Source organism: Streptomyces sp. NPDC056452 (genome assembly GCF_042796085.1).
GTDB lineage: Bacteria > Actinomycetota > Actinomycetes > Streptomycetales > Streptomycetaceae > Streptomyces.
The window spans coordinates 57,321-108,928 of sequence record NZ_JBHTRI010000031.1 but is presented as its reverse complement, the minus strand read 5'-3'; the positions used below and the strand labels follow the sequence as shown (position 1 = coordinate 108,928).

At 69.4% G+C, this 51,608-nt stretch carries 45 protein-coding genes and 3 pseudogenes (1 of these 48 only partly in view); 26 read left to right on the top strand and 22 right to left on the bottom strand.

All coding sequences use genetic code 11. The features are described 5' to 3' along the window. Positions 1-922: 922 nt before the first annotated feature. Complete coding sequence (locus ACFQ6X_RS27280) at positions 923-1,756, bottom strand: class I SAM-dependent methyltransferase (RefSeq protein WP_383185142.1); 834 nt, start codon at positions 1,754-1,756, stop codon at positions 923-925. Between the two features lie 73 nt (positions 1,757-1,829). On the opposite strand from ACFQ6X_RS27280, the gene ACFQ6X_RS27275 reads away from it, so the two are divergent. The 4 genes and pseudogenes from ACFQ6X_RS27275 (at position 1,830) to ACFQ6X_RS27260 (ending at position 4,239) form a co-directional block, all read left to right on the top strand. Then, entirely contained in the window at positions 1,830-1,967 is a 138-nt protein-coding gene (locus ACFQ6X_RS27275; protein ID WP_383185141.1) for a hypothetical protein, read from the top strand. Between the two features lie 30 nt (positions 1,968-1,997). Then, a complete protein-coding gene (locus ACFQ6X_RS27270) occupies positions 1,998-2,192 on the top strand; it encodes a YciI family protein (RefSeq protein ID WP_383185140.1) in 195 nt (64 codons plus the stop codon). Then, positions 2,189-2,668, top strand: a pseudogene (locus tag ACFQ6X_RS27265) (sigma factor-like helix-turn-helix DNA-binding protein); the annotation flags it as partial. The gene ACFQ6X_RS27270 and the pseudogene ACFQ6X_RS27265, both read left to right, overlap by 4 nt. A 311-nt stretch (positions 2,669-2,979) precedes the next feature. Then, the gene (locus ACFQ6X_RS27260) at positions 2,980-4,239 is read left to right on the top strand and encodes an esterase/lipase family protein (protein WP_383185139.1); all 1,260 of its coding nucleotides are present in this window, start codon (positions 2,980-2,982) and stop codon (positions 4,237-4,239) included. A gap of 514 nt (positions 4,240-4,753) precedes the next feature. On the opposite strand, the gene ACFQ6X_RS27255 is transcribed toward ACFQ6X_RS27260, so the two are convergent. From ACFQ6X_RS27255 to ACFQ6X_RS27235, 5 genes are all read right to left on the bottom strand, one after another. Next, positions 4,754-6,148, bottom strand: coding sequence for a multicopper oxidase family protein (locus ACFQ6X_RS27255; RefSeq protein ID WP_383185138.1), 1,395 nt, complete (start codon positions 6,146-6,148; stop codon positions 4,754-4,756). Continuing rightward, positions 6,141-7,097, bottom strand: coding sequence for a cupredoxin domain-containing protein (locus ACFQ6X_RS27250; RefSeq protein WP_383185137.1), 957 nt, complete (start codon positions 7,095-7,097; stop codon positions 6,141-6,143). The genes ACFQ6X_RS27255 and ACFQ6X_RS27250 overlap by 8 nt, the downstream gene beginning before the upstream one ends. Before the next feature lie 41 nt (positions 7,098-7,138). Further along, positions 7,139-7,579 (bottom strand): SRPBCC family protein, encoded by a 441-nt coding sequence (locus ACFQ6X_RS27245; RefSeq protein WP_383185136.1) that lies wholly within the window; start codon positions 7,577-7,579, stop codon positions 7,139-7,141. 84 nt (positions 7,580-7,663) lie between these two features. After that, complete coding sequence (locus tag ACFQ6X_RS27240) at positions 7,664-9,067, bottom strand: MFS transporter (protein WP_383185135.1); 1,404 nt, start codon at positions 9,065-9,067, stop codon at positions 7,664-7,666. Positions 9,068-9,241: 174 nt separating this feature from the next. Then, complete coding sequence (locus ACFQ6X_RS27235; RefSeq protein ID WP_383185134.1) at positions 9,242-9,766, bottom strand: SRPBCC family protein; 525 nt, start codon at positions 9,764-9,766, stop codon at positions 9,242-9,244. A 1,117-nt stretch (positions 9,767-10,883) separates the two neighbouring features. Between ACFQ6X_RS27235 and ACFQ6X_RS27230 the strand changes: the two genes are divergently transcribed. From ACFQ6X_RS27230 to ACFQ6X_RS27210, 5 genes are all read left to right on the top strand, one after another. Then, positions 10,884-11,447 (top strand): TetR/AcrR family transcriptional regulator, encoded by a 564-nt coding sequence (locus ACFQ6X_RS27230; RefSeq protein ID WP_383185133.1) that lies wholly within the window; start codon positions 10,884-10,886, stop codon positions 11,445-11,447. Between the two features lie 121 nt (positions 11,448-11,568). Further along, on the top strand, positions 11,569-12,921 hold the full coding sequence (locus ACFQ6X_RS27225; protein WP_383185132.1) for a carotenoid oxygenase family protein: 1,353 nt from the start codon (positions 11,569-11,571) through the stop codon (positions 12,919-12,921). A 141-nt stretch (positions 12,922-13,062) separates the two neighbouring features. Beyond that, a complete protein-coding gene (locus tag ACFQ6X_RS27220; protein WP_383185131.1) occupies positions 13,063-14,130 on the top strand; it encodes a medium chain dehydrogenase/reductase family protein in 1,068 nt (355 codons plus the stop codon). A 487-nt stretch (positions 14,131-14,617) separates the two neighbouring features. Beyond that, positions 14,618-14,947 (top strand): hypothetical protein, encoded by a 330-nt coding sequence (locus ACFQ6X_RS27215; protein WP_383185130.1) that lies wholly within the window; start codon positions 14,618-14,620, stop codon positions 14,945-14,947. 56 nt (positions 14,948-15,003) lie between these two features. Continuing rightward, positions 15,004-17,541 carry a Helicase associated domain protein gene (locus ACFQ6X_RS27210; RefSeq protein WP_383185129.1) on the top strand — a complete coding sequence of 846 codons (2,538 nt, stop codon included), beginning with the start codon at positions 15,004-15,006 and terminating at the stop codon, positions 17,539-17,541. Positions 17,542-18,365: 824 nt separating this feature from the next. Here ACFQ6X_RS27210 and ACFQ6X_RS27205 read toward each other — a convergent pair. Continuing rightward, a complete protein-coding gene (locus tag ACFQ6X_RS27205; protein ID WP_383185128.1) occupies positions 18,366-18,683 on the bottom strand; it encodes a hypothetical protein in 318 nt (105 codons plus the stop codon). A gap of 852 nt (positions 18,684-19,535) precedes the next feature. Here ACFQ6X_RS27205 and ACFQ6X_RS27200 point away from each other — a divergent pair. After that, the gene (locus ACFQ6X_RS27200; protein ID WP_383185127.1) at positions 19,536-19,871 is read left to right on the top strand and encodes a hypothetical protein; all 336 of its coding nucleotides are present in this window, start codon (positions 19,536-19,538) and stop codon (positions 19,869-19,871) included. Between the two features lie 247 nt (positions 19,872-20,118). Here the strand turns inward: ACFQ6X_RS27200 and ACFQ6X_RS27195 are convergent, their stop codons facing one another. The 3 genes and pseudogenes from ACFQ6X_RS27195 to ACFQ6X_RS27185 all read right to left on the bottom strand — a co-directional run. Next, the gene (locus tag ACFQ6X_RS27195; protein ID WP_383185126.1) at positions 20,119-20,694 is read right to left on the bottom strand and encodes a transcriptional regulator; all 576 of its coding nucleotides are present in this window, start codon (positions 20,692-20,694) and stop codon (positions 20,119-20,121) included. Continuing rightward, the gene (locus ACFQ6X_RS27190) at positions 20,694-21,713 is read right to left on the bottom strand and encodes a hypothetical protein (RefSeq protein ID WP_383185148.1); all 1,020 of its coding nucleotides are present in this window, start codon (positions 21,711-21,713) and stop codon (positions 20,694-20,696) included. The genes ACFQ6X_RS27195 and ACFQ6X_RS27190 overlap by 1 nt, the downstream gene beginning before the upstream one ends. Before the next feature lie 504 nt (positions 21,714-22,217). Then, a pseudogene (locus ACFQ6X_RS27185) lies at positions 22,218-22,451 on the bottom strand (helix-turn-helix domain-containing protein); the annotation flags it as partial. Between the two features lie 23 nt (positions 22,452-22,474). On the opposite strand from ACFQ6X_RS27185, the gene ACFQ6X_RS27180 reads away from it, so the two are divergent. Both ACFQ6X_RS27180 and ACFQ6X_RS27175 read left to right on the top strand, forming a co-directional pair. Then, positions 22,475-23,167, top strand: coding sequence for a response regulator transcription factor (locus tag ACFQ6X_RS27180; RefSeq protein ID WP_383185125.1), 693 nt, complete (start codon positions 22,475-22,477; stop codon positions 23,165-23,167). Next, positions 23,164-24,615, top strand: a complete 1,452-nt coding sequence (locus tag ACFQ6X_RS27175; protein WP_383185124.1) for an ATP-binding protein — start codon at positions 23,164-23,166, stop codon at positions 24,613-24,615. The genes ACFQ6X_RS27180 and ACFQ6X_RS27175 overlap by 4 nt, the downstream gene beginning before the upstream one ends. 201 nt (positions 24,616-24,816) lie before the next feature. Here ACFQ6X_RS27175 and ACFQ6X_RS27170 read toward each other — a convergent pair whose 3' ends face one another. Further along, complete coding sequence (locus ACFQ6X_RS27170) at positions 24,817-26,967, bottom strand: MMPL family transporter (protein ID WP_383185123.1); 2,151 nt, start codon at positions 26,965-26,967, stop codon at positions 24,817-24,819. Between the two features lie 119 nt (positions 26,968-27,086). Continuing rightward, positions 27,087-27,474: pseudogene (locus ACFQ6X_RS27165) on the bottom strand (aldo/keto reductase); the annotation flags it as partial. A gap of 522 nt (positions 27,475-27,996) precedes the next feature. Between ACFQ6X_RS27165 and ACFQ6X_RS27160 the strand changes: the two are divergent. After that, positions 27,997-28,206: a hypothetical protein gene (locus ACFQ6X_RS27160; protein WP_383185122.1), complete on the top strand. Its 210-nt coding sequence runs from the start codon at positions 27,997-27,999 to the stop codon at positions 28,204-28,206. A gap of 430 nt (positions 28,207-28,636) precedes the next feature. Here ACFQ6X_RS27160 and ACFQ6X_RS27155 read toward each other — a convergent pair whose 3' ends face one another. Next, positions 28,637-29,389: an SDR family NAD(P)-dependent oxidoreductase gene (locus ACFQ6X_RS27155; protein WP_383185121.1), complete on the bottom strand. Its 753-nt coding sequence runs from the start codon at positions 29,387-29,389 to the stop codon at positions 28,637-28,639. A 1,393-nt stretch (positions 29,390-30,782) separates the two neighbouring features. Here ACFQ6X_RS27155 and ACFQ6X_RS27150 point away from each other — a divergent pair. The 6 genes from ACFQ6X_RS27150 (at position 30,783) to ACFQ6X_RS27125 (ending at position 36,407) form a co-directional block, all read left to right on the top strand. Beyond that, positions 30,783-31,286 (top strand): metallophosphoesterase family protein, encoded by a 504-nt coding sequence (locus tag ACFQ6X_RS27150; RefSeq protein WP_383185120.1) that lies wholly within the window; start codon positions 30,783-30,785, stop codon positions 31,284-31,286. Between the two features lie 241 nt (positions 31,287-31,527). Next, the gene (locus ACFQ6X_RS27145) at positions 31,528-32,028 is read left to right on the top strand and encodes a DUF6301 family protein (protein ID WP_383185119.1); all 501 of its coding nucleotides are present in this window, start codon (positions 31,528-31,530) and stop codon (positions 32,026-32,028) included. After that, positions 32,025-32,468: a hypothetical protein gene (locus tag ACFQ6X_RS27140; protein ID WP_383185118.1), complete on the top strand. Its 444-nt coding sequence runs from the start codon at positions 32,025-32,027 to the stop codon at positions 32,466-32,468. Before ACFQ6X_RS27145 ends, ACFQ6X_RS27140 begins: the two co-directional genes overlap by 4 nt. A gap of 21 nt (positions 32,469-32,489) precedes the next feature. After that, positions 32,490-34,187, top strand: a complete 1,698-nt coding sequence (locus ACFQ6X_RS27135; protein WP_383185117.1) for a hypothetical protein — start codon at positions 32,490-32,492, stop codon at positions 34,185-34,187. Between the two features lie 416 nt (positions 34,188-34,603). After that, positions 34,604-35,572, top strand: coding sequence for a tetratricopeptide repeat protein (locus ACFQ6X_RS27130; RefSeq protein ID WP_383185116.1), 969 nt, complete (start codon positions 34,604-34,606; stop codon positions 35,570-35,572). A gap of 313 nt (positions 35,573-35,885) precedes the next feature. Then, positions 35,886-36,407: a hypothetical protein gene (locus ACFQ6X_RS27125; protein WP_383185115.1), complete on the top strand. Its 522-nt coding sequence runs from the start codon at positions 35,886-35,888 to the stop codon at positions 36,405-36,407. 428 nt (positions 36,408-36,835) lie between these two features. Here ACFQ6X_RS27125 and ACFQ6X_RS27120 read toward each other — a convergent pair whose 3' ends face one another. Beyond that, positions 36,836-37,351 (bottom strand): putative immunity protein, encoded by a 516-nt coding sequence (locus tag ACFQ6X_RS27120; protein ID WP_383185114.1) that lies wholly within the window; start codon positions 37,349-37,351, stop codon positions 36,836-36,838. After that, on the bottom strand, positions 37,348-37,962 hold the full coding sequence (locus tag ACFQ6X_RS27115; RefSeq protein WP_383185113.1) for a putative immunity protein: 615 nt from the start codon (positions 37,960-37,962) through the stop codon (positions 37,348-37,350). The genes ACFQ6X_RS27120 and ACFQ6X_RS27115 overlap by 4 nt, the downstream gene beginning before the upstream one ends. An 88-nt stretch (positions 37,963-38,050) precedes the next feature. Between ACFQ6X_RS27115 and ACFQ6X_RS27110 the strand changes: the two genes are divergently transcribed. Both ACFQ6X_RS27110 and ACFQ6X_RS27105 read left to right on the top strand, forming a co-directional pair. Then, positions 38,051-38,764 carry a MerR family transcriptional regulator gene (locus ACFQ6X_RS27110; RefSeq protein ID WP_383185112.1) on the top strand — a complete coding sequence of 238 codons (714 nt, stop codon included), beginning with the start codon at positions 38,051-38,053 and terminating at the stop codon, positions 38,762-38,764. After that, positions 38,662-38,973 (top strand): VOC family protein, encoded by a 312-nt coding sequence (locus ACFQ6X_RS27105; RefSeq protein ID WP_383185111.1) that lies wholly within the window; start codon positions 38,662-38,664, stop codon positions 38,971-38,973. The genes ACFQ6X_RS27110 and ACFQ6X_RS27105 overlap by 103 nt, the downstream gene beginning before the upstream one ends. A 490-nt stretch (positions 38,974-39,463) precedes the next feature. Here the strand turns inward: ACFQ6X_RS27105 and ACFQ6X_RS27100 are convergent, their stop codons facing one another. Further along, the gene (locus tag ACFQ6X_RS27100; RefSeq protein ID WP_383185110.1) at positions 39,464-40,582 is read right to left on the bottom strand and encodes a fatty acid desaturase family protein; all 1,119 of its coding nucleotides are present in this window, start codon (positions 40,580-40,582) and stop codon (positions 39,464-39,466) included. 7 nt (positions 40,583-40,589) lie between these two features. Next, a complete protein-coding gene (locus tag ACFQ6X_RS27095; RefSeq protein ID WP_383185109.1) occupies positions 40,590-41,645 on the bottom strand; it encodes a ferredoxin reductase in 1,056 nt (351 codons plus the stop codon). 86 nt (positions 41,646-41,731) lie between these two features. Between ACFQ6X_RS27095 and ACFQ6X_RS27090 the strand changes: the two genes are divergently transcribed. Then, a complete protein-coding gene (locus tag ACFQ6X_RS27090; protein WP_383185108.1) occupies positions 41,732-42,871 on the top strand; it encodes a PucR family transcriptional regulator in 1,140 nt (379 codons plus the stop codon). A 304-nt stretch (positions 42,872-43,175) separates the two neighbouring features. Next, on the top strand, positions 43,176-43,514 hold the full coding sequence (locus tag ACFQ6X_RS27085; protein WP_383185107.1) for a thioredoxin family protein: 339 nt from the start codon (positions 43,176-43,178) through the stop codon (positions 43,512-43,514). A gap of 175 nt (positions 43,515-43,689) precedes the next feature. Here ACFQ6X_RS27085 and ACFQ6X_RS27080 read toward each other — a convergent pair whose 3' ends face one another. From ACFQ6X_RS27080 to ACFQ6X_RS27060, 5 genes are all read right to left on the bottom strand, one after another. Beyond that, positions 43,690-44,592 carry a Gfo/Idh/MocA family protein gene (locus ACFQ6X_RS27080; protein ID WP_383185106.1) on the bottom strand — a complete coding sequence of 301 codons (903 nt, stop codon included), beginning with the start codon at positions 44,590-44,592 and terminating at the stop codon, positions 43,690-43,692. 38 nt (positions 44,593-44,630) lie between these two features. Next, entirely contained in the window at positions 44,631-45,845 is a 1,215-nt protein-coding gene (locus tag ACFQ6X_RS27075) for an ROK family protein (protein WP_383185105.1), read from the bottom strand. Between the two features lie 57 nt (positions 45,846-45,902). After that, entirely contained in the window at positions 45,903-46,769 is an 867-nt protein-coding gene (locus ACFQ6X_RS27070) for a carbohydrate ABC transporter permease (RefSeq protein ID WP_383185147.1), read from the bottom strand. Between the two features lie 86 nt (positions 46,770-46,855). Continuing rightward, entirely contained in the window at positions 46,856-47,836 is a 981-nt protein-coding gene (locus tag ACFQ6X_RS27065) for a carbohydrate ABC transporter permease (RefSeq protein ID WP_383185104.1), read from the bottom strand. A 35-nt stretch (positions 47,837-47,871) separates the two neighbouring features. Beyond that, positions 47,872-49,275: an ABC transporter substrate-binding protein gene (locus tag ACFQ6X_RS27060; RefSeq protein WP_383185103.1), complete on the bottom strand. Its 1,404-nt coding sequence runs from the start codon at positions 49,273-49,275 to the stop codon at positions 47,872-47,874. Positions 49,276-49,412: 137 nt separating this feature from the next. On the opposite strand from ACFQ6X_RS27060, the gene ACFQ6X_RS27055 reads away from it, so the two are divergent. The 3 genes from ACFQ6X_RS27055 to ACFQ6X_RS27045 all read left to right on the top strand — a co-directional run. After that, complete coding sequence (locus ACFQ6X_RS27055) at positions 49,413-50,459, top strand: zinc-binding alcohol dehydrogenase (protein WP_383185102.1); 1,047 nt, start codon at positions 49,413-49,415, stop codon at positions 50,457-50,459. Positions 50,460-50,534: 75 nt separating this feature from the next. Continuing rightward, on the top strand, positions 50,535-51,335 hold the full coding sequence (locus ACFQ6X_RS27050; RefSeq protein ID WP_383185101.1) for a sugar phosphate isomerase/epimerase family protein: 801 nt from the start codon (positions 50,535-50,537) through the stop codon (positions 51,333-51,335). Beyond that, positions 51,332-51,608: the beginning of a trehalase family glycosidase gene (locus ACFQ6X_RS27045; RefSeq protein WP_383185100.1), read on the top strand. 1,112 nt of this gene lie beyond the right edge of the window; only the first 277 of its 1,389 coding nucleotides appear in the window; it begins with the start codon at positions 51,332-51,334; its stop codon lies beyond the right edge, outside the window. The genes ACFQ6X_RS27050 and ACFQ6X_RS27045 overlap by 4 nt, the downstream gene beginning before the upstream one ends.

Genomic DNA, 51,608 nt, shown 5'->3' with positions numbered 1-51,608 from the left:
GTCCTCCGGAGGAACGACGCACGACCCTACGGGTCGTAAAGAAGACGAAACCCTACGGGTTTCCCACACCATTCCTCCGGAATGGTGTGGTGAATTCCTCCGGAATTCACGCAGGAGGTGGATGGGTGATGCAGGCCGGTTTGGCGGGTACCCGCAGAAGGATTGGGGCACGGCCCTACGGGCCGTCACACCCCAGGCTACGCCTGGCATGTGACTCACCAGCAAGCCCCAGGATGACACCCGGTCACGCCCGGCAGCAAGTTCACCGGACCGTGGTGTCCGAACCCTCAGGGCCCGGACGCCCGCACCATGCCACCAACCGAACCGGCACTCGACAGACGGCACCGGCCAGACAGGCGCGGCCGAGCAGCGCGGCCCGCGTGCATCAAATGGAGCCGTAGATAAGAACTGGACTCAGCACACCCCACCGGCACAACCCACGAGCACCCCGAAAAGCCCCCACCAATTCCACCGGCACAGTCCACCCGGGAAACACCAACCACTTCCACAGAAGAAAACCCACCGACACCCCACACCACGAAAACCGGACACCGTTCCTATCCACCACACCCCGTGACAGACCCTCACCAGACACCAGCAAGACGCCCTACCGGCGGGCGGGCCGAGCTCAACTGATCACCGTCGTACTCAGTCCCGGCTGCGCCCGTGGTCGGCATGACCGCCGAAAATGCCCGCACCGGACGGAAGCTGTTAGCGAATCAGGTGTGGGCGTGACGAGTGACCATCCATGAGCACTGACGGACAGCCACTCGCACACGGCGTCCATGTCGAGGCGGTCATTTGCGTGGTGCGGCGCCCCACCGTTGCCAGCACGATGAGCGACGCGGGGTTTCGAGGCGGGGTGCTCCCGGTTTGTGTATCAGCAGGGCCGTTGCCCACTTGACCCAGCCGCCCGCCGGCCTTACTGCTGACCTGGCCCGGCGGTGGAGGGGCAGTGACCGGCACCATCAAGCTTGACCGCTTTCGTGGCGTAGTAGCCGGAGAGCCAGCCAGCGGTGGCCTGCGAGTGGTGCGGCGCCTCGGCGAAGCCGGTGATGACGAAGCCCGCCGCGATCTGCCCGCCCAGCTGATCGGTGAGCGTGTGGCTGTACTCCACCGGCGCGTCGAGGCCCCACAACCGTTGCCGCTCGGCGGGCTCCAGGTGGGTGAGGTCGCTATACGGCAGGCGGTGGCGCACCATCAGCTCGCCGCGCGCCTCCAAGGACTCGGCGTCGAAGAGGTAGACGTCCGGGTTCAGGAAGCCGGACAGCAGCGTCCCGCCGGGACGCAGCACGCGGTGGCACTCGCGCCAGACCGGCGCCAGCTCCGGGATGAACAGATTGGAGACCGGGTGGACGACAAGGTCGAACGAGGCGTCCGGGAATGGGCTCAGGTCGCGCGCGTCGCCGAGCACGGTGCGTAGGTCGAGCCCTTCCCGCGCCGCGACCATCTCGTCCTGCGCCAGCTGACGGGGCGAGTTATCGAAGACGGTCACCCGCGCGCCCGCCGCGGCCAGCACCGGAGCCTGCTGCCCGCCGCCGGAGGCGAGGCACAGTACGTCGCAATCGGCGATCTCCGGCGGGAACCAGGTCGGGTCGACCGGCTCGTACCCGATCAGGACGATGGACCACTGGCCGGCCCGCGCCTTCGCGATCACCTCGGGGCCGACCGGGCGTGACCACTCGTTGTCCTTCTCCACCTCACGGTCCCAGGCGAGGCGGTTGTGCGCGACGGGGTCAACGGGGCTCTGGCTCATACTCCGTACCCTATTTGCTGCACCGCACCAGTTCCGCCGATGGCTCTCGGGCGTGATCGCGGTGAGGAACCTGATGAAACACGTCGCGATGATCTACGGCAACCAGGCCAAGTGGGAGTCCTTCCCCACCGACGCTTGGCCCGAGGCGATCGCCAGGCAGAACGCGTTCAGCAAGAAGTACCGTCACAGCGGTGAACTGCTCGGCGCCTAAGGCCTGGCGGACGCGGCCAACGCGCAGCTGGTGCGCCTCAAGGGCAGTGCACCGGTGGTCACCAACGGCCCGTATTTGGAGACCAAGGAGTACCTGGCCAGCTTCTGCATGCTGGACTGCGAGTCCCTGGAGCGCGCACAGGACATCGCCGCCGACGCGCCCTTCGCGGACACCGAGCCGGTCCAGCTCCGGCCCGTCCTGCACGACGCCGCGACGGACCTGTGAGCCAGAGCCCCGGCGTCCAGGACCTGCCGCGCGAGCCGGCGCCGCAGGTCCTCGGTGCGCTCGTCCGCCGTTACGGCGCCTTCGACACCTGCGAGGACGCCGTCCAGGAGGCACTGCCGGCGGCCGCCCTCCAACGGCCCGCCGAAGGACTGCCGGACAATCCTCGGGGCCGGCTGGTCACCGTCGCCTCCCGCCGGCCTGTGGACCAGGTATTCAGCGAGCAGGCGCGGCTCCGGCGCGAGGACCGCATCGCCCTCGCCGCTCCCCAAGCCGAGTTGCTGTCCCGGTCCGCGGACGCCGAGGCGGACGCGGACCGGGACGACTTGCCGGCGCTGCTGTTCCTGTGCTGCCACCCGGCGTTGCCGGAGCCCAGCCGGATCGCCCTGACACTGTGCGCGGTCGGGGGCCTGACCACCGCACAGATCGCCGCCGCCTTCCCCGTACCCGAGACGACCCTGGCCCCGCGCATCAGCCGACCACTCTGACTTCCCCGCTCGGACCTGAGCAACGCAGCACACGAGCAGAGGCCCGACGAGGCCGCGCGCCTGAACCGAGCGCCGCATACTGAAGATCATTTGCGGGACAGCCCTTAGGTGACGTACTCGGGCCACGGAGGTGTTCGTGTGAGCCTGACCGGGGGATTTGAGCATCAGTCACCCGGCGGTGGCGTGTTCTGTTCACGGAAGAGTGATGCCTGGGCGTTCTGGAGAGGTCGGGATGGCTTGTGCCGTGATCATGGTCGCGTTCGGCGGCACGACCAGCCGTCATAGCAAGGAGACGTCGAAGCATGTCCAAGCCCGTCACGAGTATCTGGGGCGCCCTTCCGGGAGCTCAGCCCGCCTCCGCGCAAGAACCCACGTGGGACACCACCTGGCCTCTCAGGGGCGGGACGGCCTGGGTGTATTACAGCGAGTCCGGCCAGAGGCACGTCAAGCGGCCGGTGATCCTGGCCGACGGCTTCTCCATGGGGGCCAGCAAGCCCGAAGAGCTGTACGAGGGCCTGGAGAACGGCCAGTTCCCGTTCATCACCGAGCTCCGCAACAACGGCTTCGACGTGGTGCTCCTCGGCTTCGACGAGCGCTCCGCGTCCATCCTCGACAACGCCGACGTCGCGATCGAATGCATCAGGAGGACGATCGCCGACCGCGAGGGCGACGCCAAGCTGACCGTGGGCGGCTTCAGCATGGGCGGACTCGTCACCCGCTACGCCCTGGCCAAGATGGAACGCCACCGCGAACAGCACGAGACCGGCACCTACCTCTCCTACGACACCCCGCACCGCGGCGCGTGGCTGCCCATCGGAGTCCAGTCCTTCGCCCACTTCGTAAAGAAGCACTGGGGCAGCGCCCCCATCATCGGCGATCTCGTCAGCCTGTACTCCGACCTGGTCAACAGCCCGGCCGCACGCCAGCTGCTGCGCTGGCACGTCGAAACCGGCACCGACATCACCCTCGACGTGGCAGCCGGCCAGGACCAGGCACGGACCGACTTCCTGGACGCACTCGACCGCATGGGCAACTGGCCCCAGATCCCCCGCCTGCTCGGCGTCGCCAACGGAACGGGCACCGGCATCGGGAACAGCATCCCCGCCGGCGAACCCGCCATGACCAGCTCCGGGCCCCAGCTGAACGGCACCCAGCTCAACACCCAGACCTCCGGGAATCAGACCGTCGCTCAGATCCACAAGAAGAACGGCGACCCGGTCACGGTCACCACGACCAACTTCCCCGCCATCGACGGCGCTCCGGGCGGTCTGTTCCCCGAGGCTGCCCTGGAGGGCCACCCCGCCAACTTCGGCATGGCCGCCATGCTGGCGAAGCTCGTTGACGGGCGGAAGGCGGACCTGGTCTACAACGCCTCCACCTTCGTCCCCACGATCAGCGCCGTCGCGGCCGGCGACATCGACGACCACGAGATGCTCTACGGCAAGATCGACGCCGACTACAGCGATCTCCACTCCTTCAAGTGCGCCAGCACCAACGAAGGCCACACCGTCATGACCGAAGAGCTCGGCCAGTGGATCCTGGACAAGCTCAAAGAGGAGTGACGCGGCGATGACCGTCGACGCAGGCCCGGCCCACACCACAACGGCCGGCCCGCCTCCTGCTCGCTTCACCGACGTGTAGGGCCGTGAAGGGGCGGTGGTGCGCACCCCATGCTCGCCACCGCCCCGTGCACGCCGGAACGACCGCCCCCGCGCGGCGGCTTACCGAACTGCGCGCTCCTCGCCATCTGCCGGGACCTCGGACAGTTGCAGGTCGAAGGTTGCGGCTTCGATGACCAGTTTCCGAACTTCGTCAGCGGTGAGGTTAGACGTCGGTGCTCTGGAGGTCGATGTCCTGGCTGAGGCAGGCTGCGCCGCGACAGCCCACATCACGGGCATCTTCCTCTGGTCTGCGCAGTGCTCCCAAACGAAACTGCCCAGGCGGCAGTCGGTTGGAGTAGGAACGCTTCATTCCTGCCGTCAAGAGGCCCGGGCTCCGGGCGATGCTGAGAAGTCCCGGCCCGCACCGGTCTGGTTGCCCCGGTCCCGGCACGGGTGGGGGCAGGCGAGGTTCGGATCACGTGCCGGGGGTGGGCTCTTCGTCCTGCGGAGCGTTCGTCCCGGTGACTTCGAGGATGCCCATCATGCCAAGGTCCTCGTGGGCGGCGATGTGGCAGTGGTAGACGGTGCGGCCTCCCTTGCCCCGGAGGGGCACGGCGAGGCGGACGGTGGTACCGGCGGGGATGTTGACGGTGTCGCGCCAGGCGCGGAAGGGTTCCGGTTTCCCGTCCCGGTGGATGAGCTGGACGGCGTAGCTGTGGAGGTGGAAGGGGTGGTCCATGGTGTGGGTGTTCTCCACCTCCCAGATCTCCAGGGTGTCAAGGGAGGCGTGCAGGTCGACGCGGTGATGGTCGAAGGTGCGGCCGTCGATGGTGTAGGAGCCGTTGCCGGCTCCGTCCAGAAGGATCCGGCGGGTACGGGCGGCGGTTGCGGGGTCGATCTTCTCCACCGGCAGCAGTGAGGCGGGAAGTTCCACGGGGTCGAGTCCTGTGGGGATGTCGATGGCGGCCATCGGCCGGTCGGGGGTGCGCTGCCCGCCGGGGCCGTAGACGGAGTAGGGCAGGGCGCGCAGGGTCAGGCGGCCTCGTGTGGTGGTCGCCACGAGGATTTCCGCGCGTTCGCCGGGTGCGAGGAGGATCTCGGTGAGCGGGACGGGCCGTTCGACGAGCCCGCTGTCGGTGGCGATGAGGTGGGCGGTGGTGGGCTCGTCTTCGCGGGTGAGGGCGAGCAGCAGGTGGTCGCCGGCGGTGGCGTTCAGCAGGCGCAGGCGTGTGCGTCCGGTGCGGGCGGTGATGACGGGGCGGGTGGCTCCGTTGACGAGGATGTCGCGGCCGGTGCGGGTGAACATCAGCAGGCGGTCGTCGGCGTTGCGCAGTGCGGGCTGGTCGTCGGCGGGGCCGGTGATGACGATGGGTCCGGCGAGGCCGGCCAGGAGTTGTCGTTCGACGTCGCCGTGGGCGTGGGGGTGGTACCAGTAGGTGCCGGCCGACCCGGGCGGGAGGGTGAACTCGCGGACGTCGGACTGGCCGGGTGCGAGGTGGGCCAGGGGGGCGTCGGTGGCGGGCGGCATGGGGACGCCGTGCAGGTGGAGGCTGGAGGGGGTGTCGAGGTCGTTGCGGAAGGTCAGTCTGACCCGGTCGCCTTCGCGCAGGCGCAGCAGCGGTCCGGGTCCGGGTCCGGTGCCGTTGTAGGCCAGCCGCCCGGCTTCTGCTCTGCCGGCGGTGAGGGTTCCGGTCCTGGTGGCGGGCTCGTCCTGAGGGGTGTGGAGGTCGAGTTCGGGCAGTGTGGGCAGGGGTGGTCCGTCGGCGGGTGCGTCGGTGGGGGTGAGGGTGCGGATGAGGGGGACGAGTGCTCCGGCGGTGGCGAGGGTGCCCGTGACGATCAGGGAGCGTCGCGTCAGGAGGTCAGCCATTGTGGTGGTGGGCTTCGGTGTCGGTGGCGGCTTCGGTGTCGGAGGCGTCCGGCGTGGGGGTGGCGCCGTCGCCGGTGATGACGAGCTGTCCCTTCATGCCGTCGGCGCTGTGGCTGCCCACCGAGCAGTGCATGGCGTACCGGCCGGGGGGCGCCTGGACGACGACGGTGCGGGTGCGGCCGCTGGGGACCTCGATGTCGATGCCGAGCTTGTCGACGGCGAAGGCGTGGGCGTCGTCGGTGTCGTTGGTGAAGGTGAAGGCGACCGGCTGGCCGGGGGCGGCTCGCAGGATGGAGGGCTCGAAGCGGTAGTTGACCATGTCGACGGTGGGTAGTGCGGCGATCTGCTCGGTGGTGAGGGAGCCGTTGTCGTCGCTCTGGGGTGAGGTGAGGACGACGCCGGCGCTCAGGGCGAGGGCTGCGGCCAGGGCGAGGGTGCCGGTAACGGCGGGGGTGCGGCGCTTGAGGAGGGTGGCGGCCATCGGCCCGGTGACCGCGCCGGCTGCGGCGAGTTCGATGAGGGCGGCGGCGAAGTACAGGACGTCCCCGGGGCGAGTCAGGTCGAAGGAGAGGCCTGCGGTGCGGGTGGCGATGACCGCGACGACGGCGAGGAGGGAGGCGAGGGGGGCCCAGCGCACGCGCCGCCGGATCAGGACGGCCGCGGTCAGGGGCAGGACGGCCAGTGCTGCCATGCCGGGGTTCGGCCGGCCGCCCAGGGCCAGGTGGGCGAGGAGCTCGCAGAGCGCCAGGGTCAGCAGTCCGGCGGCCGCCAGGCGGTCGGGGAGTGTCAGCGGCCGGGCGGAGACAGGTGCGGGCGCGGTGGTGGTCATCGTCAGCGGCCTTCCGGGATGGGGTGTGGCGGGGGTGTGCGGAGGATCGGCGTCGCAGCGGGTCGTGCGGGAGATGTGTGCGACGGGCGAGGAGATGCCGGTGGGGAGGCACGTGGGCATGGGGATCACGTGCCTCCCCCTCCGGCCAGGTCGTGCGGGGGTCAGTTCCGGCTTTCCGCGGTGGTCTTCAGGACCTTCAGCCATGCCAGGAGCGATTCTTCGAGCGCGTGGTGCATGGCCTGCGGGGCCGCGTCGACGGGGGCGCCTGCCCAGGACTCGCGGGTGCTGACCTGCACGCCGTTGCCGGCCTGTTCGAATTCCCAGACGTGGATGCCGGTGATGCCATGGGCGGGGCCGCCCCAGACGATGCGGCGCATCGGCGTCAGTTCGGCGACGGTGGAGCGGATGTCGAGGCCGGCTGTCGTCCAGTCGAAACAAGCGCCGGGGGCGAGGGGCTGGCGCAGGACCGCGGTGTCGATGCCGGTGTTCCACGACGGCCAGGAGGTGACGTCGGTGTGCAGCTGCCAGATCGTCTCCAGCGGGGCGTGCACGGTCTCGCGCAGTTCGACGACGACGGGGGCGGTGCGGTCGATGTCCATCATGTTCGTTCTCCAGAGAAGGGGTGACCTGTGGGGTCGGGGTGGTGTGGGCGGTGAGGACGGGGGGACGCGGCCCGGGCCGGCGGTTCAGGAGTGGCCGGAGGGTGTCGCCGCTGTTGTGGTGGTGCGGTTGCGGTCCCGGAGCAGGTGGATGGCGGCTCCGGCGGCGGCGAGGAGCGCGATGAGGGCTGTGGCGACGAGGGCGCGGCGGTAGCCGTGCGCCAGGGTGGCGGGTGCTGCGGGGCCGGCGGCCGGGGCTGCGAGGGTGGTGAGGACGGCGAGGCCGAGGGCGCCGCCGACTTGCCGGGAGGTGTTGATCAGTCCGCCGGCGGTGCCAGCGTGCCGGGGTTCGGCCCCTTCGATGCCCAGGGCGGTCAGGGGGACGAAGGCCAGGCCGAGACCTGCGCCGATCAGGAGGGACGGGCCGAGGAGGTCGGGCAGGAAAGCGCCGTCGGCGGGGAGCCGGGCGAGCCAGAGCAGGCCGGCGGCGAGTACGAGCAGGCCGGGCAGGAGGGTGCCTCGTAGCCGGCCCGCTCCCCAGGAGGCGGCCATGAGGGCTGCGGCGAGGGGGAGTTGGGTCAGGCCTGCCTCCAGCGGCGTGTAGCCGAGGATCTTCTGTTGGTAGAGGGGGAGGAAGAAGAACGTGGCGACCCATACCGCTCCGAGGAGCAGCATCAGCAGGTTGCCGGTGGCGGTTGAGCGGTTGCGCAGGAGCGAGGGGGGCAGCAGGGGGTCTTTCGCACGTCGCTCGATCGGTATGAGCACCGAGAGCAGGAGCATTCCGGCGGCAGGGAGGACGAAGTCGGGCAGCGGGGTGGCGTCCTTGGCACCGAGTCCGTAGACGAGGAGGGTGAGGCCGGCGGTCACGATGAGGGCGCCGGGAATGTCGAGGCGAGCCGTTGGTTTGCGCTCGCCCTGGGTCAGGAGAAGGAGGGTGGCTATGAGGCTGGGGAGGGCGAGCAGGGCGCTGATGGCGAAGATGGCCCACCAGCCCAGCGTGCTGGTGAGGACTCCGCTGAGCAGGACTCCTGCGGCGCCGCCGGCTGCGGAGGCCGCTCCCCAGATGCCCAGGGCCTTGCCGCGGGCGGGTCCCGGGGGCCATTGGGCCAGCAGGATCGCGAGGCTGGCCGGGGAGAGCAGGGCCGCGCCGATTCCCTGGACCGCCCGGGCGGCGATGAGCGCGGTGGGGCCTGCGGAGAGGCTTCCGGCCAGGGAGCCGGCGGCGAAGACGAGGAGGCCGGCCAGGAAGGCGGTGCGGTGGCCGAGGAGGTCGGTGAGGCGGCCGCCGAGGGGCAGCAGGGCCCCGAAGGCGATGAGGTAGGCGTTGACGATCCAGGCGAGGCCGGTCGGGGTGAGGTCTAGGTCCTGGCCGATGGCGGGCAGGGCGACGTTGACGATGGAGGTGTTGAGCACGACGAGGAACTGCGCACCGGCCAGCAGGACGAGGAGGAGGCCCGGGTGAGAGCGTGGTGGGGAGGCGGCGGGGGTCATGATGCCTTTCGGGGTGCTGTCCGGGGCGGGGCGCCGTTGTGGCGGACTGCGGCGGGGTCTCGTCCGATGGCGGCCCCGCTCGTGGTGAGCGGCTTGCTGCGTGAGCGGGGTGGTCGCGTCGAGGGCCGGGGCTGCGGCTGGGGCTGCCGTTCAGGGGGCCGGTCGTTTGCGGGCTCAGGCCCGGGGGTGGCGCTTCTCGGCCTGCTGCTTGAGGTTGTGCAGCCAGTGGTCGAGCGAGTCGTCCAGAGCGTCCTGGAGGTAGTCGGTGTTGGCGGTGACGGGGTCGCCGGTCCAGGACTCCTCGGTGTGGACGTGAACGCCGTCCCGGGCCTGGGTGAAGGTCCACACGTGGACGGCGGTGATGCCCTGGGCCGGTCCGCCCCAGACGATGCGGCGCTTGGGCTGAACCTGCTTCACCGTCGAGGTGATGTTCTCCAGGCCTTCGGTGGACCAGACCCACGAGGAGCCCGGGCGCAGCCGCCCCGGGGTCTGCTTGACCGCGGAGCTGACGTTCGGCTGCCAGGCCGGCCAGTTCTCGATGTCGGTCTGGATGCGCCAGATCCGGTCCAGTGGCGCGTTGATGACGATGTCGTCCCGGGTGATCACCGGGGCCGTCTTGTCTATCCCTACCGGTGCGGTCCCTGTGCTCCCGAAGGCCAGGGGCAGTGCGGCAAGGAGGGCGGTGATGGTCGTGAACATGAGAAGTCCTTCGTGAGGATCGGAAGAGATGAGACCCGCTACCAAGAGAGTGTGGTTGTTCACTCACTTTTTGGCCGACCTGACAGCCGGGCGCCAAGCATGAAGGGATCCAGGGAAGTACAACGCCTTGAGCAGCGGTTCCAGTCTCCTGGCCGCCCTTTCGGCATGTGAGTAGTCAACCACTCTCTTTCATTCTCCGTCAACTGCCCCCTGCCGTTCGGTGCGCAGCCGGACCCAGGGACGAGAGCGCGGACGCCGCCCGGGCGAGGGAACTCGCGGCCGACCGGGGCGGTGGTGCAGGGCCGACGGGTGCCGCCGGCCGGACGGCCGGACCGAAGGGACCTCGGCCTCCGGTCCGCCGGGAGCCCGGAAGCGATGCACTTGCGGCGGACGACGGACGGCGCCGCGCATCCGCACGGCGACCAACCATCCCTCGCTCGCACGGGACGGCCGCCACGACCATCGACCCCGGACTGCACACCAGCGCTCCTCCGCCTCCCGGCCGCCCCGAGCGGCAGACGCGAATCCACCGGAGTCCGGCGCAGGGGCAGGGAGCATCTACCGGCAACGGCAGATCGCTGCCGCCCGGCCGCCGTATCGGGGGGCCAAGACCTAAGGGCGCCAAGCCCGCGGACCTGCGGCCCACCTCCTCCCGCAGCACTCTGGGCCGGCCCTGCCGACCGGCCCGGGAGAACCGGCCTGCAGCCGACCCGCCGCCGGGCACCCCCTTCCGGCTTCCGGAGTCGCGGGTCCTCGCATGCCGGCCGGGCCGCGGCGGCCGGGGCCGGGGAACGTCGCGAAGCCGGGAGCGCCCCGGGTTCGGGGAACGTCCCGGACAGGGGGCGCCTGCACGCCGGCCGCCCAGGGGGAGTTGCCGGCGGGCCCCCGGCCGGGAGCCCGCCGGGCCGGGGTCCTGTTTCGCGCGCGACCGCGGGACGGATGACAGGAGTGGAACCCGGTCGGAGCGCAGCGCCCAGGACGCCCCCGCGGACGGTCGGGACGCCCGTGCGACAGCACCGCCCGGCCCGCCAGTCCTTCGGCGTTCCCCAAGCCGACTCCCCCGGACAGCCGGGTCGGAACGTTTGACACCCCCACCTGTGAGTGGTTGAGTACTCACATGAAGACGGAACGACGCCAACTCTCCACAGCCGACGAACGCCGCGAAACGGTCCTGCGTACGGCCATCGGAGCCTTCGCGGCCCGGGGGTACTTCGGGACCACCACCACGGAGGTGGCCAAGGCGGCCGGCATCTCCCAGGCGTACGTCTACCGGCTCTTCCCGAACAAGGAAGCTCTGTTCACCGCGGTCGTCGAGCACTGCTTCGTCCGGGTGCGCGCCGCCCTCGAGGGCGGGGCGGCGGAGGCCGAGAGCAGCTCGCCGGAGGCGGTACTGGCTTCCATGGGTGACGCTTATGCCCGCCTGATCAGCGACAACGATCTGATGCTGGTGCAGCTGCACGCCCAGGCGGCGGCGGTGTCGGAGCCGGCCGTCCGGGAAGCGGTCCGGGCGGGGTACGCCCGCAGCGTCGAGTACGTGCGCAGCGCCTCGGGCGGCAGTGAGGCTCAGGTGCAGGAGTTCTTCGCCGTCGGCATGCTCTGCCACCTGCTGGTCTCCATCGATGCCGAGGCGGTCTCGGCCCCCTGGACCCGCACCCTGACAGCCGGGATCATGCACTACTGACCCCGTTCCAAACGGCGGCCGCCTGCGGAACCTGCGGCCGCCCACTTTTTCGCCCCAAGAGTGAGTGTTTGACCACACACTTTGATTTGGTTCTGTTTCCTTACTGAGATTGAGGTTCGTCATGGCCAGCAAGCCCTACCTGACCGGTCACTACTCCCCCGTCGCCGACGAGATCACCGCGACCGAACTGTCCGTGGAGGGGAACCTGCCACCCGAGCTGACCGGCCGCCTGATCCGCAACAGTCACAACCCCAAGCCCGGCATCACCCCGACCCACTGGTTCAAGGGCAGCGGGATGGTCCACGGCATCCGCCTGAACGCGGGGCGCGCCGAGTGGTACCGCAACCGGTGGGTGCACACCCCCGCGCTGGAGGGCGCCCCCTACCTGACTGACCGGGGACCGGATCTGAGGGTCAGCACCGCCGGCACGCACGTCATCGAGCACGGCGGGCGCCTGCTGGCCCTGTCGGAAGCGGCGCTGCCCTTCGAGCTCACGGCCGATCTGCAGACGGTGGGCGCGTACGACTTCGGCGGCAAGCTCACCTCCGCTATGACCGCCCACCCCAAGCAGGACCCGGCCACCGGCGAACTGCACTTCTTCGCCTCCTCCCCCTTCCCCCCGTACCTGATCCACCACGTCGCCTCCCCCGACGGCCAGGTGCTCGACAGCCAGGAGGTGCCTGGTGCGAGCGCCGCGCTGAAGCACGACTTCGCGATCACCGCCCACCACGTGATCTTCCTGGAGGGCTCGGTCACCTTCGACCCCGCCGAGCACTCCGGAATCCCCTACAGCTGGAGCGACACCCAGGCTTCGCGGATCGGCGTCATGCCGCGCGGGGCGGGCGGGGCGGCGAAGGTCCGGTGGTTCGAGATCGGCCAGGGGTACGGCATGCACTTCGCCAACGCCTACGAGGACGCCTTCGGGCGCATCGTCGTGGAGGGCCCCACGGTGGGGCGCGAGGGCTGGCAGCGCTCGTGGAACTGGTGGGTCGGCGCCCCGGACCGCGGTGCCGAGCCGAACTCCGGCTCCCGCAGCCGCCGCTGGACCATCGATCTCGCCGCGGGAACCGTCCGCGAGCAGCAGACCGACGACCTGACGGTGGAGTTCCCCACCATCAATGACAGCTTCACCGGCAGTGAGCACCGCTACCAGTACGCCCTGTCCTTCCCCGACGACCTCGGGATCGGCAACCACACCCTGGTGAAGTACGACCGCACCGCCGGCACCCGGCAGCTGCTGCCCTTCGGGACCGGCCAGCTGCCCAGCGAAGCGGTGTTCGTCCAGGCCGAAGGCGCCACCGGCGAGGACGAGGGATACCTCCTCACCGTCGTCAGCGACCTGAACGCCGACGTGTCCAAGATGCTCGTCCTTGACGCCTTTGACCTCACCGTGCCACCGGTCGCCACCATCCACCTCCCCCGCCGCGTGCCTGCGATGATCCACGGCTCGTGGATCCCCGACTCCGCCCTCTGAGAAGACGTGCCCGCGGCGGCCGGGGCAGCCCGTGAGCCAGCTTCCCCGGCCGCCGACAGCCCTCCTCTGCATCGCTCTTCAGCCGCTCGTCCGTACTTCCTGCCACCACACGCCCGCTCATTCCAGACGAGGAACACCCCCATGCTCTGCTCCCGCCGCACCCCCGCCGCCGCTTCCTCACACACGCCGTTCACCGTCACCGAAGCCGTGCTGCCCGGCATCGTGGACCCCGAGGCCATCGAAGTGCGCACCCGCCCTGCCCTCCCCGCCGGCCCTCTGCAGGTGGTACTGGCGCTGGAGGCCGCCGGGATCTCCTTCGCCGAACAGCAGATGCGGCGCGGCAAGTACTACGACCAGCCGCCCTTTCCCTTCGTCCCCGGGTACGACCTCGTCGGGCGGGCCGTCGAAGCGGGCGAGGGCGTACCCGAAACCGTGCTGGGCCGACGCTTCGCGGCACTGACCAAGACCGGCGCCTGGGCCAGTCACGTCACCGTCGACGTGCGCGAACTGACCGAGGTGCCCGAGCCTGTCGACTCCGCCGAAGCCGAGACCTTCGTCGTCAACGGCATCACCGCATGGCAGATGCTCCACCGCCTGGCGAAGGTCCGCGCCGGGAACACCGTCCTCGTCCACGGCGCGAACGGCGGGGTGGGCTCCACCCTCGTTCAGCTCGCCCGCATCGCCGGCGCCAACGTCGTGGGCACCGCCTCGGCCAAGCACCACGAGGCCGTGCGGACCCTGGGCGCCACGCCGGTCGACTACCGCGCCCCCGCCCTGGAGGACCGGCTGCGTAAGCACGCGCCCCAGGGCTACGACGCCGTCTTCGACCACGTCGGCGGTGAGGGCATCGTCGCCTCCTACCGCCTGCTCGCCCCCAAGGGCACCCTCGTCTCCTACGGCACCGCCTCCACCCGCGACGTCCAGGGCTCCTCCAAAGCCCCCGTCCTCAAGCTGTTCACCCGCCTGATGCTCTGGAACGCCCTGCCAGGCGGCAAGGGCGCCCACTTCTACAACATCTGGGCCGGACGACGCCGCCTCGATGCCTTCCGCACCAAGCTCAACACCGACCTGAGCCAGGTCCTGGCCCTCCTCGCCGACGGCAAGCTGGTCCCCCACGTCGCCGCGCGCATCCCGCTCACCCAGGTCGGCGAAGCGGTACGGCTGGCAGAATCCGGCACCGTAGTAGGCAAGGTCGTCCTTGTCCCCTGACCCGGCACCGCAAGGAGCAGATGCTTGGGCGTCCGCCCGTTCCGTGCGCGAGTGTCATGAATGAAACGGCGGGGGTGCCTTGTGCAAAGGATCCAAGGGAACTGCAGCCCCGCGCCGGCGGCATCAAGTACTGCATCCGCGAATACACCCGCGCCCAAGCCAGCGCGAACCACACCGCCGCCGCAAGCAGCAGGGTCCCCAGCCCCGGGCCCCGGGCCAGCCTCACCCCAGCCGGCCAGCACCCCGTGCTGCAGACGGCGCTCCCGGAGCAAGCCGCCGCATCCAACCTGCGTACCGTCATGACGTTCCACCAGAAGGCCGAAGAAGCCACCGCATTCGCTGAGAAGCTGCCCGAGACCGCCGCCGAGCTCTACGCCAATGACACCACCCGGTGACGACCTGGCGGTCGTGGAAGCACTCCCCGCATCGTCGATCGAGTCGAGTTCTGCGAGCTCGAGGCCACTGTCACGTGGGAAAGAATGCGGACATGGCACTAGTCAAAAAGGGATCGCGGCTCATGAACGTGGACGACACCGCCTACCGGTGGCAACTCCGCGGACGGCCGACCTACGACCAGGGACTGGTCCGGTCACCCCTCGCCTACGCGGTCGAGCTCGCCGACACTCCCGGCACCACACTGGTGGTCACCACCAGCCAGCCACACCCGAGCAACTGGTTCGGAACACAAGACAGCCCAATCCTGCCCGCCCAGGCGGCTGACAGCATCCGCGCAGCTCTCACTGACGGCTGGACGCCGCAGAGCCCCGGCTCACCCTTCCACCTCGACCAGTCAGCGGGGTTCGTCCCTTCCCACTGACTCACCCCGCGCTCAAGGACTCACCGACCCCGAAATGCCCGACGGAGACCTCCACCATGGCGAAGCTTGTTCTGCGTTCGCATCAGCGCGAAGCCCTCGACGCCGTCCTGCGCGCCCTGGAGCTGGCGCCCGGCACACGTCTCCCGGCCCGCGGCCTGCGGACCCAGGTCATCATGGCGACCGGCTCGGGCAAGACCCACGTTGCCGCCCACTGCGCCGAAGAGCTCCAGGCCGGCCGCGTACTTGTCCTGGTCCCCTCCCTGGATCTGCTCACCCAGACCGCACAGGCCTGGCGGGACAGCGGGCGCAGCGGCCCCGTGATCGGCATCTCGTCCATGCGTGGTGAGGAAGCGTCCTTCCCGAACACGACCGATGTCGACGAGCTCGTCGAGTGGACGCGTCACCTGGACAAGGTGACCGTCTTCGCGACCTACGCGTCTGTCGGCCTCGGCACTCTGGAGCGTGCTCACCAGGCGGGTTTGGGCGGGTGGGACCTGGTCGTCGTGGATGAGGCGCACCGCACATCCGGGCGGATCGGGAAACCGTGGGCCGTTGTTCACGACAACGCCCGTATCCCTGCGGCGCGGCGCTTGTACATGACGGCGACCCCGCGGTTGTGGCAGCTGGACGAGGGCGACTTGGCGCAGCCCGGTGAGCTGGTGGCGAGTATGGAGGACGACCCCGACGGGCCGTTCGGCAGCAGGGCCCACACGCTCGCCCTGTCCGACGCGGTCGACCGAGGGATCTGTGCCCGTTACCAGGTCGTGTGCGTTGACATCGCTGACGCCGACTACCAGGCCGCCCTGCGTCCCGACTCGCAGGCCACCACGGAGGAGATCCGCGGGGCCCGGCTGGCCGCCCTGCAGACCGCGCTGGTGAAGGCTTCGGCAGAGGAGGGGTTCAGGCGCACCCTTCACTTCCACCACCTGGTCAAGGAGGCCGAAGCCTTCTCGGCCGGCCTGCCCGATGTCGCCGCCCGTCTACACAAGGACGATCCGGAGCTCTACCCCGGGGACGTCTGGGCGGACTGGCTGTCCGGCGAGCACAAGCCGTTGCACCGCCGTCGCGTCCTGGACGAGTTCGCCGCCGGCATCGCGAGCGATGGCACCGTGGTCGAGAAGAGCTATCTCGGCTCCGTGAAGGTCCTTGGCGAGGGCGTCGACACCCGTAACTGCGACAGCGTGTTCTTCGCCGACGTGCGCGGCTCCATGCCCGACCTCGTCCAGGCCGTCGGCCGCGCCCTGCGCATGCGGCCCGGCGAAGGCAAGACCGCCTCCCTCGTCGTCCCCATCCTCCTGGGACCGGGCGAGAGCGCGCAGAACATGCTCACCAGCACGGCCTACGGAGACCTGGCCAAGCTCCTGGAAGCACTGCGCGCCCACGATGCCCGCGTCGTGGAGATGCTCGGCCAGCCCTCCTCCCCCACTCGCACCGCGCCCGCCGAGACCACCGGTGAAGACGACGCCGACCTGGAGCACGAGGACGGCCTGGAAGTGCACGGCCCGAGTGCTCCGGCGCGAGAGCTGCTGAAGTTCAGCACTCCCAGAGACCCTGCTGTGCTTGCCGCGTTCATCAAGTTGCGGATCCTGGACCCCGAGCGTGAGCACTGGCGCCGCGGTATCGAGGCCTCCGTCCTCCACACCAGGGAGCACGGCGATCTGCGGGTGCCCTTCACCTACCGCGCCCCCGGCACCCTCGGCCTCGCGGAGGACGGTGCTGAGGGGACCCACTGGCCTGCGTCGCCGGCCGGGTTCCCGCTCGGCCAGTGGATCGCCGACGCCCGCCGGCAGTACGCCCGCGGCACCATGCCGAACGACCGGGTCGTCCAGCTGGAGCAGCTGGGCATGATCTGGTCCGCCGTCGACGTCGCCTGGGAGGAAGGCCTGTCCGCGGCACGTGCCTGGGCCGGGCTGCACGGGCATCTGCTGGCCCCGCTGGATGCCACCTATCAGGGGGCGAACGTCGGGATCTTCCTGAAGAACGCCCGGGCCGCAGCCCGCCGGGCCGACGACAACACCCGCCGCCAGGCGCAAGGCCTCCCCGGCGAAGCCACGGGCTGGGCCCTGTCGGAGGAGCGGCGGGAGCAGCTGGAGGAGATCGACGCCTCGTGGTGCCCGTCCTGGGCTGTTACCTGGCAGCGCGCCTTCCACCTCACCCGCCTCCACCTCGAAGCCGGCGAGCCCCTGCCCACCCGGCCCGGCCAGAACCTGGCCCAGGGCGAAGACCTCGGACGCTGGGTCCAGACGGTCCGCACCGGATGGGACAGACTCACCGGGGCCCAGCAGTGGATGTGCCACCAGGTCCTCGGTATCGAACCCGCCGAAGAGGCCGAGAAGCCGAAGCCCTCGATGAGCCAGGCCCAGAAGTGGGCGATGCACCTCACCGCCGCCCAGCAGTTCTTCGAGCGCGAGGGACATCTGAAGGTCCCCCGCAAGCACGTCGAGACGATCAGCCTGCCCGGCCCGGACAACGGCCGCACAGAGGAGCGCCCGCTGAAACTCGGTGCCTGGGTCGCCAACCAACGCTCCAGGGCAGTGTCGTTGACCCCCGACCGGGTCGAGCAGTTGTCCAAGGTCGGGATGCGCTGGGCGTGATGGGCGGACACACGGTCGGTCCGTCCCTGGCAGCGTCTTGGCGGCTGGCCGGCCGCGGAGGTCCGCTTCACCGGGTCGTGTGTCCAAGACAGGGCCGGGCGCCGCATCTCCCGGGCGGACTGCGGGACAGGGAGCTGGAAGACACCCTGCTCAACGACCTCGCGCGCGTAGGGAGTTCGCCTCCACAGCCGCACAAATGTGCGTCTAAGGCGACGCCGACCAGCAATCCGTCGGGCAATGTGGGTCGGCATTGCGCCGCAGGCAATGCCGCTGAGATCGCGAATCTGGTTGTGCGTATGTTCTGGAAAACAACCAAAGCACATCGCGAATCACGAATATGCAATACCGTAGGGACCTACCGAGCGCACTGCACAGTGCGTTCGGTAGGTACGTAGGCGGAACCCGGAGCGCTGACCAGATCCCGCCTCGCACCGCCAGTTACGGACGCCGGGCTAGCTGGAGATCCACATTGCCACGTTGATTGCTACGTCGAGCATGGCAATGAACAGGACCCAGCCCCCCGGTGGTTCGCTGGTCGGCATCGCTACTCCCATCAGCCCCTAAGGGCGCATGACGGCCGACAGGCTAGTTCCCCCGGCCATGGCGCGGGAGACACTGGAGTAGCGGGCGACAACGAACAACCCGCGAAGCACCGACTCTAGATGGAGCGTCAGCCCGGCGGGCCATTTCACGACTTTTGCGCGGTCTCGGTGATCTCAACCGGATACCGGCTGCGTCAGGAGGACAGATCGCCCTGAGACAGCGGGCCGGCGGCTTGGTCTGCTTCGGGCGGCAGCCAGGTGACCACGACTGTCCGCGTGACGTCAGCGTCCTTCATTGCCCGGGCTCGGTTCGAGCATGGATCTGAGGGCCTTGAGGTCCTGGTTGCTGACGCCGAGCCCCTCGGCCATGGTCGTGAACTGGTCAGAGATCTCGCGCTCCGTCTTCACGTCGCTCCTGGCCTTCTCAAGCAGGTGAATCGCGAGCTCGCTGACTCTTGACCAGTCCTGTTGGTGGTACCAGCAGCAGTTGGTGCGCCTGCGGATCCGGTTGAGGATACGGCGGAGCGGGGTCATGCAGGCTGCTCGGAACGGGGCTGGTTCGGGCAGATCGGCGATGTCCATGACCTCCTCGTACTGCATCTGCTCCTCGGGAGGGGCGGCCTAGAAGAAGAACCGGCTGCACCGCGCCCGTCCCCACCGGCCAGCCCGGCCCGACGCCTCGCGTCGAGCCGGAGGAGGAGAGCCAGCGCAGCGCAGCCCGCTCCCGTCGACCACGCCCGCCCACCAGCCACACACCCACCACCCATAGCCAGGCAGCCAGGTATCTGAGCACTCACCACCTGAAAGGCGGGGGCTGACCTGTGGTTGCGCAAGGGCCGTCCGCCTTTTGGTGTCGCACACAGTGTCGCTGTCGCGATGGTGTCGCCATTGTTGTCACACGCCGGGCCGCCCAGGGCATTGCCCCCTGCGGACGCGAGGAGGGCCATCGGCCGCGCCGCCCCTGCCGACCCCCGGCCCGGGTCGTCACCGAGGCCGGGGGTCGGCTGGAGCGCTCCGCCGACTGCGCAGCGTTCCGGGCAGCGGTACTCGATGGCCTCGCGTGGCCGCGGCTCGGCATTCCCAGAGTTCAGCGCCGCCGCTTCTCCCGTGTGGCAGGGTGTCAGGGCCCGGGCGGGTGGCTGGTGTCTGACACCGACGACGGAACTCCCGCCCCGGGCGTCTGTGCGCGTTGCAGGTGCCCGTCGTGCAGCCGCCACGGCCCTATGCCGGCCCTCTACGCGCCGCACAGCAGATTCAACAAGGAATGTTTCCAGTGGTCAGGGCGGTGCGGATTGTGGTGGTGAGTGGCCGGGCGGAGGAGTCTGCACGGCCGGTCACGGACGGGCATCCCCGGAGGCCCTTCGTCCGGTCCATGCGCCGCTGTGCGCTGTCACACTGGCCCCCGGGCGGGTCGCGGCAGGGCGACGCCGAGGGGAAGGAACTGATCGCGGGATGTCCCGATGGATAGTGCTGGCCATACCTGTTGGCGGTATAGCAGAGGCAAACACGGAAGCACGTACCGTCACGGAACTCGAAGGCAGCAGCGAAGAGGCCAAGACTGCTCTCCTGCAAGCGGCGCACACATACACGCACAACCGCTGGAAAGTCCGCCGCCGCGAGATCTACCAGTGCTCCGACCGGTCCTACCTCCTGCGCCTCCAGGGGCGTACCGGGACGTACAACTACCTCGTGCAGCTCGCCGAACTGGTCCACGACACCGCTGCAGAGCCAACGGCCCAGCCCCCGGCTGAACCTCAGTCCCCCACCTCCCCTGACCAGCCATGGTGAGCAGCCAAACGGCCCCTGACCAGCACCATGGCGAGCAGCCAAGCAGCCTCCGACCAACCATGACGAGCAGCCGGCCGGGAAACTCACCACGGTCCGGGTGCCTACACACCACGGCCGCGCGCACTCACCACGGAACCTCACCACGGCAGGCCAGCGGCCTGCCGGCCGGTCAATCGTTGACGACCTGGACCTCGCGGACGTCGGCGTGAACAGTGTCTGTGGGGGCTCGGTGAACTGACCGCCGCCGTCAGGCGGCCCAGCCGATGGAGGAGACATTGCTGTACGCGTCGTACTCGGAGCCGATGTCTTCGATGATCTGATCCCAGATCGCGTCGAGCTCCGTCACGTCCTCGGCGAGCCAGGCGTCGACGGCGCGGTCCCATACGCCCCGGACGTTGATGCTGCGGCTGGCCACGTCCCGCTGGTGCTTGCGCTCGACCCCGGACTGGTCGACGGGGTTGATCTCGACCCGGGTGCCGCGGCCGTTGTTGTTGAGACGGTGCTTGAGGTCGGTGGCCACGTTGCGGCGCCGCAGATCCCAGTACGCGGCGTCCAGACGGGTGCGGTTGGCCTTGTTGGGGGTGCGTTCCTCGGCGAGCCAGGCCATCAGGGTGCGAGGGGCAACGTGGACGCCGGCGCGGTCCATGGCCTCGTATCCGGCATCGGTCTTGGTCAGGTAGCGCAGGCGGGCGGTCAGGCCGCGGTCGCTGTCCACGGGTGAGGCGATGCCGGTGACCATGTGTTCGATGGCCGCGCCCAAGGCCTCGGCGCCCGGGACCCCGTGAGCGTTGAACATGCCGAGGTCCATCCAGCGGCCGGCCATCAGCTGCCGGCCTTGCCGACGGTGTACTCACCGGACGCCTTCGCGTCACCATGCTTGATCTTCATCTGGGCGACGCCGCGGCCCTCGGAGAAGACCCGGCGCCAGTCACCGGTGACGTGGAGTTCGTCGGTGCCCATCATGCTGACGATGTCCAGCCCGGCCTGGTGGGCCTTGTAGGCCTTGCCCCACAGGTTGGCGTAGGCCTGGGAATGGATGATGTGCATCCAGTCCGGGCGCACCATCTCCCGGTTGTGAATCGACTCCCCCATCGTCGAGATGAACTTCGAGTACATCGCCTTGATGTACTCCAGCGTGAGGGTGTCGTTCTCGGCGATCGCGGTTTCCCGGGCGGCGGACAGCGTCTTGCGCAGGGCGTCGAGGAAGTTCTCCGTCGCACCCGACGTCCACGACTCATGGACCACCGGAGCCTCGACCAGAGCGTACTTTTGGCCGGAGAGGCGCTGCAGAAGACGCAGAGTTGCGTTGGTGACCCACAGGGCGCCGGGCTCGTCACGGTCACCGATCGGGTCCGGCAGCTGCGGGTGCCCCCAGGGGGCGGGGGTGATCAGGTGCACCCCGGAGCGCTTGGGTTCGACCCCGTCCAGGCCGGTGCTGTGCTCCAGCTTCCCGATCGGCAGCCAACACTTCAGAGCCGACAGATAGGCGGCGTTCACATCGAGGGCCGTGACCTTGATGTTGCCGGGTGCCCTGAGTGAGTAGTCGGGGTGGTGGAAGCGGGGGCGGGCTTCCCAGATCTGGTCCGGGTCCTTCTTGGAGGGCTTCTTCAGGATGTCGGGCAGCGCCGGGTAGGCGGTGTAGTCGTAGCGGGCGGTCGCGCGGGTTTCGTTGAACAGGTGCATCACGTCAGGGATCGCACGCTTGACCAGGGCCCGGAGCGCAACATCCACGTCACCGGCGGCGCGCTCCAACTCCTCGTGAACCGCGCGACTGATCAGCGAGGTCGTCTCCTCCTGGGCCCGGGCGGCCGAACGGGCACGACGCTCCGGGCGTGCTGCCATGGGCACCGGAACCGGCGAGACAGCCGCCGGGGCGGGACCGGGAGCGGGAGCAGCCGGCGAGGCGAAAGCCGTAGGGACGGGACCGGGAACAGCCGGCGAGACAGCCGCCGGAGCGGAAGCTGGAGCAGCCAGCGGGGCGGACGTCGGTGAAGCCACGGCGGCCGGGCCGGCGGGCCGGCACAAGGCCCCGGAATGCAAGGGGCGGCCGTCGGTCGACTGGTAGGTCGTTTCGACACCACAGCGGATACAAGGGCCCGGATCACCCTCGATGGCACGCCCGTCCAGCCCGCGCAGCGTCTCAAGGGCAGCAGCGAACACGGCCGGTGCAGCAACGGGTTCCGGTGCTGCAGGTACAGGGGCAGAGACGGGTTCGGGTGCGGGTTCGGGTGCGGCAGGTACCGAGGCGGGTTCTGGAGCCGCAGGAGCGGGAGCGGACGCAGGCGGGTAGATCTCGGCGAGACCCTTCAGCAGACGCAGGTACTGCAGGCGCCCGGGCGGAGCCGGCTCCGAGACGCCAGTCTCCCAGTTCGCGACGGTGCTGCGCCCGACACCCACCGCTGAGGCGACCTGGGCACGCGACAAGCTGGCCGCCTCACGCAACCGCTGCCGTTCACCCGGGGGCGGGATCGCAGCGGTCAGCCGGGCCTCCTCAAGAAGCGCTTCCACGCTGTTCTCTTCAACCCAGCGACGCTCTAATCCTGGCCTCAGGTTGATCGGGGATAATGAGCGGCAAAACATGGACTGGAAGGGGGCGGGCCGGCGTGCGGATCATGATCGCGGATGATGACGTGGCCATCCGTGATTCGCTGGAGCGGGTGCTCCAGGTCGAGGGTTACGACACCAGCACCGTCGCCAACGGTCTCGCCGTGCTCGACGGGGTCGGTGGGGCCAGCGGTGACACGCTGGATCTGCTGCTCCTCGACGTGATGATGCCCCGCCTCGGCGGGTTGGAGACCTGCCGGCGGTTGCGGGCCGCGGGTCGGGATCTGCCGGTGCTGATGCTGACCGCCCGTGACCAGGTCTCCGACCGGGTCGCGGGGCTGGACGCGGGCGCCGACGACTACCTGCCCAAGCCGTTCGCCACCGAGGAGTTGCTGGCCCGGGTGCGGGCCCTGCTGCGCCGGCGCACGTCGGCCGACGAGGAGTCGCAGATCCTGTCGTTCGCCGACGTCCGGCTCGATCCCGACAGGTTCGAGGCGTGGCGGGGCGGGCGGCCGCTGCGTCTGACGCGGACCGAGTTCTCCCTCCTGCAGGTCCTCGTGTGCAACGCGACCCGGGTGTTGACCCGCGACGTGCTGTTCGAGGCGATCTGGGGCTTCGGCATGAGCTCCACCGCCAACAACCTCCAGGTATACGTGAGCTACCTGCGCCGCAAGATGGAGGCCGAGGGTGAGCCACGATTGATCTACACGCTGCGCGGCCTGGGATACACGTTGCGGGAGACTCCTCCGTGAGCAGGCCCTCCGGCCGGGAACCGCGCCGACTGACCCGATGGTGGCGCCGGCGGTCCCTGCGGACCAGGCTGACGGTGATCGCGGCGACGGCCATCGCGGTCAGCGTGTTCGTAGCCTTCCAGGTGGCCAGCGAGCTCCTGGACTGGGAGCTGCAGGACACCGCCGAGAATCAGCTACGCGCCGACTCCCGCGTCCTGGCGTCGAACGCGGAGCGCGCCGGTCTGGCGCAGGTCCAGCTACCGCCGTATCCCGGATCCGGTCGGCTGGTGCGGGTCATCCTGCCCGACGGCTCGATCCGGACGCCGGCCGGCCAACCCGCGCTGCCCCCGGTCAGCGAGCACGCCGGGCGCGTGGCTCAGGGCGTGTCGGCCGACCTGATGGAGTCGAACGACAGCGACGACGACGGCTACCTCGTCTACACGCTGCGGGCGGGCGACGGCGCGGTCCAGGTGGCCCGCGTCGTCGACGACAGCCCGATCAACCGGTTCGGGTTGGGCATGCTGCTGATCGGGCTGCTCTGCGTGGTCGGCGGGGCCCTTGTCGGGCGGACCGTGGCGCGGACCGGGCTGGCACCGATCGACCGGCTGACCGCCGCCGCGGTACGTGTCGCGCACACCCAGGATCTCGACGCCGACATCCCGGATGAGGGCGGTGGGGAGATCCGGCGGCTGATCCAGTCGATCAACGACATGCTCGCCGCGCTCCGGAACTCCCGGCGGGCCCAGCGGCTGCTCGCCGAGGACGCCGCCCACGAGCTCAAGACCCCGCTCACCAGCCTGCGCCTCAACGTCGAGCTGCTGATCCGGCTCGATCGGCGCGGCACCCTGGACAGCGCACTGCCGGCGGAGAGCCGGACCCGGCTGCTCAACGATCTCGGCGCCCAGGTGGCCGAGCTGAGCACCCTTGCCGCCGAGCTGACCGACCTGGCGCGCGGTGACGTCAGCGACGAGAGCACCGAGGTGCTCGACCTCGCCGACGTGGTGGGGGCCGCCGCGACCCGGGCGCGTTCCCGCGTGCCCGACGTCGAGGTCGCGCTCGACGTGACCTCTGTGTGGGTGAGCGGGCGTCCCGCTGCGCTCGAGCGGGCGGTGCTCAACCTCATCGACAACGCCGGCAAGTGGTCCCCCGCGGACCAGCCGGTCCAGGTCCGGCTCCGTGCCGAGGGCGCGTCGGCGGTGCTTGAGGTCGACGACGCCGGGCCGGGCATCGACGCCGCCGACGTACCGCGGGTGTTCGACCGGTTCTACCGTGCCGACAGCGCCCGGGCGTTGCCGGGATCCGGTCTGGGGCTGTCGATCGTGCAGCGGGTCGTCGACGCCCACGGCGGCCGGGCCACCGTCGCCCGCTCCGCACGCGGTGGCGCGCTGCTTCGGGTCGACCTTCCGGCCGCGGCCCCGCCCGCCCCGATCGCGCGGCTCACCGCCGGAGAGGACACCGCGGTGCGCTGACCCGCCCCGGCGGCCCGGCGCAGGACAAGGGACGGCTTCCCTCGGGCATGGCCCTGCGCGGCTCACCGTCGGGGCAGGACACCGCGATGCGCCGACCCCAGCCCCGGCGCGTGGCGCAGGACCAAAGGGCGGCGGCCGCGGGCCCATGAAAATCCGGGACGGGCCTGGGGCCCGTCCCGGAACTCGTCCGTGCCGCCGCGCTCACCGTTGCAGCGCGGGCTCCTCGTCGTCGGCGAGCGGCTGTTGACCGTCCGGCAGCTCCGCCGCTGGACGGGACAGCCGGCTCGGCCACCACATCCGCCGGCCGATCAGCAAGGTGAGGGCGGGCACCAGGACCGACCGCACCAGCAGGGCGTCGAGCAGCACGCCGAAGGCCACCAGGAACCCGACCTCGATCAGCATCACCAGCGGAAGTGTGACGAGGACCGCGAACGTGGCCGCCAGGACCAGGCCTGCCGAGGTGATGACGCCACCGGTGGCCGAGAGGGCTTTGAGCATTCCCTCTCTGGTGCCGAGACGCACGGTCTCCTCCCGGGCCCGGCTGGCCAGGAAGATGTTGTAGTCGACGCCGAGCGCCACCAGGAACAGGAATGCCAGCAGCGGCACCGAATAGTCGACACCCTTGAACCCGAGGATCGTGTCGAAGACGAACACGCTGCCGCCGAAGGCTGCGGCGAATGAGACGATCACGGTGGCCATCAGGACCAGCGGGGCCACGATCGCGCGCAGCAGCAGCCCGAGGACGATCAGGACGACGGCGAGCACCAGCGGGATCACCAGCTTCTCGTCGCGCTCGGTGGTCACCTCGGTGTCGAGGTTCTCCGCACTCGGCCCGCCGACGATCGCCTCCGCCCCGCTCACCGCGTGCACGGCGGTGCGCACCCGCTTGATCGTGTCGTACTCTGCGACGGTGTCCGGCGCGTCCTTCGGGAACACGGAGATGTTGGCCCAGCCACCGCTGGTCTGCTCCGGGATGGCCAGGGCCACACCGCGAGTGTCCTTGACGATGTCGAGCACCCGCTCCTGGTGCGCCGGCCGCGTGAAGATCGTCATCGGCTGGCCGCCGAGCTCCGGGAAGTGCTGGCGGAGAACGGTGAAGCCGGTGACCGACTCCGGCGCGGACAGGAACTGGTCCTGCTCCCGCAGGGCGCCGGTGTTGCCCGCCAGCCCGAGGGCGAGCACGCCGAGGACTCCGAGCGAGCCGAGCGTCGCCACCCACCGGCGGCGGCTGATGGCGGTGCCGAGCCGTCCCCACAACCCCGGCTTCTCCTCCACGGCCGTGCTGAACCGCGGGACGGCCGGCCAGAAGATCCGCCTGCCGAGCACCACGAGCACCGCCGGGAACAGCGTCAGCATGGCCACCAGCGCGCACAGGATGCCGGCCGCACCGATCGGGCCCAACCCGCTGGTGCTGTTCAGGTCCGCGACGAGCAGGCAGAGCAGGCCGGCGACCACGGTGGCCGCGGACGCGACAATGGCCGGCGCCGCGCCGCGTAGTGCGTGGACCATCGCGACCCGGACGTTCTCATGGTGGTGCAGTGCCTCCCGATATCGAGCGATGAGCAACAGCGCGTAGTCCGTGCCGACGCCGAATACCAAAATCGTCAACAGCGCCGAGTTCTGGTCGTTGACCACGATGCCGAAGCCCTTGACGAGCAGGTAGACGGTCCCCATCGCGGTCAGTGCGGCCGCGCCGACGGCCACCAGCGGGATTATCCACAACACCGGGCTGCGGTAGGTGAGGATGAGCAGGAGCGTGACGACGACGATGGTGGTGAGGAGGACCTGCACGTCGATGCCGTCGAAGACGGCATCCATGTCGCCGTCGATCGCGGCCGGGCCGGTCACGTCGAGTTCCAGGCCGGAGGGGCGGTCCTTCGCGGCGTCACGCAACGGGCCGACGATGTCCTCCGGTGCGCCGTAGGCCGTGCTCACCTCGAGGGTGAACATCATCGCCTTGCGGTCGGTGGAGGGGCTCGTCGGTGAGCCCTCGTCGTCCTCGCCAGCCGCCGCCGTCGCCTTCGGCGGGTACCGCTTGGCAAGGGTGTTGTAGTGGCGCTCGACCGTCGCGCGGTCGGCGTCGGTCATGCCGCCGGCGCGGTGGTACACGAAGACGAACGTGTTGTTCTCACCGCCGGGGAGACTGTCGTCCAGCACCGCCACCTGGGTGGACTCGGCACTGGCCGGCAGGGTGTCTACGGCGCTGTCGGTGGTGACCGAGCTCAACTTTCCACTCAACGGCACCATGCCCGCCGCCAGCACCAGCCACAAGCCAATCACCAACCATGGCACCCACCGGCCTGCCAACCGACCGGCCGGCGCTTCCCCGGACGGCGCTGCGTTGACTGCCATCACTAGCCTCCTACATACGGGTTGCATCGCTTATCTGGACGCCTACTTCCTACCGAGCGAACCTGAGACGACTGTTAGAGGGCTGTACGCGAGCTTTTTCCTGATATCTGACTCTGTTTGGGGACGATGTCGTCGCCGCGGGTGAGCAGCCACGCCAGCGCGGTCTGTGCCGGTGTCGCGCCGATCTCGGCGCCGATCGCCTGCACCTCGTCGACGATCGCCAGGTTGCGCTGGAAGTTCTCGCCGGTGAAGCGCGGGTTGGTCTTGCGTCAGTCGTCGTCGGGGAAGTCGTCGAGGGAGCGGGATCTGCCCGGTCAGCAGGCCGTGTCCGCGCGGCGAGTAGGGGACGAAGCCGATGCCGAGCTCGCGCAGCAGCGGGAGGATCTCGTCCTCGATGTCGCGGGTCCACAGCGAGTACTCGGTCTGCAGGGCTGCGACCGGGTGCACGGCGTGCGCACGGCGGAACGTTGCGGGGCTGGCCTCGGAGAGCCCGATGTGACGGATCTCAACCCCCCGTACTTCAGGCGAGGGCGAGGCGGTTCGATGTAGCGCATCTGCGCCCCTGGCCTGCACCTCCACCCCGACGCTCCCACCCACTGCACCACCGCCCGCGTGATGGACTGGGTCGCCTCCTTGCCGGTCAAGCCGGTGAAGGAGAAGCCGGTTTCGGACAGGTACGTGCGTAAGGAGACGGGCGAGGCTCTCGGACTCGCCGGCCTCCGTCGGTTCGTGGGCCATCCGGTGATTCTCAGCTCGCCCACTGACAACGGCCGGAGACTAACGGCGAGCACCATCAGGGCATCTGACCGGACTGTCCGGCGGTGAATCGCTCTGACCTGCTGTCAACAAACCCCGCATCGCGAAGAACCTCAGGGTAGTCGGGCGCAGTCGCCTCGACGCGGCTGCGCAGGAAAGGTACGGCCCGTGACGCTGGTCGCAGGCGAGCCAGGCCCGGCCTGTGGTGGCGTCCACGGAGTCCTTCGTGAGCCGGGTCGCCCACCACGGTGTGCGCTCGTCTGGAGAGCCGAGGTGGAGCAGCGCTTCGTCGTGGAATCGGAGGACTGCGTCGGGGTCGTGCCGCTGTCCTGCGGCGTAGATGCGCCGGTCGGCGATCACCGCGGCCTCTGCGGATGGAAGCTCTGGCGTCCGTGCGGCGATGTCGAGGAGTGCGGCGTCGTTGTGGTGGTCCAGCCACCGGCCTGGTATGCGGCGGAGGCAACGAGGTTGGCCGTCGAATGACGGGTGGTCAGCGAGGTGCCGGTCTCGCGGGCCGGCGCGTGCCGGTGTGGTAGATGCGCTGTGCCTGTGGGTGCTGGCGGGCATCGAAACACATCCAGCCGACCTGCTCGCTCAGCTCGATGTAGGCGGTGTGGAGCCGGTCGGTGAGGGGACCGCGGCCGCGGGGCCTGTGACACAACCTGAGATGCACTTTGCCAGATACCGATGCCCCACGTGAGGTCCCGGGCCCCATCACCCATGCGGTCCGAGCGTCCATGCCCTCGTCGGAGTCTGCGGCCAGGCGTCGCGCCCGCCACGTCGTCCGCGGGCGAGTATCCACCGTACGAGCGGGAACCGGACCCGGCCGGTGCCGGCAGTTGTCCGCCCCGCCCCGCCATAGGAGTCCAGTGGTCCGGCCGGACCGGCCGGTCTGCGGCCCGGCCGAGGAGCACTAACGGCCCAGCATCGCCCCGCCGTTGACGTGCAGGATCTGGCCGGTGGTGTACCCGGCGGCGGGTGACGCCAGGTATTGGATCGCGGCCGCGATCTCGCTGGGCTTCCCCGGCTTGCCGGTGAGGGACTGCGCGACCCGGGCCGCAACGAAGTCCGGTGTGGCGCGGTCCCCGAAGAACTCGGTGTCGCCGACGAAGCCCGGGGCAACCGCGTTCACGGTGACGCCCTCGGCGCCGAGCCGCTGGGCGAGTTCGAAGGTGTACGCGTGCAGGGCCGCTTTGGAGCCGCCGTACGAGCCGGGGCCGCGCAGGGCTGCGATCGACGACAGGTGGACGATCCGGCCGCCGGGGCGTACGACATGCGGCAGCAGCGCTTCGGTCAGCAGCACCGCGGTCAGTACGTTGGCGGCGAAGTTGCGCAGATAGCCGTCGGCGACGCCCTCCAGGGTGCCGTCACCGCCGGAGACGACGTTGCCCCCGGCGTTGGTGACGACGACGTCCACCGGGCCGTCCGCGGTGATGAACGCGGCGGCTCGGCGGACCTCTTCGGGCTGGGTGAGGTCCGCGGCGTGGAAGTCGGCACTGCCCTTGCCGTGGTCACCGGTGATCTCTTCGGCAGCGGAGCGCAGGACGTCCTCGCGCCGGCCGAGGAGGATGACCCGGTCCCCGCCGGCGGCGAAGGCGGCCGCGGTCGCTTTGCCGATGCCGGTGCCGCCGCCGGAGACCACGACGCGACGCTGCTGCTCTGCCACGATGTCCACCTTTGATATCATCCGCGTATGTGAATATTAATCAGATAGTGGACCGAACGTTAGGGAGCGGACCGGCCACTGTCAACCGGGACCACCACCCCGGAATCACCGCGGTACTCGCCCGGCATGGAAGGGCCCGGGGACGGTGCTGGCCTTCGGGTCAGTGGCGACCTGGGGGCCACCTGGCTCCAGGTACGGGTGTCGACCCGCCCCAGGAGCACGGCGAAGAACTGCTCGCGTCCCAGCGGCCGTCACTCCAGCGGTCTTCGCCCATTTCGCAAATAGCATCACGAAGTGAAGTCGCTTCACGATCACCCCAGTCGTACATTCCATCTTCGTCCAGGAGGTGAGAGATGACACCGTCCCGGTCGAACCGGAATCCCCTTTCCATCATCGAACGCAATGCGCTCACGACGTCAATAGGGCGATCAAACGCGAAAACGATATCAACCGACCGGCTCACGCTTTCCCTCTTCCTTCTGGCTCACTTCGGTGGGCAATGCAAACGGGCATGCTGCGCTTCGGCAGCGTCTACAACGACCACGTCTGCCCAGATAGGAGAGTTGGAGGTTATGGAGCTCATCATCCACATGGGAACCTCGTACACCTATCCCATTCTCGAGACTGGCGATGCCTTCGAAGCACTGCGGCTGGCACAGCGACTGGTACGGCTATCGGAGAGCCAGCACTACGCAATGGTGGACGGACAAGCCCCGCTTGGCGGACTCGGCCATCCTCCGGAGGCTCGTGGCGGCCATCCCCGACGGCATGTCCCATGTGGATGATGAGCTCCCGATGACGCTGGAGCTGTACGACGACACTCCGCCGGGTTCCTGGGAAGCCGATTTTGTTGCCGGCCTGGGCGCAACGCCGGCCTGGCTGCGGTGGGATCTCGGAGCATGGCCAGCTGGGCCTTTCGGGTACCGGGACACCGAATACAGCAGTGTGCAGATCTGTTTCAATTCGTAAGATCGGTTCTTCGACCCTTCGCCGAGCGTCCGTGCGGGGCGCACATGGTGTACGTGTGCACGTCCAAGGGGCAGAGAGAACGTGCGGAATGGCTGGCGGAACAGGTGGGAACGGCGGTACTGGGTGACGCTATCCAGTCCCTCTGACCGGCGTTCGGCCGCGTGCGTTCGGCTGGTGCCGCGAACCGACCGCGTGGTGCCTCGCCCCGGCAGTCCTTCCACCAGTCCCGCTGCTGGTAGCACCAGCAGCAGTTGGTACGCCTGCAGAGCCGGAACCCAGGCATTCGACGATCCGCATCATCATCAAAGATGACGACGCGAGGCGGCAGCCACTCGGTGGGTCCTGGCCCAATACCCTCCACGACGCTCCTGTAGTTCCCCGCGCCGTGTCGTGCTCACGGCTCGCCCCGAACTAACGTGATCCCATGCGGTTGCTGCTGACCTCCGACACGCACCTCCCCCTGCGCGCCGAGGCCCTCCCCCATGCGCTGATGACGGCACTCGATGACGCCGACGTGGTGATCCACGCGGGAGACTGGGTGGACGAGGCCACGCTCGACCTGCTCGAGTCGAGATCCCGCCGCCTCATCGCCGTGTACGGAAACAACGACGGGCCCGCCCTGCGCCGAAGACTGCCCGAGGTCGCCCGTGGGGAGCTGTCCGGTGTGCGCTTCGCCGTCGTGCACGAGACCGGCGCGGCCGCCGGACGGGAGCGCCGGTGCGCCAGGCTGTTCCCCGACACGGACGTCCTGGTCTTCGGTCACAGCCACATCCCCTGGGACACCACCGCGGACGAAGGCCTTCGCCTGCTCAACCCCGGCTCACCCACGGACCGCAGGCGGCAGCCCTTCTGCACGTTCATGACCCTGCGGGTCGCCGGCAAGCGCCTTCACGATGTGACGCTGCACCGGCTCCCGCCCAGGCGCTGATCGCCGGCCACTTGGGCTCGAGCCGGGGTACCGGCCGCGACGACATCCACGAAGCCTTCCTCGGACTCGCCACCTGCCTCATCACCCACCGACACGTCCAACGCCTTTGATAGGCCCTCTAAGCTGGGCACTGCTTGCCTCGCACCGGTCGGGGACTTGTCCGACCGGGACTTGGGGGAACGGCTCGGACGGAAAGTGAGGAGGACAGGGGCGGGCGAGGGCGCCGCGCCTCTTAGGACGTATGACGCAATGGCGTGCGTTGAGTGATGCCGAGGTTGTCGAACTTGCGGCACGGTTGCGGTCGTTGGACTGCACGTGGGAGCTGGGGGCTACGCCGAGCTCCAGACGGTCCACACAGTTCACCCGTCAGGCGCTGATGATCCGGCCTCGTTGGGACCTACTCGTCACCGGGTTCGAGAGGGCCGGCCGTGCCACGTCCCGCCGCAAGCGAGTGCAGGACGAGGAGATGGTCGAGCGCGTGCGGCTGCGTCTGACCGACTACGCGGCTGAATGGGCCCCGCCCCTGGACGCGTTCGCGAGGATGGCCGCCGCGCTGCACACGTCGCTGGGCGCGCCGACAGACCGCAGGCCGGGCACCGATGCTGCGCTTCACTGGGCCGGTTCCGACACCACCCTGGTCCTCGAGCACGCGGGAGACTCGGTGTACCTGGAGCTGGTGACCAACAAGCGGCTGTCCCTCGACGAGGAGCTTCTGCGGATGGACGAGGAAGGGCTGCTGTGACGGGGTGGGACGGGTTCGGGGAAGCACTCGCCGAGCAGCTGACCTTGCTGGGCGCCGGATCGGTGCTGATCATCCGCGAGAGCGGGGGGACAGGCCGGTACGTGCAGTTCCTGCAGAGTGGCGAAGGGGTGGAGGCCGAACTGATCGGTGATCACGGTCTCGACCCGGCGCTGCGTGCGGGAAAGGCGGGCTGCCGGCTGATCGTAGAGGCGGGCTGGCAACCGCCCCAGGACACCGTCTACGGCCACAACTGGTGGACCGAGCTGCCCTGGCCGTCAGCTTCGGACGCCTACCGCAATCTGGCGGGGATGACGGTGACCGGCCTGCGCGACGGTCTGCGGATCACCGGCCCGGAGGCCCTGGTGTACGAAGCGTGGGACGGGCGCAGGGGCAATCGCGACCTGGTCCTGCCCCTGCTGGGCCTCAGCCCGAAGAGCTGACGAAGGGCGGCGAGCAGCGGCATGTCCACACAGGACGCGCGAGCACAGCGGCTGGCGCGGCTTGCCGCACAGGTCGACTGGTCGAAGGTGGCTGATCCGTACACCGGCGAGCGGTACGGCCCCGAGGTGCCGGCAGGGCTCTGGGCGACCGACCGCATCACGGCCGAAGGAACCTGTACGAATCTGCGCTACGCGGCCAACGGCGACGGCAGTTCGGTGAGGGCGGCGGCCGCCGAGATGCTGCCGTTCCTCGTCGAGGCGGCCCGGGATCCGGACGTCACGGTGCGCTTCGAGATCCTGGAGACGATCGCCGACCTCGCCGGCACGGGCAACACCGCCCCGACCGCGAAGGTCGACCCCGTCCTCGAAGGCAAGTGGCGGCCCACCGTCGACGCGGCATGGCCGGCCGCCTGGGAGCGAGCCGCCGAGGGGCTGCTGCCCCTGCTCGACGACGGCGACGACATCATCCGGGCCGGCGCGGTCGGCGCACTCGCACAGTCCGCCGCCCACGCGAACTTCCTGATCACCCGCTTCCGGACGCTCTTCGACAACGAGCCGGAACTCTGGCTGGCGGGGCGCCTCGTGCTGGGCGTCGGCGAGCTCGCCCGCCACGCCACCCAGCGACGCGAAGAAGCACTCGCATGGCTGCGGCACCGCATGACCGTCGGGGGGAAGGAAGAGGAACCCGACATCGACCAGGACATCGACGCCTGGATCGCGTGGGACGAGGAAATCCGCCACGACGTCCGGCTCCAAGCCGTGGAGGCCCTGTGCCGCGCCCTGCCCGACCACACCGATCCCCTCTACGCTCCCGTCACCACCGACGCACTGCTCGCCCTCTCGACCGCAACGGCCAACCCGCCCAGGGAGTACTTGTCCCCGCAGGTGGACGTCATCACCGAAGCCGACCAGCGGCTCGGGGCCGACCTGCCCGGACGGCTCGCCCTCGCGCACGCACTGCTGGGCCACGACGGCACCACAGAGCGCGCGGGTGGCCTCAGGATCGCCGCCGGCCTGATGTCCCGCTGGCCCTCCGCCGTACCCGCGCTCCTGCCGGCTGTGGCCGGGCTCGTGAACGATACACATCTGGAGAACCGGCTGTTCGCTCTGCGGGTTCTGGCCATGTACGGGGCCACCGCACGCCCTTGGGCCGACCTCGTCGCCACGCATCTCACCCCGGCCGACGAACCCGACGAGCTCACACGGGAGCACGCCCTCTGGGCGCTGAGCCGGATGGGTGACGACCGCTGCGTGCCGTCCCTGATCGAACTGCTCACCGCGCACGGGGATTTCACCTCCGGCCACGCCGGTTCGATCGACCGCAGTTGGAACGTCAGCGACCTCAGTTTCACCGAGGCGCTCGCCCCCTTCGCCGCACACACCGACGTCCTCCTCGACCCGCTGTTGGCCCACATCAAGACGACGGCGAACCGATGGCATCCGTACTTCTCGATCGTGCGCCAGTGGCACCAGGACGGTTCCCATGTCATCCCACGACTGGTCGAACTCCTTGATGATGACGAGACGTTGATGGTCGCCGCGCACGCCCTGCTCAAGTTGGACGGGGGTGCCGTCGCAGCCGCCCACCGCGAACGGCTACGCGAACGACTCAGCCCTCCGAACGGCCGGCGCGACAGCGACCTCGCCTGCATCAGCCCCTTCGAGTACCACACCCTCACCGGGGACGACGCCAGTCCGGCGGCAGAGCGAGATGGCTGAGGAAGTCCCCCTCCGAATCGCCCAGGAACCGCTTCATCGTGGACGCGGAGGGATGCATTGATACGCGTGGGGCGGAAGGATCACGATGCTCGGGGGGCTCCGGAGGATGGTGAGGATAGTGGACCGGTCCCGTCCGCCCCTCCACAGGGACCAGAACCGTGCGAGCCTCCGCCGCCGTCGCGCGATACGCACGATCGGCGCACCACTGACGAGCAGCGCACAGCCCAGCACCCCACGAACACGATGTCGGCTCGCGACCTCATCTTCACCTCGCAGTAGCGAAACGAGTTCGACTGCTGCTTACCGAAGGGCAATTGTTGGGCAGTCAGGTAACCATCCACGCGCGGCATGTTCGTGCCGTCACCGTGAACCGGTGGCGAACAGTCGAGTGCCGGGAAATCCGGAGGGGGATGCTCATGCAGGAGGGTTCGAGGGACGAGCGGGTCGGCGACGGGACCGGTCGGCTTCGTGAAGCCGCCGAGGCGGGGGACGCCGAGGCGATGTTCCGGTACGGCCTCTACCTCGGCACGCACGACGACCAGGCGGGCGGTGAACGGTGGCTGCGTCTGGCGGCCGAGATGAGGCACCCCGATGCGACCGCCACGCTCGGGGTGCTGCTGCAGGAGTGGGGGCGGCACGCCGAGGCCGAGGCGCTGCTGCGTGAGGCCGCCGGTGGCGGGCACGTGCGCGCGATGGAGATGGTCGGGTATCTCCTGAGGCTGCGCGGCGAGCACACCGAGTCCGACCGCTGGTACCGGCGTTCGGCAGAGGGAGGAAACCCGCACGCGATGGCCGTCCTCGGCGAACTGAGTCAGAAGCAGGGCGTCGAGCCCGAGGCCGAGAACTGGTTCCGCCGGGCCGCCGAGGCGGGTCTCGCCGACGCGGCGTACGCCCTTGGGGAGTTGCTGTACCGCCGGGGTGACGTCGACGAGTCTGCACGGTGGGCCCGGCGGGCGGCCGACGGGGGTTCCACCGCCGCGATGAACGCCCTGGCCGCCCTGTCGCTGGAACAGGGCGACCGGGAGGCGGCGAAGTCCTGGTACCGCAAGTCGGCCAGGGCCGGCGACGACGAGGGCGCCCGTCGGCTCGCGGAAATGCTCAGCCGCGCTGAGCTGGCCGCCGAACTCGACGCATGGATGACCGAGCGCGCCCGGAAGGGAGACGTCAACGCGATGCTCGCGCTGGGGCGTTCCAGCGAGCGGAAGGGTGATCTGCAAGCGGCGCAGGAGTGGTATGAGAAGGCCGCCGGGACCGGACACCTCGGTGCGATGGCCCAGCTGGCGAATCTCTTGGAGCGGCAGGGACATTCCCGTCAGGCGCAGGCGTGGTACCGAAGGGCCGCAGAGGCTGCACCGCAGCCGCCGGACGAGGGCCACGGTCGGTAGACGTCCGTGGCCTGATCGGCCGGGTCGCGGGCCTGTGCGTGCCGTTGCTGCTTTCCTTGCGGCGGCCGAAGAAGCCCGCGCCACCGTTCTGCTCGGCGACGACGCATGGCGTCAGCCGCGGTCGAGCGCACCGGCAGAGGGAGCAGGTCGACCCGGACGACGTCGGCAACCTGTTGATGGTACTGAAGAGGCTCCCGGGCTGCGACAACCCAGATCCGGGTCCGCTGGGGTAGCTCACGCTGTTTCGCACGTAGTGCGTCTCGCCGAGGAGGAGGCCTCCGGCTGAGCTCCCAGCCCTGGCAGACTGCACCGCATGAGCCCCGTGACGCCCGCCCGCGCCCTCCTGTTGGTCACCAGCGGCATAACCTGCCTGGCCACCGCGGCGGGCGCGCTGGTGGGTCTCATCCTCGACGGCACGCTCGCCGCCCTCATCTTGGGGCTCAGCATGGGGGCCGGAACTGCCCTCGGCTCGTTCTTCGTACGGCGGCGCGCCACGGCCGCCTACGAGCGTGCCCGGACAGCAGTGATAGCGCGCGGCTACGCCGAAGGCATTGCCCAGTACGTCCTGCTGATCGTCTCCAACTACGAAGCCGCGGTCTTCCCCCGCACCGGGCCCCATGGCGTCACCCCTGAGGAACGCGCTGCGCGCCGCAGCGACGCCTACAAGATCGCCGCCGAGGAGGAAGTACCCCACCGGGTGCGCGAGGCCGCCGCCGACGTCCTGGCTGCCCTGGACGGCGGCGACCGTGAACGCTCCGTCGCCGCTCAGACCGCGCTCATCATCGCCGTGGATGAACACACCAAGCAGCGCATGCCGTTGCCCCCGGGACGGTAGGCGCTGCCCGCACGCATGTTCACGTCCTCGCTCCGCCGCTCCCCCGCGGCGGTCACCGGCGGCCCAGCGCGCGCGAGCAGGACGGAGTCCCTCCACAGACGCCGTGCGCCAGGCCGTCTCCCTCCGCAACGACCGTCCTCACCCGGGCCCCAGCGTCCACCGCTGGTCGGTCCACCCATGGGCTAGCGGTCCGCGGCCCAACTCCCTTTCCAGCCTGGGCATCTGCATGCCCAGGGGCCACTCGACAGGGCCAACTTTCGCAACAGCAACCCTCGTCGTTGGTCTGGTGTAGCAGGAGAGGTGACCTAGAGCCGATCCAGTTCCTTGGCGTCCGAGTCAAGGACTGTGTAAGGGGTGGATCGGCGGCGAACTGGCGGCACCTGCCGCGTCGACTTGCTCCGTATGCATGCCACGGCCCGGATCCGTCTTCAGCAGTCGAACACCGACCAGCAGATGTCGTTGCGCAGTCGCTGGTCATCGAGAACAAGGCCGTGAATGGGCTCCGGAAGCTGATTGCGCTGCCACTGGCACTCCAGTCGTCCTGCGGTCTCGCTCTCGCCTTCCGGTGCTGCTGCACGGGCGGCCTTGATCGCGTACGCGGCCGCGCCGAGTTCGTGCGCGGCGACGTGAGCGACGGCCCCGGCCTGGCCGGCGGCGTACGCGGCATGCCGCGCTGCCCCACGCAGGTCTCTGGCTGCTCCCATCGCGTGGCCGCCCGCCGCGCGGGCCTGCATCATCTTGACCTCGCCGTGTACCCAGGCCCGGGCATGCTCGATGGCCTGGCGCGGTCGCGGATCCCCCGGTCGGGCCGACTCGAAGAGGCCAAGGACGTGCTCTGCACAGGCGGCAGCCCATAGGGCGAGGAGACGATGATCCGCATCTGTGAGAGTCCCACCACGGCGGATCGTCACGAAGCGAGGGTCGCGGATTTTCGGGAGGATCATGACGTGCACACCCTCCTGCGCCCATCGGCGCCGCCCGATGCGGTGTGCTCTGGCGGCCGGTCGGCCGACTGACGCAGGGAACGATCCAGAGTGATCATCAGTCGGGCGACACGACTGCTGCCGCCTGTCGCGAGCGGGTAGCGGCAGAGCACGTCGATGAGCACCGGTGTCGCACGTCGTCGCGACCGTTCCAGCAGGACATCCCCGACGCCGGGATCACCGCCCGCCTCCATCTCCCCGATATGCGCAGCGCTCGCGCAGGCCCGCAGGATGTGGCCGACCTGGCCGGCCTGGGCGATGGGGTGCAAGTACGCGGCCGATGCGGCGTCACCGGCGGATCGCGCGGCCAGTCGCGCGGCTTCGGTGGGCGCGGACCGGGCGGCTCGATGAGCGTCGAGGGAGGTGACGCGCTGCAATTTCGTCCTGTTGGCACCATTGATGAACGTCCAGGCCGCGTCGATCGCCGCACGGGGGCGCGGATCGTCGGGAACAGCCTGCTCGAAGACCGACAGGACGTCCTCCGCGTGCCGAACCACGTAACGCGCCACGACGCGCAGTTCGTCCATCGTCAGATCGAAGTCTCCGGACACGGTGTGCGTGCTCTGCGCCATGGTCTTGAATCGTATCCTTGAACGCTCGGTGGAGACTTTGCGACGAATCCTCCGCTCACTTGCGTCAGAACCCTCAACGGGAGGTCACATGCGGCCTGTGGACCTGGCTCGTCGCCACGGCCTTTCCACGCAGGCGGTCCGCAACTACGAGGCTGCCGGCATCATCCCGCCGGCCCACCGCAGCCGGACGGGGTACCGGGACTACACCGCCACTCATGCCGCCGGCCTCGCGGCCTACCTGGCGCTCGTCCCTGCCTTCGGCCACTCGACGAGCCGGCGCATCATGCAGGCCGTCACCGGCGGCCAACTCGACGAAGCACTGGAGTACGTCGACGACGGGCACGCTCTCCTGGCTCGCGACCGCAGCACGCTGCGAACCGTCGAAGCGGCACTCCCACATCTCGGAGCCGCCGCCCCGGACACGGTGGCAAGCGCTCGGGCGCCGTACAGCGTCGGTGAACTCGCCCGCCACCTCGAGCTCAACCCGGCCACCCTGCGCACCTGGGACAGGGCCGGAGTCCTCACCCCACGACGTGACCCGCGCAGCAGGCACCGCCAATATCTCGCGCAGGACGTGCGCGACGCCGAACTGACGCACCTGCTGCGCCGGGGAGGCCAGCCCCTGGGCACCATTGCCACCGTCCTCGGGGAACTCCGCAACGCCGGCAGCCTCGAAGCGCTGGCCAGGACCCTGGAAGGGTGGCGGCGCGACCTCACGGCCCGCGGAATGGCCCAGCTGTACGCCGCCGGTCAGCTCTCCACCTACCTGGACGCCCTGGACCGACCCACGAGAACCGGCTGAGACTCAAAGGCAAGGCCAAACTGTCACCTCGTCGTGCAGTAGCCCCGCAGCCGTTCCGGACGGACCTGCAGGTCGACGACCTCGAAGTGGAGACCGAGCGAGCTTGCGCCCTGGGCGCGACGCTGGAGGAGCACCAGCCTCACGAGGGAGTACGGGTATTCCGTGACCCTCATGGCCATCCGTTCTGCCTCTTCCTTCCGGGCGCCTGAACGATCCCGGCGCCTCACCGCGCAGCGGCGCGCGGCCGCCCGGACCGCCCGTGGACCGCCGGACGCGACAGAGCCGGCCGCCGGTGTCACCAGTGGCCGGCCCACGAGGAGTGCCGCCGTCCCCTTCGAGTTCCCCCGCAACACCTTCGCCCGCGCACCCCCGTCCTCGAACCGCCGCCCGGCACCCTGCCCGAACCAGAGATTTGCGCCCGCATCGTCCGCGAGCCGAACGCCGTCCCCCGCGCGCCAGGCTGACCCTGCGGCACACGGCGGCGCGGGTGGGCCGCACCCCCAACAAACTCGCCTTCGCCGCCCTGTCCGCCGTCGACAAGAGCACGCTCGCCATGGCCCCGCACCTGCTGTACGAGACCCTCGGCCCCCTCCCCGACGGGGCCCGCGCAGGCGCTGTGGGCACTCGCGCGGCGCATCGCCGAGGACTGCCCGGCCGCCGAGCCGGACACACAAGCGCCAACGCCCTCGCTACCGGGGATCAGGCCGCGACGAGGTCCTGCTCGCGGTCCGGCGTCTTGACCTTGGGCTTCTTGTTCGGCAGCGAGAGCCGGAAGACCTTGCGCCACGCGGAGACCACCTGCTTGGGCAGCGGCCCGGTGACGTACTCAAGCTCGTACTTTTCGAACAGCGCGCGCACCTTCACCGCGACCTCGGCGTACCGGTTGCTCGGCAGGTCAGGGAACAGGTGGTGCTCGATCTGGTGCGACAGGTTGCCGGTCATGAAGTGCATGGCCCTGCTGCCGCTGATGTTCGCCGAGCCCATCATCTGGCGCAGGTACCACTGGCCGCGCGTCTCTCCCCTGATCGACCGGCGCTCGAAGACCTGCACGCCCTCGGGGAAGTGCCCGCACATGATCACCGAGTGGGTCCAGATGTTGCGGACCAGGTTCGCGGTGAACGTGGCGCCGAGCGTGGGGAGGAACGACGGACCCGACAACAGCGGGTGGATCACGTAGTCCTTGAGCACCTGCTTGCGGATCTTGCGGCCCACGGCCTTGGCACGCGCGCGGAACTCCGGGCTCTTGCGGTGGCGCTTGTCGAGGTTCTTGCCGAGCTCCAGGTCGTACGCTGCGATGCCGTACTCGAAGAAGCAGGCGTTGATGAAGTTCCACAGCGGCTGGCCCAGGTGGAGCGGGTGCCACTTCTGGTCCTCGTCGACGCGCATGATGCCGTAGCCGAGGTCGTTGTCCTTGCCGATCACGTTGGTGTACGTGTGGTGCAGCTCGTTGTGCGAGTGCTTCCACTGCTCGGACGGCGAGACGTGATCCCACTCCCAGGTGGTGGAGTGGATCTTCGGATCGCGCATCCAGTCCCACTGGCCGTGCAGGATGTTGTGGCCGATCTCCATGTTGTCCATGATCTTTGCCACGGACAGACCGGCGGTGCCGATCAGCCAGGCGGGCGGGAAGATGGAGAACAGCAGCACGCCCCTGCTGACCAGCTCGAGCTTGCGCTGTGCCGAGATGACCTTGCGAATGTAGGCGGCGTCCTTCTCGCCTCGGCTGGCGATCACCTCGTCGCGGATCGCGTCCAGCTCCCGGCCGAGCTCCTCGATCTGCTCCGCGGTCAGGTGGGCGGTGGGGTCGATGGCGGTCAAGGTGTTCCTACCGTTCGATGTCGCAGGGGCCCGCCGCGGCGGACACGCAGGTCTGGATGAGGACGCCCGGTTCGGCCTCGGTGATCTCGCCGGTGCGCAGGTCGCGGACGGCGCCCCTCTTGAGCGGCGTGATGCAGCCGAAGCAGATGCCCATGCGGCACCCGGAGGGCATGAGCACGCCGGCCTCCTCGCCGACGTCCAGCAACGGCGTGGCGCCGTCCGCGTCGACCCTCTTGCCGGTGGTGCTGAACGTGACCTCGCCGCCGTCGCCGGCGACGACGATGCCGGGGCGGAAGCGTTCGGTGTGCAGGCGCTCTTGTACGCCGTGCTCGGTCCAATGCCTTTCGGCGGCGTCGAGCAGGCCCGCGGGCCCGCAGGCCCAGGTCTCGCGCTCGGCCCAGTCGGGCACGAGTTCGTCGAGACGGGCGATGTCGAGCATGCCGTCTGTATCGGTGTGCACCTCGGTCAGCCGCAGCTTCTTGTCCGCGACCAAGTCGTGCAGTTCGGTGCGGAAGATCACGTCTTGCGGCTGTGGCGCGCAGTGGACCATGACGACGTCGTCGAACTCGATGTCGCGCAGCATGCCCATCACGGGCGTGATGCCGCTGCCGGCCGTCAGGTAGAGCACCTTGGCGGGCTTGGCCCGCGGGAGCACGAAGTCACCGGTCGGCTGGTCCAGCTGGATCAGCGTGCCCGGTTTCGCCCTGCGGACCAGGTGGTTGCTGACCTTGCCGTTCGGGATCGCCTTCACGGTGATCGTGACGCGGCCGTCCTGGCGGTTGGTCGGCGAGGTGATGGAGTAGGCACGCCACAGACGCACCCCGTCGACGTCGACCCCGATCCGCACGTACTGACCGGCCGTGTGGCCGCGCCAGCCCCGTCCCGGCCTGATCACGATGGTTGCGGCGTCACCCGTCTCGCGGTGCACGGCCTCGATGCGCCCACGCAGGTCAGCGCCCGTACGCAGCGGGCTGACCAGGTCGAGGTAGTCCGACGGCAGCAGCGGCGTCGTGACCATCTCCAGCAGTTTCCACGCCCTGCTGCGGAGGGCTGCACTCGTCATGACCCCAGCTTGATGCGCCTCAGGGCGTAAAGTCCTGTCCGTAGGATGTGAATCTGGTCGGCAGAATTGTTCGCAGGGAACAAAAAATGAGCCATGCAGTCCAGAGGGCCAGCGAGCTGGCCCTGGATGAGACGACGGTCACAGCACTTCGGGCCGCGGTGAAGAGCACCGCCGACGAGGTCGTCCAGGCGATCATCGACGAGGTCCCTCCCTACGCCAACGCTCTTTCGGGCCGCATGGGCGGCACCATCCGCCGAGCCGTACGCACCGCCCTGGGGCACTATCTGGACCTCGCGAGCGGGAACGCCACGGGCGGCGATGCCGGTGACGCAGCCTACGAGCTGGGCCGCGGCGAGGTGCGCGACGGCCGTTCGATGGACGCCCTGCTCAGCGCCTACCGTGTCGGCGCCCGCGTGGCTTGGCGATGCCTGGCAGCGGGTGCCGTACCCGCAGGTCTGCCCGCCGCCGAGGTCGCCAAGTTCGCCGAGCTGACCTTCGCCTACATCGACGAGCTCTCCGCCGCGAGCGCCGCGGGCCACGCCGACGAACTGGGCGCCCGGGGCAGGGCCCACGAGCGCCACCTGGAACACCTGGCCCGCGACCTCCTCGCCGGCGCGAGCTCGGACGTGCTGCTGGCCTCTGTTCAACGGGCCGGGTGGCAGCCTCCGGATTCGCTGACCGCGGTCCTGCTCCCCGCCGCCCAGGCCCGGCCTGCCTACCGCACGCTCGACCCGAGCACCCTCGTCCTCGATGATCTGCCGGACGCCACCGGTGTGCTGCTCGTCCCCGATGCCGACCGAACACGTCTCTTGCGGCAGCTGACCGACCGCACCTCCGTGGTCGGCCCGGCCCGGCCATGGACCCGTGCGTCCGCCTCGTACGCACGAGCCGTACGCGCGCGCTCCCTCTCCTCTGATATTCGCGACACCGAGGACCACCTGCCCGAGCTGGTGCTGAGCGCCGACGTGGACGCGTTCGCAGACCTGCGTGCCCGAGCCCTCGCACCGTTGCGGACCTTGCCCGTCGCGACCGCACGGCGGCTGGAGGAGACGTTGCGGGCGTGGCTGCTGCACCAGGGCAGACGGGACGAGGTGGCGGCGGCCTTGTTCGTCCATCCACAGACAGTCCGATACCGGATGTCGCAGCTGCGGGAGCTGTTTCCGGATCTCGCATCGCCACACCGGGTCCTTGAACTGACGCTGGCGGTCGGTCTTCGGGTCAGCTGACGCGTACTTCGACCGGCCACGACCGCGTCCGCGAGCGGTCCAGGAATCGTGCCTCGTTCTCGGAGCCATCAGTTGGCTCATGCGGCCCGGGGAAGAGCGCGCTATTAGCCAGCTGAGACCCGGGGGTCGATGTGAAGACCAGACAATGCCCCATGCCCCGGGAATCCCGTCGGGCGCGCTGTCTCTGAGAAGCGCGGTGGCGGATACGGCTCGACCGGATCCGGTGGACAATGAGCACCGGCCCGCTCACACCGCGGGAGGGATCATGGGGATGGAATGACGGAATATGAGGTCAGGAGCTTCCATGGCGAAGCGGGTTCACCGACCGCGTGAGGACGCGGAGTTCAATTTCATCCTCGGGATGAGCGGAGTTCCGGTCCTCGCCTACTTCACCGGGACATGGCCCAAGGCAATCGAGCCCTGCCGGGTGATGGACCTCGTCGTGGGTGGCATCGCCGACGACTACATGGGCCGCCTGACGGCCGTCCGCGCCGACATCACGCGTTGTCCGGCCGCAACCGAGCGTTACGGGATCACCGGAGCCCCGTCCTACGTCCTGCTGAAGGAGGGCGAGGCGGTGGCGCACGGCACGGGGCCTATGACCATCACCGAGATACGGAAGTTCCTGGACGGTCACCTCTGAGCGGCCGATGCGGCACGTGGCCGCGACGCCCGTCTCGTCTCGTCTCGTCTATGGGAGCTGCGCCGCCTGAGACACCCCCAGAGGTCACCAAACGCCGTCCAGGACAAGGCCTCCCGCAGGCCAAGGCGAAGCGTCCGACTGGCCGAACCACCCATCTCCTCGCGCGCGGGCACGTTCAGCGCCCCATGGCCTGGTCCAGGAGTTCCTGGATGCGCAGACCGTGGCCCGCGTCGATGCCGGTTCCCCGACCTGTCCGTACCGCGGTGGCGAATTCCCGCCGGAGGATCGGCCAGCACTCGGCGTGGTCGATCTCGGCGGTGTCGTACACCACCTCCTCGTCGGCACCGAAGAGTTCGATCCGAGTCCTGGCACGTGGCAGGCGCACGCTGCCCGACAGTGATGCCTGGCTCACGGCGCCGTTCTCGTGCTCGCAGGTCAGCTCGATCCAGGTGCGGGGATCCCCCGTGCCACGGACCGACACGATCGGCGCGACGGCAGCGTCCAGCAGGTCCAGCAGGTGCGGGCCGAGATCGAGCAGCGCGCCGTGCTCCAACCGCCAGGTCGTGGCGAACTCACCGCCCAGAAATGCCCCGTGCAGGTAGCAGGAACGGGCCCCGGTGAACTCATGGGCCGCCGCCTCGGCGAGGAACGCGCGGGTGACCGGGTGGTACCTCTTGGTAAGGACGAGCTGGGAGACCACGCCGTGCGTAGCCACCGCTTCGGCCACCGCTCGGGCGGACTTCAGGTCCCCGCCGAGCGGTTTCTCCAGCAGCAGCGCCCGGCCGGCGGCGGCCGCGCGCACGGCGAGCGCGGCCTGGACAGCAGGGGGCACGGCGAAGGCCACCGCCTCGCAGCGTTCGAGGAGTTCCTCGAACGAGGCGGATGCCTGAATTCCGTAGTCGGCGGCGAGTCCGGCGGCTGCCTCGGGGCGGCGTGTCCAGACCGTGGTGAGTTCGGTCTCGGGGCCGGCGGCCAGCATGCGGGCGTGCATCGCACGGGCCCATGGGCCGGCTCCCACGAGGCCGACTCGGACCGGTGAGTGGGCCCATGCGGGGTCGTGTGCGGTGACGTGGGACATTCTGCTTTCTCCGTACGTGTGCTGTGCTGGTGGTGCGGTCAGCCCGCGGAGCCGGCGCGGGCCAGGGCGGCGAGGCGGGCGTCGGCCGCGTCGGGTGCGTAGAGGTGCTCGACGACCATGGCTGCGGCTCCGAGGAGTGCCGCCCGCTCGCCGAGCGCGGAGGTGACCACCTGGAGGTTGGCTGTGGTGCGTGGCATGGCGCGCTGATAGAGGAGTTCGCGTACTCCGGTGAGGAACGGCGTGCCGGCCAGGTCTCCGGCGAGAACGAGCACTCCGGGATTGAGGAGTGTGACGACGGTGACGAGCACTTCGCCGACGCGCTGCCCCGCCTCGCGGGCAAGCCGCACGGCATCGGGCTGTCCCGCGGCGAGGTGGGCCCGAACATCGGATCCTGAGGCGGTGGGGATGCCGGCCGCTGTCAGTTGTTCCGCGATGGCTCGCCCGCTGGCTACGGCTGCCAGGCAGCCGTAGGAGCCGCACATGCAGAGCGCGTCGGTGCGGTCGTGCAGCCGGATGTGGCCGATGTCGCCTGCTCCGCCGTCGATGCCGCGGTAGATCTCTCCGCCCACGACGACCCCGGCGCCGATTCCGGTGCCTGCCTTGATCAGGACGAAGGCACCGCAGTCGGGGTGGCCTTCGCGTTGCTCGGCCAGCGCCATCAGGTTGGCGTCGTTGTCGACGAAGACCGGGAGCGGGCCCTCGGGGGGCGGCGGGCCGACGTGCTCGGCGAATGCTTCTCGCAGCCGTTCGCGGACCGGGAAGCGGTCCCAGCCGGGCATGATCGGGGGCTGCACGATCTGCGCCGTCTCCCAGTCCACGGGGCCGGGTACGGAGAGCCCCACGCCGCACACCCGGTCGTGCCCGACACCCGCTCGGGCGAGCAGCGGGCCGAACCAGCGGGCGAGCTCGTCCAGGGCTTTGTCGGGGCCGTCCTCGATCACCAGGCCGCCGGTGTGCTCGGCGAGGATCGTGCCGGACAGGTCCAGGACTGCGGCACGAGCGTGCCGGGTCTCGAGGTCGGCTACCAGCACCACGGCATGTGCAGGATCGAACTCCAGCCGGGCGGAGGGACGTCCACCGGTGGAGGTACCGGTCGCCCCGCGCAGCCAGCCGGCGCCGAAGAGCTGGTCGAGACGGTGTCCGACCGTCGACCGGGACAGACCGGTGGCCTGCTGCAACTCCCCGCGCGTGGTCGCTTCACCGCTGCGGATGAGCCGTAGCAGATGTCCTGCCGTCGCCTGGTTTCCTGCCATCCCCGCCGTCCTCGTCCTGTTCGTTTCCGCCAGGGGCCCGTTGCCCCTGATGTGCCGTCAGCCCTTGTCCGCGCCGCTTGTCAGCCCTTCGGTGAGGAGCCGCTCCGCGGCGAAGAACAGCAGTACCACGGGGATGGTGAGGACGACCGACCCGGCCATCAGAACGGTCTTGGACACCTCGATGCCGTTGGCGAGTTGCTGGAGCCCCAGGGAGACCGTCCACTTGTCCGGTTCCGCTGCCAGGAAGAGAAGGGCGAACAGGAATTCGTTCCAGGCGATCATGAAGACGTAGAGCCCGGTGGCCATCAGTGTCGGCAGCGCGAGAGGAAGGATGATCTTGCGGACGGTCTGCAGCCGCGAGGCCCCGTCGATCGCGGCGGCTTCCTCGATGCTGAACGGGATGGTGATGAAGTAGTTCTTCAGCATGTAGATCGAGACGGGTACGGTCTGCGCGATGTAGACGATGGCCAGTCCGGCCAGGCTGCCGGAGAGACCCATCTTCGCGAACATGACGAAGAGAGGTACGGCGAGCAGCGTGGCCGGGAAGAGGTAGACGGCCAGGAAGAGCGCGCTGACGTGCCGGTTGCCGAAGAACTTCAGCCGGCTGACGGCGTAGGCGCCGGGCACGGCGGCGGCCAGCGTGAGCAGGACGGTGGCGATGGCGACGAGAGCCGAGTTGAGCAGCATGCCGAGGAAACCCTGGCCGCCCTCGGACGAGGGCTTGAGGACACTCTCGTACGTGCTGAGGGTGAAGTCCTTCGCCGAGACCCAGAGGTTGCCGGGGTCGAGAAGGAGTGCGTCGATGGGTTTCACCGAGAGCATCAGCATGTAGTAGAAGGGCACGATCGTGATCGCCGCGAGGAAGGCGATGACGATCCATCGCAGTGTTCCGAAGAACCGTTCCTCGAACTGGGCGCGAGTCAGGGGGCGTCGGCGCCGTTCCGGGGGTGCGGGCCGGGCGGGCGGAGCGGGCGCGGTGCTCCGTTCCTGGGTCATCGACGGGGCGCGGGTCATGCCGACTCCTCCTGGACCTTCTTGCCGAAGAATTTGAAGTACAGGCCCAGCAGGACCATGAGGACGACCGCGAGCACGAGTGCCTGGGCCGATGCGGCTCCGACATCGAAGCGTGAGGTGAGGAAGTCGTAGACGCGCACGGCGACGACGTCCGTGCCCGAGCCGCCTCCGGTGAGCAGGTAGATGTCGTCGAACTTGTTGAACGTCATGATGAAGCGCAGGACGGACAGCAACGCGATGACGGGCATCAGCTGCGGCATGAGGATGTGCCGGAACCGCTGCGAGAGAGTGGCGCCGTCGACCTCGGCCGCCTCCTCGAGGCTGCCCGGCACGGCCTGGAGACGGGCGAGCAGGAAGAGGAACGCGAAGGGGAAGTAGCGCCATGTCTCGAAGGCGATGACGGTCAGCAGGGCGAGCGGGATGTCGAAGTGGGCCCCGAACAGGCCGATTTCGTAGGACCGGGTGGAGAGGAACGCGATCGGGTCGTCCCAGCCGAAGAGCTTGTGGCCCCACTCGTTGACGATTCCGAACTGGGGGCTGAGGGCGATCTCCCATACGAAGGCGACAGCGACGACCGGTGCGACGTACGGGAGCAGCATCGTGGCTCGCAGGACACCGCGGCCGCGGAACGGCCTGCGCAGGGCGAGTGCGGCGATCAGCCCGAGTATCACGGAGCCCGCGGTGGATCCGACCGTGTAGAGCAGCGTGGTGCCGAGGCTGCTCCAGAAGCCGGGGGAACCGAAGACCTGGTCGAAGTTGTCCAGGGTCCAACGGCCGAAGAGGCCGTTCTCCTGGATGTTGACGAGCTTTGCGTTCTGGAAGGCGAGCAGGACGGTCCACAGGATCGGCAGGATCACCGCGACCAGGACGACCAGGAAGGTGGGGGTGACGAAGGCGAGGCCCGCGCGGTTCTCCCGGCTGCTGGTGGTCCCTGGCCCGTTGCGGCGCTTCGTCGCGCCGCTCTGGTTTGTGCTCATGTGTCGGTTACCTCGGTGACGGAGCGGCCGTGCGGCTACTGGAGGGACTTCTGGAGGGCGGCCACTTCGTCATTGGCCTCCTTGGCGGCCTCGTCGGGCGAGAGCTGACCGCTGGTCATCGCCCCGATGGCCTTGGCGACGGGCAGTTCTCCGTTGGTGGCGCCGACGAGGGTGCCCTGCCCCTGGGTCAGACCCCATCGCTTCATGGACCCGACACCGGTGACGAGCCGGTCCAGGAGGTCGGACGGGTAGGCCTTCTGCATGGATTCGCGCTTGTCCACGCCCATGACACTGGCGCGCCACGCCTGCTGGAAAGTGCCTGGGGCTTCCGGCGTTCCGGTGCGGACGGGGATCTTGCCCTCGGGTGCCATCCCGAACCAGTCCTCGTACCCCTTGCTCATCATGTACTCGATGAACTTCGTGGAGGCTCCGGTCTCGGCCGTCCTGGTGACGGCCCAGGAAGTGATCTCGCCGAACTGGGCGGGTTCTGCTCCGTCGGGACCCTTGAGGGAGGTGACGACTCCCGTGTTGCGGGCGAGGAACTCCGGGTCCTTCTTGCATTCCGGGCAGCTGGGCAGGGCGTCTGAACGCAGGCCTGCCATTTCGTCCAGGAGGAAGGAGGACCAGACCATCATCGCCGACTTGCCCGAGAAGTAGGTGGCGCGCGTGCTGTCCACGCTCTGTGTGCCCGGGGCTCCGTGCTTGCGTGCCAGGTCGTCGTAGGCGGTGAACGCCGCGCGACAGGCCTGGGAGTCCAGGGCCGGCTCACCCTGCTCGTCGACGAGCTGGCAGTCGTTGGCCAGGGCGAGGTCCTCGAAGCTCTGTTGGGTGAAGACGTCCGAGGGGTCGGTGGCCAGGGAGATGCCGTCCCTGCCCTCCTTGTCGAGGCTCGCCGCGGCTTTGAGTGCTCCGGTGTAGCTGTCGGGCGCGTCGAGTGCTGCCTTGGCGAACAGGTCCTTGCGGTACACGAGGAGCTGGAGCCAGGCGTCGGAGGGAACACCGAGCCGGGTGCCGTGGTCCTCGGTCAGGGACAGTGCGTTTGCGTTGAATGTGCCTGGACCCAGGTTCTCGACGATTCGGTCGGCCACCTCGGTGTTGAGCAGGCCGTTTCCGTACATCTGCCAGACCTGTCCCATCGGGACGGCGCCGATGACGTCGGGCAGCTTCCCCGATGCGGCTGCGGACATGATCAGCTGCGGCAGCTGGGCCTCGTCGACGCCTACGAGATCGACCTCGATGCCCGACTCCTTCTCGAACCGGCTGATGACCTTCTTGGTCGACGCCATCCGCGGCGGCAGGTTCTCCTGGGACCACACGGTGATCCGGTTGTCGGGTTTCTGCTCGGTTCCGGGGCTGCCGCAGCCTGCGAGCATGCCTGCGGCCAGGGTCGCGGCGAGCCCGAACAGGGTCGCCCTCGATCCCCGGGTCTTCATCACCATGCTGAGTTCCTTACGCCACTTACGCACTGTCCTGACGCATCTCAGCATCACTTTTGCTTGTTGACAAGACATAACTCTGAGATATCTTCGACCTAAGTCAGCGAGCACTACTCCCTCACAGCACCAACGGAGCTCCCGTGGAACGCGTCGTCCAGTTCACCGGCCCTCGTCAGGTCGAAGTCGCCGAGCACGAGAGCGCCCCGCTGCCGGCCGGGCATCTGAGGGTCCGCACCCGGTACTCCGGCATCTCGGCGGGCACCGAGCTCACCGCCTACCGGGGCACGAACCCGTATCTCACCCGGACCTGGGACGCCGGAGCGCGGATGTTCCGCGACGGCGCCGCCGGCATCGAATACCCCGTGGCGGGCTGGGGCTACTCGGAGGTCGGCGAGGTCACCGAGGTCTCCCCCGAGCTCTCGGGAACGCCCGGCATGCCGGTGCCCGGCGATCTGGTCTGGGGCATCTGGGGCCACCGCAGCGAGGGCATCGTCCCGGCCGAGCGCATGGTCGGCCACACCCTGCCCGCCGGTCTCGAACCCCTCGCCGGAGCGTTCGCCCGGGTCGGCGCCATCGCCTACAACGCAGTCCTCGCGGCGGACATCCACCTCGGCGAGGACGTCGCCGTCTTCGGCCAGGGAGTCATCGGCCTGCTCACCACCCGCCTCGCCCAGCTCAACGGCGCCCGGGTCACCGCAGTGGACGCCCTCGACGGACGGCTCGAGACGGCACGCTCCTACGGCGCGCGCCACACCCTGAACGCCCGCACGGACAGCGTCGCCGAGAGCATTCGCGAAGCCACCGCGGGCGCAGGCGCCGACATCGCCATCGAGATCAGTGGCGTGTACCCGGCGCTCCACGAGGCCCTGCGCTCGGTCACCGTCGGAGGGCGGGTCGTCGCGTCCGGTTTCTACCAGGGCGACGGCGCGGGCCTGCGCCTCGGCGACGAGTTCCACCACAACCGTGTCCAGCTGATCTGTTCGCAGATCGGCGGCGTTCCTCCGCAGCTCGCAGGCCGATGGACCGTCGAGAGGCTCCAGCAGACCTTCCTGTCGCTGGTCGCCGAGGGCCAGGTCGACGTGAAGTCCCTGGTCAGCCACGTCGTACCGGTGGCGGACGCGGCAGATGCCTACGTCCTGCTGGACGAGCGGCCCGCCGAAGCGCTCCAGGTAGTGCTGGAGTTCTGACCCCCGCCCTGCCCGCACCCCCGATCCGTACCGCACCACATCAGAGCGCTGCATGGCAGCGCTGAAGGGCCCTCCATGCTGAAGACCGCCTGCCAGGAGCAACTTCTCCCCGGCAATTCCCTCCAGGAAAAATGGGCATTCGCCCAGGACGCGGGCTACGACGCCATCGAGCTGCGCTCCCGGGGCGACTTCCACTTCCGTGACCGGCTCCCCGAGCTGAAGCAGGCTCTCGCCGACGGAGTCGTCATGCCGACGGTCTGCGTCGACATGCTGCACTTCTTCGCGGCGTTCGACGACGGCCTGCGCCATGATGCGCTGGAGCAGATGAAGTCGCAGCTGAGCGTCGCAGCAGAGATCGGCGCCCGGGGTGTACAGACCCCCGCCTCGTACGGGATGTTCTCGCGCCGGCTGCCTCCTTTCGAGCCGCCGCGCACCGAACTGCAGGACAGGGAGGTCCTGCTCACCGGCCTGACCGAACTGGGCGAGCACGCCGCCCGGGAGGGTGTCACCCTCTACCTCGAACCGCTCAACAGGTACGAGGACCACATGGTCAACCGACTGGAGCAGGCGGCCGAACTGATCCGCACGGTGGGCCTCGACTCGGTCCGCATCGGCATCGACAGCTACCACATGAACATCGAGGAAGCCGATCCCTCCGCCGCGATCCTGGCCGCCGCGCCGCTCATCGGCCACGCCCAGGTGAGCGACTCCAACCGGTTCCAGCCGGGCGCCGGCCACCTGGACTGGCCCGCTTGGCTCGGCGCTCTGCACAGCATCGGGTACGACGGCTATCTCGCCGCCGAGTGCCGGCTGACCGGTGACCCCGTCGCGGCCGTCCGTTCGGTCCCCGCCTTCCTGCGGAGGTCCGGCGCGTGACGTCGCTGCTCGACACTCCCGTGCCCACCGCCGCCGAGGACCTGACCCTTCGGCGCGGTGCGGCACGGGTTCTCCTCACCAACTGGACGGGCGCATCGACTGTCCCGTCCCGCGGTCTGTACCCGCACCAGTGGAGTTGGGACTCGGCGTTCATCGCCATCGGCCTGCGTCACCTCTCGGCCCGGCGCGCACAACGCGAACTGGAGAGCCTCCTCGGCGCGCAGTGGGCCGACGGCCGCGTCCCGCACATCGTGTTCAGCCCGTCGGTTCCGC

Excerpts from the sequence above, each read along its gene's own strand:
- ACFQ6X_RS27280 (WP_383185142.1), bottom strand. The coding sequence starts at position 1,756 with ATGAGCCAGAGCCCCGTTGACCCCGTCGCGCACAACCGCCTCGCCTGG.
- ACFQ6X_RS27275 (WP_383185141.1), top strand. The coding sequence starts at position 1,830 with ATGAAACACGTCGCGATGATCTACGGCAACCAGGCCAAGTGGGAGTCC.
- ACFQ6X_RS27260 (WP_383185139.1), top strand. The coding sequence starts at position 2,980 with ATGTCCAAGCCCGTCACGAGTATCTGGGGCGCCCTTCCGGGAGCTCAG.
- ACFQ6X_RS27255 (WP_383185138.1), bottom strand. The coding sequence starts at position 6,148 with ATGGCTGACCTCCTGACGCGACGCTCCCTGATCGTCACGGGCACCCTC.
- ACFQ6X_RS27250 (WP_383185137.1), bottom strand. The coding sequence starts at position 7,097 with ATGCCCACGTGCCTCCCCACCGGCATCTCCTCGCCCGTCGCACACATC.
- ACFQ6X_RS27245 (WP_383185136.1), bottom strand. The coding sequence starts at position 7,579 with ATGATGGACATCGACCGCACCGCCCCCGTCGTCGTCGAACTGCGCGAG.
- ACFQ6X_RS27240 (WP_383185135.1), bottom strand. The coding sequence starts at position 9,067 with ATGACCCCCGCCGCCTCCCCACCACGCTCTCACCCGGGCCTCCTCCTC.
- ACFQ6X_RS27235 (WP_383185134.1), bottom strand. The coding sequence starts at position 9,766 with ATGTTCACGACCATCACCGCCCTCCTTGCCGCACTGCCCCTGGCCTTC.
- ACFQ6X_RS27230 (WP_383185133.1), top strand. The coding sequence starts at position 10,884 with ATGAAGACGGAACGACGCCAACTCTCCACAGCCGACGAACGCCGCGAA.
- ACFQ6X_RS27225 (WP_383185132.1), top strand. The coding sequence starts at position 11,569 with ATGGCCAGCAAGCCCTACCTGACCGGTCACTACTCCCCCGTCGCCGAC.
- ACFQ6X_RS27220 (WP_383185131.1), top strand. The coding sequence starts at position 13,063 with ATGCTCTGCTCCCGCCGCACCCCCGCCGCCGCTTCCTCACACACGCCG.
- ACFQ6X_RS27215 (WP_383185130.1), top strand. The coding sequence starts at position 14,618 with ATGGCACTAGTCAAAAAGGGATCGCGGCTCATGAACGTGGACGACACC.
- ACFQ6X_RS27210 (WP_383185129.1), top strand. The coding sequence starts at position 15,004 with ATGGCGAAGCTTGTTCTGCGTTCGCATCAGCGCGAAGCCCTCGACGCC.
- ACFQ6X_RS27205 (WP_383185128.1), bottom strand. The coding sequence starts at position 18,683 with ATGCAGTACGAGGAGGTCATGGACATCGCCGATCTGCCCGAACCAGCC.
- ACFQ6X_RS27200 (WP_383185127.1), top strand. The coding sequence starts at position 19,536 with ATGTCCCGATGGATAGTGCTGGCCATACCTGTTGGCGGTATAGCAGAG.
- ACFQ6X_RS27195 (WP_383185126.1), bottom strand. The coding sequence starts at position 20,694 with ATGGCCGGCCGCTGGATGGACCTCGGCATGTTCAACGCTCACGGGGTC.
- ACFQ6X_RS27190 (WP_383185148.1), bottom strand. The coding sequence starts at position 21,713 with ATGGCAGCACGCCCGGAGCGTCGTGCCCGTTCGGCCGCCCGGGCCCAG.
- ACFQ6X_RS27170 (WP_383185123.1), bottom strand. The coding sequence starts at position 26,967 with ATGGCAGTCAACGCAGCGCCGTCCGGGGAAGCGCCGGCCGGTCGGTTG.
- ACFQ6X_RS27150 (WP_383185120.1), top strand. The coding sequence starts at position 30,783 with ATGCGGTTGCTGCTGACCTCCGACACGCACCTCCCCCTGCGCGCCGAG.
- ACFQ6X_RS27145 (WP_383185119.1), top strand. The coding sequence starts at position 31,528 with ATGACGCAATGGCGTGCGTTGAGTGATGCCGAGGTTGTCGAACTTGCG.
- ACFQ6X_RS27135 (WP_383185117.1), top strand. The coding sequence starts at position 32,490 with ATGTCCACACAGGACGCGCGAGCACAGCGGCTGGCGCGGCTTGCCGCA.
- ACFQ6X_RS27130 (WP_383185116.1), top strand. The coding sequence starts at position 34,604 with ATGCAGGAGGGTTCGAGGGACGAGCGGGTCGGCGACGGGACCGGTCGG.
- ACFQ6X_RS27125 (WP_383185115.1), top strand. The coding sequence starts at position 35,886 with ATGAGCCCCGTGACGCCCGCCCGCGCCCTCCTGTTGGTCACCAGCGGC.
- ACFQ6X_RS27120 (WP_383185114.1), bottom strand. The coding sequence starts at position 37,351 with ATGATCCTCCCGAAAATCCGCGACCCTCGCTTCGTGACGATCCGCCGT.
- ACFQ6X_RS27115 (WP_383185113.1), bottom strand. The coding sequence starts at position 37,962 with ATGGCGCAGAGCACGCACACCGTGTCCGGAGACTTCGATCTGACGATG.
- ACFQ6X_RS27110 (WP_383185112.1), top strand. The coding sequence starts at position 38,051 with ATGCGGCCTGTGGACCTGGCTCGTCGCCACGGCCTTTCCACGCAGGCG.
- ACFQ6X_RS27095 (WP_383185109.1), bottom strand. The coding sequence starts at position 41,645 with ATGACGAGTGCAGCCCTCCGCAGCAGGGCGTGGAAACTGCTGGAGATG.
- ACFQ6X_RS27090 (WP_383185108.1), top strand. The coding sequence starts at position 41,732 with ATGAGCCATGCAGTCCAGAGGGCCAGCGAGCTGGCCCTGGATGAGACG.
- ACFQ6X_RS27085 (WP_383185107.1), top strand. The coding sequence starts at position 43,176 with ATGGCGAAGCGGGTTCACCGACCGCGTGAGGACGCGGAGTTCAATTTC.
- ACFQ6X_RS27080 (WP_383185106.1), bottom strand. The coding sequence starts at position 44,592 with ATGTCCCACGTCACCGCACACGACCCCGCATGGGCCCACTCACCGGTC.
- ACFQ6X_RS27075 (WP_383185105.1), bottom strand. The coding sequence starts at position 45,845 with ATGGCAGGAAACCAGGCGACGGCAGGACATCTGCTACGGCTCATCCGC.
- ACFQ6X_RS27065 (WP_383185104.1), bottom strand. The coding sequence starts at position 47,836 with ATGAGCACAAACCAGAGCGGCGCGACGAAGCGCCGCAACGGGCCAGGG.
- ACFQ6X_RS27060 (WP_383185103.1), bottom strand. The coding sequence starts at position 49,275 with ATGGTGATGAAGACCCGGGGATCGAGGGCGACCCTGTTCGGGCTCGCC.
- ACFQ6X_RS27050 (WP_383185101.1), top strand. The coding sequence starts at position 50,535 with ATGCTGAAGACCGCCTGCCAGGAGCAACTTCTCCCCGGCAATTCCCTC.